Genomic DNA, 57,671 nt, shown 5'->3' with positions numbered 1-57,671 from the left:
CATGCGCTCAGGTTCAAGGAGTCGGTGCAGATACTGATTAATGAGCGGGGAAAGAAGAAGGTGTTTTAATAAGATGTATACATGAAGTAATTATTCAGATTGATAGAAAAGAGCCCAGGAGAAGTATCTGCGGCTCTTTTTTTCTGGTAACAATACAATGCAGTTTCGATCAGAGCCGTAAACCGTTCATTACGTAGGAGCGGACAGTATCTACAAGTAGATCGGTTCGATCTTTTTCTCCGCTCATAAACCAATAATGCGCAGCACTATAGATCGCTGAACCTGTCATAGCCGAAATGACCTTGGTATGATGGCGGTCTGCCATACGCTGAATATCCCCGTTCAAAATTATGCTTTCGATCATTTGCTGCAGCATCTTTTTTACCTTTTCATGAACAAGCGTATCAATAGATTTGGAGTCCATTCTGCATACCTGATAAAAATCTACGATGTAGTTATGTGTCAGTAAGATCAACTGTGTGCATACTTCATCTGTGAACTCCTGCGCTTTCACCACTTGCTCAGGAATCATCTCTTGAAAAGCCTGTTCTGTAATTTTCTCCAGCAAAGCGTATTTATCTTCATAATGGGCATAGAAGGTGGCACGGTTAATGGTAGCTCTCTGTGCTATATCTTTTATGGTAATTGCATCAAATCCTTTATACCGCAACAAATCTCTGAATGCTTCCCTAATTAACTGTCGTGTGCGCAATACTCTTGGATCTTCCAGATTTGCCATATCCATACCTCCCTCATTAAACATCAGATATCTAAATGTGTTGTCTATGCAACTTTTTCTTTACTCTGCTGATTGAAATCGTAATAGTACCATACTATTATCGTATCAGACAGGTGTTGCTTAAACAAACTGTGATAGTTAGCTGAAAGGAAGGATAGTATTGAACATTAAACAAAATAGACTTTTGATAGTTGGCGCCGGTGTGATTGGCAGTTTATACGCACTCAGATTTGCACAGTCAGGACTGGACGTCACATTGCTTGCCCGGGGAAAGAGGCTGGATTCGCTTAAAACGGATGGGCTGCAATATAACGATAATGGGACGATACAGCAAATATCTATCAAGACGATAGAAAAGCTTGCGAGCGACGATACCTACGATTTCATCTTTGTTCCTGTGCGCTATGATCAGGCAGAATCTGCCCTGTCTGCGATCAAGAATAATCAGAGCAAAACAATAATCACCTTGAGCAACACCGTGGGATACGACCGCTGGCTTGAAATCGTGGGTGATCGTTTACTTCCAGGATTCCCGGGTGCAGGTGGAGACATCAAAGACGGTGTTCTATACGCCCAATTCGGTTCCAAAACTTTTTTTGGTGAAATAAATGGACAATTGACTGAAAGAGTGACGGGGCTTGCCCAAATATTTGAAACAGCTGATTTGCCTTATGAAATACAAAAAGACATTCAAGCATTCCATGTTTCGCATGCTGCGCTCGCTGTAGTGAACAAACATCTCTATACGAACGACGGAATGGTGGATATAGAGACAGCAAGAAGTGAGAGCACTCTAAGCAAGGTTGCCGCAGATATTAAACAAAATATTCATCTGGTAGCGCAAGCCGGAATTCCGGTAATCCCGCCCGAAACGAAGTTAATGGGTGAATTGCCTGAAGAAGATATTATATCCCGATACCGCCAGATGCTGAGCGATGATTTTATCATTGATGTTAAGCTTGGAAACCAGGCTGTCAGCAAAAAAGCAGAAATAATGTTATTGGATGAGGATTTTCATAAAAAACTATCTGTTCGACAATGACATCAGCGCCGAAGAGAAAGTAAGAGTGGGATCGATTCATACCCGATTGATTTTGAATCACTTCTTGTTTATTTTATGGTAACAGCGAACATATCTATGAGAAACGCCTCCAGCCCAGATTAACTGCCGGAGGCGTTTTTCGATGTGAACTCTTTTTGTATGTTTTCATTCATTTTTCAGAAATATCCATAAATAACCAGAATTTCTAAGGAAATGATAGAACGATTTCATTATGTGAGTATACAAGGCCTTATATCTATTCATATGGGAATTTATGTAATTATTTGGACGTTGAGTAAAATGCACGTTAGACTTACGATGAATATGTTAAAAAATACCAAATACGAGGACGGAGGAAGGCGATCAAACCGTAACGCTCACTCTCTCATACACCGTGATAAATACCCGCATGTAAGTATGGTTTCTTAAACAAAGTGAAAGGAATGTGAGGTTTTGTGAAAAAAGTTGCATTGGTAAGCCCATTAAGGACAGCTGTGGGTTCTTTTAACAACGGACTTTCAACACTAAGCGCTACAGAATTGGGAGCAAACGTGATGACAGCCTGCCTTCAGCAAAGCCAATTAGAGCCTGCATTGATTGATCAGATTTATTTAGGAAATGTCCTTCAAGCGGGTACTGGCCAAAATCCTGCCAGACAGGCGGCACTAAAAGCCGGCATCCCCATTGATGTGCCTGCATCAACAATAAACACAGTTTGCGGTTCAGGGCTCCATGCCGTCGCTTTAGCTTACAACTCTATTTTGGCAGAACAAGGCAGCATCCTCTTGGCTGGAGGTATGGAGAGCATGTCGAACGCCCCTTATGTGCTAAGGAATGCACGAAATGGCTACAAGCTTGGCAATAGTGAATTGATAGACACCGTGGTAGCCGACGGCCTTACGTGTCCCATCAATAAATATCATATGGGAATTACCGCAGAAAACATTGCCGGGAAATATAACATTTCAAGACTTGAGCAGGATGAATTTGCCTATGGAAGTCAGATCAAGGCCATAGAAGCAAAAAATAAGCAGGTTTTTGCAGAGCAGATTGTTCCCATTATGACCAAAACCAAAAAAGCGAATATTTGGTTCTCGGAGGACGAACATGTAAGAGGAGATGTAAGCAAAGAAAAACTTTCTAATTTAAAACCTGCATTTAAGGAAAACGGATCGGTTACTGCCGGAAATGCCTCGGGGATTAATGATGGAGCGGCGGCTGTACTTGTTATGTCGGAAGACAAATGCAAGGAACATGCGGTACAACCGTTAGCCTATATCAAGGGTTATTCACTTGTTGGTGTTGACCCTGCATATATGGGGATGGGTCCGGTGAGAGCCATTTCGTCACTTCTTAAGGACCAGGGAATCCCCCTTGATGCCATCGATCTGTTTGAGATTAATGAAGCCTTCGCTGCACAAGCATTAGCGGTATTGAAAGAGCTTGGGATCAACTCGGAGAAGGTGAATGTCAATGGCGGCGCAATTGCGATCGGACATCCTGTCGGTGCAAGCGGAGCTAGGATATTGGTTACGTTGGTGCATGAAATGGTACGGAGCTCTTCGCGTTACGGCATAGCCAGTTTATGCATCGGAACAGGGATGGGAATCGCGATGCTGGTTGAGAATGCACTCATCTAACACACATCTAACAGGAAGGGAGATCAAGATCGTTATGAATCCAAAAGAGGTTCTTTCACTGCAATCCATGCCTGCGGCCAGCGCCAGTTACGGGCGTCCCCCCTACCGCTTCATCGACCGGGAATTTTTTATAATTACTTATGAATCCGACCCCGCTGCGATCAGACAGGCGGTCCCGGAACCTCTACAGCCGGATGGAAGCAATACCGTTTCTTATGAATGGATCAAGATGCCTGATTCATCCGGTTTAGGAAATTATGAGGAGAGCGGTATTGTTATCCCGTGTACCTTTCATGGGGAATCCTGCAATTTTGTTGCCCAAATGTATTTGGATAACGCGCCTGCTATTCTTGGAGGACGTGAAATTTGGGGGTTTCCCAAAAAATGGGCAAATCCCCGCCTGAGTGTTGAAGGCACGGAGACGTTGACCGGTACTTTGCATTATAACCATGTCCTGGTGGCCATGGGAACCATGCCTTTCAAACATAACATTCTCGATGAAGAGGACACGGCTAGAGCCATCGCAAAAACCCAAGTGAATTTAAAATTAATTCCCGATGTTGACGGTACCCCTAAAATTGCGCAGCTAGTTGCGTATAATCTCGAAAATATTAACGTAAAAGGCGCTTGGACAGGGCCGGCCCGATTAAGCCTGATCCCCCATGTCAATGCTCCTGTGGCAGATTTTCCAGTTAAGGCGTATATCGGCGGTAAACATTTTATTGCCGATTTAACGCTGCCATATGCAAGAGTCATTCATGATTATCTCCAGTAAACTTGCTTTTTCAAATAAAACGTACAAGGAGTCAGAAACTATGAATAACAAATTAATCTCCGCAGAAGACGCCGTTAAGAAGGTCAAAGACGGAGACACGGTGATGGTTGGCGGTTTTCTGGCCGGAGGCCACCCGGATCATTTGGTGCGTGCACTTGTCGAGACCCATTCCGCCGATAATCTCTCCATTATCTCCAATGATACTGGCACCACGGAATTATCTATATATAAGCTTGTGAAAAGCGGCAGAGTCAAGCGGATTTATGCATCCTATATCGGTTCCAATCCGGAAACAGGAAGACTCCTTATGACCAAAGAAGCTGAGGTGAGCCTCTTCCCGCAAGGCACGTTAGCAGAAAAAATACGTGCAGGAGGAGCGGGCTTGGGCGGTGTTTTAACACCTGTAGGTATAGGTACCATTGTAGAGGAAGGCAAACGGAAAATAGATATTGACGGAAGGGAATATCTGCTCGAACTGCCACTCAAAGCAGACGTTGCGCTAATCAGAGCCCATAAGGCAGATGAAGCGGGGAATCTTGTGATCAACGGCTCCTCACGCAACTTCAATTTCGTTATGGCTATGGCGGCAGATTATGTAGTAGCCGAGACAGATGCATATGTAAAGCTCGGGGAGATTGATCCCAATCATGTCAACGTACCCGGAATATTTATTGATGCCATTGTAAAGGTAGGGGATACGCATGAATAACCGGGAATTCATTGTGAGAAGAATCGCCCAGGAATTCAAAGACGGCGATGTGGTCAACCTGGGTGTTGGCATGCCTACCATGGCGGTAGACTATATTCCCGCTAATGTTCATATTATGCTGCAGGCTGAGAACGGAATCCTCGGTGTTGGCCCCAAAGCCACAAAGGCACAAGAAAATATCGATTGTATTGATTCTGGCGGAAGTTACGTTACAACCATGACAGGAGCTTGCTATTTTGACAGTGTCCTTTCATTCTCTATCATCCGTGGAGGGCATGTGGACATCACTGTTTTGGGTGCCCTGGAAGTTGATGAGAACGGCAACCTTGCAAGCTGGATGATTCCAGGAAAAAAAGTGCCGGGCATGGGGGGAGCTATGGATTTGGTGGTAGGGGCCAAGCGTGTCATTATAGCCATGGACCATGTGAACAAAGATGGGAAACCAAAAATATTAAAAAATTGCAAGCTGCCCCTGACAGCTGTCAATGTTGTGAAAACCATTGTAACCGAAATGGCTGTCATCGATGTGATTCCAGGCAAAGGGCTAATGCTGAGTGAAATTGCGCCGGGTCTATCGGTGGAAGACGTTCAAAAGGCAACCGGGGCCGAGCTACTGATCTCGCCTAACTTGAAGGCCATTGCCGTCTAAGCCAAACGGTAACCTCCATAGCCGGAAATAAAGAAGCGGAAGACGACGAGAATCCTGGCGAACATCTTCGCTCCGTCGCTTTTCATAGAAATCAATCAGGACAAAAAAGTCCAGACATACCAGACAGTTACAGAGAACACCCTAGAGGAATTTGGATTCAAAGTCCTTGTTTGATTAAACTCCAGATGCGTTCAAATCTGTCTTGGTAGTCTGGAACTTAATTTTGGTAGCTAGAAGATTAGATAAATTAGAAGAGCTTAAATCAATAATTCAAAATAATATTGATCCTAATGTAAATGTAATTGTTTGTTCAAGTGACCTGTCTATTACAGAGCAGGCCTACACACTGTATAACACCTTGAAGGAATTCCAAATTGAGACCTGGATTAACAATGCTGGGCTTGGTGAAGCCTCTTTTGTAGCAGACCAGAATTTAGATAAAGTTGAAACTATGTTACGTGTTAACATCGAATCCTTGACGATCCTTTCTACACTTTATGTGCGGGATTATGCTGATGTAGAAGGGACTCATTTAATTAACGTATCATCCGCACTCGGATATGCTATTGCTGTTGGGAGTGTTGCATATTCTGCATCTAAATATTATGTTAGTGCCTTCACCGAAGGGCTTGCAAAAGAACTAGGAGCTTAAAGGTGCGAAATTAAAAGCAAAGGTTTTAGCACCAGCAATAACAGAAACGGAATTTGTGAAGAAATCAATAGATGCTGAAGAATTTGATTACAAAGCAAACATGCCTAAGTACCACACTGCCAAACAAATGGCAGGTTTCATGGTGGCGCTTTATGATAGCAACGAAGTGGTAGGTATTGTAGACCAGAAATATGACTTCAATCTGAGAGGTCAAATATATCCAATAATCTCAGACTTTTAAAACGAATTAATATATACTTAGCAATTGTTGGGTCTCCGGATTGGTTACTAGCAGACAAACGAAGAATCTTTCGTTAAGTATCAATAATGCATGTGAAGAATAAAATCAAGCACCCCGCTTGATTTTATTCGCGTTTTACACATAGTTTGCGGTTCATTTACAGAATTTTAAGCGAGAAAGCCCACTCCTTTAGGTGTGAGATGATAGTGAGATTGGAACAGGCGTGTCCTAAGACACTTAATGTTCCAACATTTTATGGTTATCATGTTTCAGTTTTAAACATAACTGATACAATTAATGTATGGATAATTATAGAAGAATCAACACAACTGTATCGCTAATCAATTATCACTTTGTTTTTTGTTCACGATATCGAAAGAAAATATGTGTCTAGTGAAACGATTAAAAGATATGTTGAACAACAAAAAACAAGGGGGTGAAAAAACATACGAGTGAAATGCGACTGTTGTGGAACTGAACAATTTATTAAGGATTTCAAATTCGACAAATATTTTGGCTAGGTGGCTGGTCTTTAATTAGAGAGAGGTGAAAACGTATGCAGTCCGTCACTATAAAGATAAGATTTTTTCCAAGTAACTCCATCGAATTAAAGTTATTAAGCAGAGAATATATTCGGGCTATTAATTCATTAACAGAACAAGCAGAAAAAGAAGGTTCCTTCCCTAAACTCACAACGAAAGATGTAGAAGCTAAACTCCCTTCGGCTGTACTTAATCAAGCTATTCGTGATGCTAAAAGCGTATTTAAGAAAACGAAGAAGGAAAGGAAGCGTCCAATATTAAGGAAACCAACCTACTATATCAACAACCAAAACTATTCCATTGCCAATTCCTCTATTGCTTTTCCTATCATCGTGGACAACAAAGTGAAAAAGACGACTTTCCCTGCTCGTTTAACCGAAAGAGATAAACAATTTCTTCAAAATGCAAAATGTGGTCTGATGAGAATCGTTGAGAAAGCTGGAAAATGGTTTGCTCAAGTTTCACTTGAAATTCCTACAGAGACAACAACAGGCGAACAGGTAATGGGTATTGATTTAGGATTAAAAGTCCCTGCTGTTGCTGTGACTAGCGAAGGAAAGACGAGATTTTTTGGAAAGGGTAGAGAAAACAAATATATGAAACGCAAGTTCCGTAGTGAACGAAAAGGTTTAGGAAAGAAGAAAAAGCTACGTGCTATTCGTAAACTGGATCATAAAGAACAAAGATGGATGAAAGATAAGGACCACAAAGTAAGTAGACAAATTGTCAATTTTGCCATGGAGAATCAAGTGTCTGTCATTCACTTAGAAAAGCTGACAAACCTTAGAAAAACGACAAGAACAAGTCGTAAAAACGAAAAGAATTTGCACACATGGTCATTCTATCGCTTGGCACAATTCATTGAATACAAAGCAAATATGGCAGGGATAAAAGTGGAATATGTGAATCCTGCGTATACATCGCAAAAATGTCCATCTTGCTCTACGCTAAATAAAGCGATAGATAGAAAATATTCGTGTCCATGTGGGTTTCATACTCATCGTGATAAAGTCGGTGCAATGAATATTATTCATGCACCTGTGATTGGTGGTAATAGTCAATCAGCCTAAGATGCTAAAACGCACTGTCTTAGGAGGGCTGATGGCACAGCCCAATCTTGGGGTCATACTTCGATAGCAGAAATGCACTTCGACTTAATCACCCAAGAATCCCACTGCTTTAGCTGTGGGAGTGTCAATTAATGAATGCCTGGTTAGGACTGCGTACGATGGTAAAAACAGCAACGGATCAAGGGAAATTAACAAGTATTATTCATACCACACTGAAAATTCTAGATTGAAACTTTTTTATCGCTATGAATATGATTTTTTTACAGTTCCTTTGGCTTGAGGACATGCTCTACAAGCTGACCAAAGATGCCACCGTCGAGCAGCTCGAAGCCGCGAAGATCAACTTATTTTGATTTAGTCCCAAAAAGCAGAAAGGCTATCAGCGGTTTATCCGTTACTTCAAAGAGAAGCTAGACATGGATGTGATCCAAATTGTGGGCAATCCAGATATGGAATGTTATTCCCAGTGGTTGTCCCAAAGGCGATAAAGTGATTGAATTCATCTACAGCTTGACAATATATAAAAACATAAGATATTATCAACTCAAATGTCAGTCAGCACTGACAGTCTATTTAGAGGTGAGAATATAAATAATCATCTATTACCTTTTAGAAACGAGGCAAACTTATGCAAACTAACGATAAAATTCAAAAAAGTAATGGCGAGCGTTTAATGCGCATTCTTGTCTTTACTTTGATCATTTCCGTTATGAATGGAACGATGTTTAATGTAGTCCTTCCGGTGATCAGCAAACAATTTCAACTTTCGCCATCGCAGGTGAGCTGGATCGTGACCGGTTATTTGATTGTATATGCAATAGGCACAGTCACATTCGGAAAACTGACAGACAAGTATAGCTTAAAGAATTTACTGACGTTTGGTCTCTTGTTTTTAGCTGCCGGCTCCTTAGTGGGTCTCGTGGCTACCGCGTATTGGATGATGATCGCCGCACGTATTTTACAGGCTGTCGGTGCATCTGTCATTCCTGCATTAGCAATGATCATACCCATTCGTTATTTTTCACCTGAAAAGCGAGGTCGTGCGTTAGGCACTACCGCCATCGGGACAGCCCTTGGAGCTGCACTTGGTCCGATCATTGCTGGTTTCGTGTCCACCGCTTGGAATTGGCAAGTTCTTTTTGTGATTCCCTTGCTTTCACTGTTTACTTTGCCCTTTTATCGTAAATATTTGGATGATGAGAAAGGGAGCGACAACAAAATTGATTTTATCGGCGGAATTCTTTTGGCAGGAACAGTGGCTACCCTGTTACTCGCGTTAACTAACGGAGGGATAGGGTATGTTGTGACTGGAGTTGTTTTGTTGATCTTGTTCGTTATACGTATTCGTTATGCTGCTGATCCCTTTATTAAACCCATTGTTTTTCGAAACAAACCGTATACATTCGGTTTAGCCATAACTTTTGTGTTGACTGCAATAGGCTTCGGTACTCCATTCATTACGCCTCAGTTGCTATCACAAATAAACCACTTATCACCAGCTGTAACGGGAATCATTATGTTGCCATCGGCTTTAGTGACCGCGTTTATGGGACGTAAAGGAGGAAAGTTAGCTGACGAGAAAGGGAATCCTTTTCTGCTATATACAGCTGCAACCCTTCTTATTATTGGTTTCATCTGCTTGTCTTCCGTCGTGGGAATGCCACCCGTATTTATTTCCATCTTCCTTATCTTAAGTATCCTTGGTCAATCGTTTATGCAGATTGCTTTGTCAAACACCGTTTCACGAACGCTGCCTAAGGAGCAGATCGGGATTGGCATGGGCTTGTTATCCATGTGCAATTTCATTGCTGCGGCTGTATCCACGGCGACATTAGGGAAGATTCTTGACCATGGTACAACAACTATTCATTTAAATCCGATACCGAAAAATAGCGCTGCTTTTGTATACAGCAACATTTTCCTTGCGCTTGCGTTGTTGGTTGCTGCAATGGCCATTTTGTATTTCGTTCAATTCGGGCGTAGCTCTAAAGTTAACACGGCCAAATGCGTGGAGAGGGGCAAAGTGGAATCGACATAACCGATGTTCAGGTGGGAGGCGGTTGTCTTGACATTTAATTCGGGACGGGATATTATCGCCATGAATGACAGTGGGTACTAACTGGCTACAAAGATGAGGTGAAGAAAGTGAGCAACAACAGCATTTTAAGCAATAGTGATAAATTGCTATTGGCTGCGATCGATTTAATCGCAAGCAAAGGCTACAAAGGTGTAACTACTCAGGAAATTGCTACGGCAGCCGGGCTCAGTGAAAAAACACTGTTTCGCCAATTTGGAAGTAAACAAAATCTTCTCGAATCTGCATTTGACCGTTTTCATTATAGCGAAGAAATGACAAAGCTTTTTAACGAAAAGCTGATATGGGATTTACAAACGGACTTGTCCTTGATCAGCCGAACCTATCATGAAATTATGAATCGCAACCGGAAAATGATTATGATCAGTTTTAAAGAGGTAGACAATTTACCAGGGTTTCATGAAAGAACAATAAAACACCCCAGACAATTCATGGAAATACTAACTAATTATTTTACGGTTATGTTCGAGAAAGGGAAGCTGATAGAAACGAATCCAGAGCTTCAGGCATATTCCTTTATTTCGATGAATTATGGGACATTTCTAAACAACCTGGATAAAGGCGAATTGTTCCCTACCTTGTCACTTGAAGCGTTTATTACAGAGAGTGTGAAGACATTTACTAGAGCTTTAACACCCTAAAGAGTGCTACGGTAGAAATAAAAATAGGGAGTGAACGTGGAACTGTACAGCTGATCGCCGAAGGAGAGATACTGATTTGAAGAATCATATTATCGAATACTGTTTAAAGAAGAAAGGAGCGACTAAAGAGTTTCCCTTTGGACCCGATTCTATAGTGATTAAAGTTGCTGGTAAAATGTTTGCGCTTATTTTCGAGGAAAAAGGGCTTGATATTCGGTTAAATCTAAAATGTGACCCGGTCATTGCGGAGAATTTGAGGGAGCAGCATAAGAATATTCGACCTGGATACCATATGAACAAAAAGCACTGGAATACCATCATGTTAGATGGTTCCTTGTCAGAGTCGGATGTCTTTGACATGATTGACCATTCCTACGATAGGGTTGTCAAAAGTCTGTCTAAGAGTCTCCGGGAATCTATAGCCGAAATGAACTGATTTTATATTTAAAAATGGAAGCTCTGGTATGGATAAAAAGTTAAGGTTATAATACAATAACAAACTAAATACTATGAATTTACAGGTGAGAACTTTATGAATACCAACACCGACAACAACCTTTTAGATGATTGGCTCAGTTTAAATGATATTCAGACAAAAATTAATAATAAGCTGGAGAGTGCCTTAGAGGAGAATTATAGCTTGTCATTAAAGGAATTTTACGTCCTGTATTTTCTGTCTCAGACAAGTGATAAACAACTGAGATTACAGCAATTGCAGGAAATGGTCGCCCTGAGTCAGAGTGCCATATCCAGATTGGTAGATAGGATGGAAGCCAAGAATTGTGGTGCTTTACATCGGCATGTTTGTGAAGATGACCGAAGAGGCGTGTATACCCGTTTAACAGAACTAGGCGAGGACAAATTTAAAAGAGCCTTAGTTACTGTTAATCAAATCCTTCAAACGGCTTATTTGGAAGACGGATTCCAAAAAGAGCTCCGCACATTGATTCAGCAAACACAAAAGAATGAGTAACCCTTTTAATTCAGCCCGGAGAATTCCTCCGGGTTATTCATGTTGACAGGTCAAAAAAATTCCTATAATATAAATGCGTGCGCATGCATTAAATGGATATCCAAAAGGAGTTTTTGTGATGAAGGATCTATTTAGCCCCTACAAGTATAAAAGTCTGGAGTTGAAAAATCGGATTATCATGCCTCCGATGTGCCAATATTCGGTGGATAATAAAGATGGAGTTGCAACAGATTGGCATTATCTTCACTACGTGAGCCGAGCTATTGGTGGCGCAGGTATGATCATAATTGAAATGACCGATGTTGAGCCTGATGGCCGGATATCGGATTTCGACCTGGGATTATGGTCTGACGAGCAAATCCCGGCGTTACAACGAATTGTAGACGCCTGCCATAGCTACGGTGCCAAAGTAGGCATTCAAATTGGGCATGCCGGGCGCAAAGCGGAAGATGCGGAAGTGCCGGTTGCGCCATCTGCAATTCCTTTTGACGAAAATTTCAAAACGCCAAGAGCTCTTTCTACAACCGAGGTTAAGGAAATGGTCGAGAAGTTTCGCAAAGCTGTAGGCAGAGCGGTTCGGGCAGGATTTGATAGCATTGAAATTCATGGGGCCCACGGTTACTTGATCCATCAATTTCACTCTCCGTTAACCAATAAAAGAACAGATGAGTATGGAGAGAATCCAACTCAATTTGGCCGTGAAATTATCCAGGCCGCCAAAGCCGAGATGCCGGATGACATGCCGTTAATCATGCGTATATCCGCTATGGAATATGTAGAAGGCGGATACGGAATTGAGGAAAGTATAGTTTTCGCCGGGGAATATCAAAAAGCGGGAGTCGATATTTTTGATGTTTCTTCTGGTGGAGAAGGTCCAATTGCTGCCTCGGGTAGACCCGGTACTCATGCGGCCTATCAAGTTCCATTAGCCAAAGAAATTAAAAAGGGACTGGATGTCCCAGTTATCGCCGTGGGCAGACTTGATGATCCTATACTAGCCAATGCAGTAATAGGAAATGAAGAAGCCGATCTTGTGGCCGTAGGAAGAGGGATGCTGAGAAACCCTTACTGGTCTTTGGAGGCTGCAGCCAAGTTGAAACAAGAAACAGCAATACCGAAACAGTATACAACCGGTTTTTAATCGGGGATAAGTTAAGGGAATCCAGATATAGTAGTACTAAAGGCCGTTCTCCTGTCACCGGGGAGCGGCTTTTGTTATTAAGAATGCTAAAGCTTTTCTTACTCGAACTTTGATGGGGGAACGTTATAGTATTTTTTAAAAGCTTTGGAAAACGTAAAAGGATCGGCATAGCCAAGAAAGCCGGCAATTTGTTGAATCGTGTATTTCTTTTCGTTCAGATGTTCCCTTGCCCGGTTCATCTTAATCTGGTAAATATATTGCCCCGGAGTAATGCCCAAGGTTTTTTTGAAATAAGTGATGAAATATTTTTCGGATATGCCGACAAGCACTGCAAGATCATTCATTTTGATCGATTTGTGCAGGTGGTTATTTATGTAACTGAATACCGGCTGCAGCATGTCCAAATTCCTTTCGGTTTTTCTTGGGATTCTTCCGTTCAAAAATGTCCCGGCATATTGGCCCAGTCCGTAGAGTTCAATGACTTTGGCAACAACGGCCGTCAGGCAAGCCTTTAAATATAAACGGTTCCCAGGCATGTTTTGTGCCCGGCTCGATTGCCGAAAAGCTTGTGCGAACCAGAGGGCTTCTTCCCGGATCAGCTCTTGGGGTACGATTCCCGAAAGCTGGAAATCATTTAGAATTCGTTGTTGCTTCCCGATTTCGAAATCGAAATGAATGTAAATAAACTGGCACCCCTTATTGTTGGTAGATGCCATATAAGGAACCCCGGGGTAAAAAAAGACCACATCTCCAGCGTTTGCCGTATGTTCAATTCCATCGATAGTTAGGTTCACGATTCCGGACTGAATGAACCAAAGATCATAGTCGATATGCGCCTTGTGTTCGATCCATTTTCCTTCATGAGTGTGCTCCAAATAAGACTTCATTCGAAGCGAGATAAATTCCGACAGTTCATTGAGAATTCTCATGTCCGTCCATTTCGTATCCATTGCCATCCCTCTACCCTTAGACATTTTTCACATAATTATAAAGTAACATTGGTTTAATGGATACAGATAATCATACTATTTGACATGGAAGTGAAACCATCTCATATTCTACTTTCGAACCATACTTCTATAATAGGGTTATACCAATTTAGGAGGGTTTGATCATGATAGATGCGCAAGTTACACAACCGAAGGTGGTTGTCATCGGGGCGGGAAGTTTGTTTTTTGGGCGGCAATCGATCTGGCAAATGGTTGACTCTAGATATTTGAATAACGGGACGCTTGCTTTGGTAGATACAGATGAAAAAAAACTAGCCAAGATGGTTAGACTCGCTGAAATGGTTGCTAAGGAAAATAACATCCCTCTTAGAGTGGAGGGCTCGACGAATCGGAGAGAAGTACTGAAGGGCGCAGATTTTGTCGTTCTCAGCTTTGCCGAGGATACGGTAAAATATCGCGGCATCGATTGCCAGGTTTCATTAAAATACGGCATTCGCATGTGTTCCGGGGATACCATCGGCGCAGGCGGGATTTTTAGAGCCATGAGAGAACTGCCGGTCATTATGGAATGTGCCAAAGACATTGAGGAACTTTGTCCTAATGCCTGGGTCATCAATTACATCAACCCATCCACCGTCCACGGGATCGCGTTAAGCCGATATGCGCCGAAACTAAAATCTTTCGCGCTTTGCGACTCTCATCACATGCCGCACAAGAAAGTTTCTTATGCGATTCGGGCGGGTATCATTCAGGATAAAAGTGAATTCAACGAGGAGATCGACCGGAGATTTGATTTCCGGGTGGCCGGTGTCAATCATTTCACCTGGTTGCTTAAGGCGGAGTATGATGGAAAGGATGTCATGCCCCCGATCGCTGAGGCATTAAGAAGGTCGGCGGGAACGGAGAACAATGGCGGCGATAGAGGGGCGAAGGCGCTTTATAACGATGCCATCACGTATGAACTTTATAACATTTTCGGATATATTCCAACATGTACGGCCCATACCAAAGAATACGTCCGGTACTGGCAGGGCCTGGGCAAGACGGAAGACGCCATTCCGCCTTTAGCGATTTGGGAAACGGAAGACCGGTACAAGCGGCATGAGGAGATGTGGCAGCAAGTGGATGACTTCATTTCCGGAAAACACCCGATCGCCGATTATATGAAATCCTTTGAACCCGATCACGCGACGGATATTATCGAAAACATGGTGGGGAATTTGGGCAAGCGCTACTTTATTAATACGCTCAATAACGGCGCGGTGAACAACATGAATGACGACTCGTTCCTTGAGTTGTTAAGCGAAGTAAACATGGATGGAATCAATCCGCTTCATGTAGGTGAAATGCCGCGGGGAATTCGGGGGATGCAGGAGCTAGCGCTGGATACGCACGAACTAACGGCGGAGGCTGTTGTAGAGCGGAGCTTCACGAAATTGAGAAGAGCGATGATGACTGATCCGCTTGTGAGTTCCATCCATGATGCAGATATGATTATTAAAGAGTTGTTGGAACTGGAAAAGGAGGTCATCCCCGGATATTGGTACGAGTAAGGCAGGAAATACAAATATAAAAGAGCAGCCCAAAACGGGTTGCTCTTTTTATTTAGACATATCCCAAACCTCCATCAATTTGGTAACGGCAGCATTAATGACTTCAAACGGGATTCCGTCCCGGGCCTCTGTTGATATCCCTTCAAGAAAGGTATTGAATAACGTGGTTAACATAGCAATATCTGTGGATTCAGCAAGTTCTTCATTCATGACAGCGCGCTTTATGCAGGCATAGATCTTGTGCCTTGTCGCGGCCCTTTCCTTGGTCAAAAGTTCACGTATATGGACGTTATCCGCTGAACAGGTGTTAGCGGACAGTACGACCAAACACCCCAAGGGATGCGTCTGCTCTGTCTGCATCTTAGCCGAACTTCTTATTGTTAATTCAATGGCTGTGCGCGGTGAAAGCGACGGATCTGTAAGACTTGCCGATACCTGACCAAAGGTAGCTAAATATCGCGCCAGCACTTCTTTGAACAGTGCATCTTTAGATTCAAAAGCTGCATAAAAGCTGGCAGAGGAGATGCCGCCCATGCCCTTTTTCAGCTCAGCTAATGAGGTCGAATCATATCCATGTTCCCAAAATAACATCATCGCTCTCGAGACTGCTTCTTCACGGTTAAATTTTCGTGGTCGTCCTGTTCTAACCATAGGACATGCTCCTTTCCTTTCATACTTATATACTAATCGATCCATAAGTCGTTGACAAGTTTGATCCTGGCGTTTAATATATGGAATGATCGATCCAAAAATAAAAACAAGGAGGCACAAATGTCTAATATTAAAGTTTCTGGTACAGAAAGCAATCCTGCGGCATCTTCTGAGACCTTTCCATGGCTTGGATTACTCGCTTTGGCCATGACAGGGTTTATCTGTATAATGACGGAGACGATTCCTGCTGGTTTGCTTCCCCAAATAAGCCAAGGGCTGCATATTTCAGAAGCTATGGCAGGTCAACTAGTTACTGTATATGCCATTGGCTCCCTGGTTGCGGCCATTCCGGTAGCTATTGTTACCCGCGGGTGGCGGAGGCGTCCGCTGCTGCTGCTGGCTATTGGTGGATTTTTGGTTTTTAACAGTATCACAGCGGTTTCTGCGAGTTATCCAGTTATTTTAGCAGCCCGGCTGTTCGCAGGGGTATCTGCCGGTGTGCTGTGGGGTATGATCGGGGGGTATGCGCTTCGTATGGTACCCAGTAAACTTAGGGGGCGGGGGATGGCGGTTGCGATGGTTGGAACGCCTATCGCTTTGGCTATAGGTGTACCTGCGGGAACTTTTCTTGGCAGCCTCATGGGCTGGCGTGCCGTTTTTGGGATAATGTCGGCGTTGACCGTTGTATTGATTGCGTGGGTACTATGGAAGGTGCCGGATTATCCTGGACAATCCACAGATAAACAAAGCTCGGTTTATGAAGTCCTGACTACACCAGGAGTGAGGCCTATACTTTTTGTAGTACTGACTTGGATGACAGCACATAATGTCCTTTATACTTATATTGCCCCGTTTCTGGCCGATAATGGCTTAGGGGAAAGTGTGGGCGTGGCGCTGACTTTCTTCGGCTGTGCAGCATTGATTGGCATTTGGATAACAGGTATGCTCATCGACCGCTGGCTGAGGATACTTGTTCTAATCAGCCTTGCGGCTTTTGCTATCCTTTCTATTGCCATGGGTTATAGCAACAACCATCCCTTCATGATCTATATCATTGTGACGGTATGGGGCTTAACCTTCGGCGGCGCAGCAACATTGCTGCAAACGGCGCTTGCCGGAGCTTCCGGGGAGAGCAAAGTAGATATGGTAATGCCTATTAATACTACGGTTTGGAATTTGGCTATCGCTGCTGGCGGCGTGGCTGGGGGCATTTTACTTGAAGATTTGGGTACCGGTTCTTTTTCATGGACATTGTTTATTCTCTCATTCCTCGCGCTTTTCGTTGCCTGGAGTGCCAAGAGACACTCCTTTCCTCCACAGTAAAGCAGGACTTGAAAAGGTCCGGGATTTAAAGTTCCTGCGGGAGTTAGTGCATGCGCTGTGGTTCAAGGAGCCGGTGATTCTGAACTACTAATTTTCTCTGTTATACTTGATTTCATTATGGTGATACACTTTGGTTATTCCCTGTTCGGCGAAACAGTGGAATTTCCATCCGCTTTTGAGGATGTATCCTCAGTCCGTGTGTATCAAGCGCTGTTCCAAATCTATCAAGGGATGTGGGAATATTGCCCTCAGAGATAATAATTGAATCAGAATTATTAATCTTAAAAAGAACTGATGAAGAGGACATAGATTTTGTTTTGAATCAGGAGTCTTCAACAGAAAACAACAGATTCATTACTCAGTGGACCAAGTATCAGCACTTTGCAGCGATTGGTGATCCTGATAAAGAACACATCATAATACAATCAAAAATGAACGAACGAATAGTAGGATATATAATTTTGGCTGGACTTGAGGACTATAATAATAGTATTGAATTACTCAGAATAGTAATATCTGATAAAGGACATGGATTTGGACATGAATGTGTAAGACTGATTAAAGAAATTTGTTTCAAAAAATATATGGCACATAGATTATGGCTTGATGTTAAAGAGCATAACCATAGAGCTAAACATGTTTATCATAAATGTGGATTTACGATTGAGGGTACAATTAGGGAATGTATTAGAACGGATAATAAATATGAATCATTGATAATTATGTCAATACTTGAAACAGAATATCAGGATCTTGAGTAGGTTAGCCGAAGAACGAAGAAAGGAACAAAAATGCTGTGTCACTTTCACTTCGCTAGGAGATGCTGGTACAATTTCTGGCTTCGGCTATCGCTGGAATGATAGAATGGTGGATTACCCGCTCCATGCCCAATTCTGAAGCGGATGTGGTCGAACAATTGTGGGCGCTGATGGAGCGCAATCAAATGGTGCCTAAGCCATTGTATTAAAGATTCGGCCACCTCGAGACAATCGCCACCAGGTAGCATAGCATCCTATACGTTTTTAGAGAACGGAGGAAGGAAAAAGGAATGGCATTTGAAAAGTGGCGCGGATTTGTTCGGGCCTGGCGGGATTATCCGCTCCCGGAAGGGGCCCTTATCGGTGAACGGTATCAGATAGAATCCCTGTTAGGGGAAGGGAGCTACGGGCTTACTTACCGGTGCTGTGACTCTAGAGATGGAGCTCTTTTAGCCGTCAAACAGTCCAGACCGAGCAAAAAAGCGGTAGGCCGGGCTATGCTTAGCAAGGAAAGTAATATCTTACGGTCCATGGATCATCCCAACATTCCTGCGTGCCGTGATTTTTTTGAGTACAAAGGCTCAAACTGGCTGGTAACCGATTATATTGAGGGTAACACGTTGGAAGATTTGATCTTTGATGGGCACATCGTCTACGGGGAGCGGGAGTGTCTGGCCACGACCTTGAGGCTGATGGAGCTGGTAGCCCATGTCCATTCACGTGGATACGTTCACCTTGATCTGCGGATTCCTAATGTGATCCTCCAGAATGAAGAGTTATATTTAATTGATTTCGGATTAGCAAGGCGGATTGGAGAGGTGGACACGGTGCTTGCAGGGCGAAAGCCGCAGGCGGAGGAGATGCCGAAACGGATGCCGCCGGTTATCGCCTCGGATTTGTATGACATAGGACAGTTAATGCTGTTCATGCTGTATTCCGGTTACCGGCCTGAACCGGAAGGAACGGAACGGAGCTGGCGGGAAGAACTGAATTTATCGCCTGGTATGCTGCATATTCTTTCCCGGCTTCTTGGGGAAGAGGCCACCTATCCAGATACAGCCTTGTTTGTCCGTGAGGCCGAGGTTTTGTATGAAAGCTTGCGGTGATCGCCGCACAAAAAGGCGCCTTCAGCCAAAAAGGTGAAAGGCGCCTTAGATTCGTGCAGCATGTTCAGGCAAGAATCAGCTTGAACTGCCGTAGCGGTTCTTATAATATTTATGTCCGCTTCCTCCGCGGCGTGAGTCTGAAGATGAATGTCGCTTGTATCCGTGGCTGCTGCTTGAATGTCTGCCGTATACAGGCCTCCCTTTATGACTGCTTGAATGTCTGTTGCGCCCTCCATGTTTGGAGTGTTCCATGGAGTGCAGCACTTTGCCGAGTATTTTTTTGAGCATCATGATCCCTCCTCCAGGGTTGTATAAGCCGGCTTAGCGCGGCCTTACTCTTTAGTTACCCTTTATTACGGTATTCTTACCTTCAGGTTTCGTGATTATAAGAGGGTCGTTTAATATAGGTTTATGAACAAAGACGCGCATAGTTGCTAATGCGCGTCTTTGTATTTGTTTGGTGGCAATGTGCGGGTTCAACACTAAACAATCAGCTCAAACTTATCCCCTAATATTAATTGTTTGGAGCGATCCACCGGCGGAAATTTATACCGTTCTGCCGACAGTAGAAGAAGTGACGGGGAAACCAGCTAAAACTTTTGCCGAGTGGGTTAAAGAGAACAAACATAATTTCATCTAAATACGCACTGATGCCACAGGAATCAGGTCGAATATGGCCCCGGAAGTAAAGGATCTCTGCATGGAGATCCTTTTTTGTACCCGCTGAATCTTATTGCTCCGGCATTTCTAAAGCATCGTTGCTTACTGTTGAAACTTTAACTGAAATCTGAACGACATAGTGCTCCGGATTTTTTTCTGCGAAATAGTTGAGCAAGTCCACAGCGTACGCCTCGCCACATACAGCCATCCCTTTGTGCTCGATAAATTCTTTGATTATGGAATAAGATTCAGACATAGTTTCGTAGGATCCTCTATGATTCAGGACCACATACAGTCCTTTGGGCTTGCGGAGCAATCGTTCTCCCGGAATCGGAGTCCTGAGCTTATTGGAAATATAGTCCGGATAATAATCCCCTGACTCAAAATGCTCCTTGCATAAAATAGTCCAGATCGGAAACTCACAATCAATGAACTGATTTTCGCAATAATCCCGATGTTCATTTAATTTGTGGGCGAACTCTTTGTCGCCATCTCCCCGCTTCAACTTAGAAGCAATGAAGTATTCTTCCTCACATTCCTCCAACGAAGGTCCGGTGTACAGTGTCTCCTGAGCTTGCTCTGTCATTTCAATCGCATTTTCCAGCAGATTTTGCATTTTTTTAATTTTAGCCCGTTCCGCTTCCAGGACCTGCAGTTTCTGTCTGAACAGTTCCAAGAGCAGAGGGGTGTTCTGATTCTGAATAAATCCTTTGATTTCCTGCAGGGATCTCCCCGCTTTTTTCAGCACATTTATAATATCCAGCACGTAGCATTGCTGAACGGAGTAATAACGATAACCTTTTGAATTCGTGAATTCCGGTTTTAAGAGCCCGATTTCATCATAATGAAACAAGGTATGTTTGGTGACTCCGCAAGTTCTGGCAAACTCACTGGTAGTCAAATATTGATGGAAATTCTCCGGCATCGCGTTCTCCTTTGTCCTCTACAAGTTTCGTATTTCTATTGTAGTCTGTATATTGGAACTTGACTATCGGGTTACCCGATAGTTTATCGTTCTAAATGAAAACTTAATTTGTATTGATGGGGGAACAACATGTCTACACTCAAACGTTGGATGATTCTGGCTATCGTATCAAGCGCACTTTTACTTATTGTGATGGATATGACCATCCTGTATACCGCTTTACCCAGCTTAACCCATGACCTCGGCGCGTCAGCATCGGAGAAGTTATGGATACTGAATGGCTACTCGCTCGTCATGGCGGGTCTGCTCCCGGCAATGGGAACACTGGGCGACCGCTTGGGTTATAAAAAAATCTTTACCTCCGGTTTGCTCGTATTTGCTGCAGCTTCACTTACAGCTGCTTTCTCTCCCGTACCGGTTGTATTGGTAATGGCACGGGTTCTTCTTGCAGTCGGAGCGTCGATGATGATGCCGGCCACATTGTCGATCATCAGGGTTACGTTTACGAATGAACGGGAGCGTGCCCTGGCGATTGGTATTTGGGGGGCTGTGTCCTCCGGTGGTGCAGGACTGGGTCCTATCGTGGGCGGCCTTCTTCTGGAACATTTTTGGTGGGGTTCTGTCTTCTTGATTAATTTGCCGATTGCAATGCTTGCTCTTGTCTTAACCTTGATTTATGTACCGCAACATGCCGGGAATAAAGAAAAGAAGTGGGATCTCATTGGGTCTATTCAAATCATGGTTGCTATGGTGGGACTCATCTACTCCATCAAAGAGTTTGCCCGGCGTGGCGGTTCCCCGACATTCGCGGTGATTGGTGCCGTTATTGGCGTCGTGGCTCTAATCATCTTTATCCGCCGTCAGAACAAAAGTGCCAGCCCGCTTATTGATCTTTCTTTATTCAGAATCACAAGGTTCAGCAGCGGATTTATAACGGCTTTGGTTGGTGCATTTGCCCAGATGGGGATTCAATATATTGTGACCCAGCGTCTTCAGCTGGTGGAAGGTCTGACTCCACTCCAGGCAGGGCTGTACACGATAAGCATACCGGCTGCCTCTCTCATTGCAGGCCCGTTAACCGGATCTTTGCTCCATCGAATGGATGTTATCCGTATCCAAAGTTTCTCTCTTCTGCTTGCCGCTCTGGGAATGGGCGTGTATCTAACGCAATTTAATGCAGGCGTTGCCGGGCAGATTCTTGGGTTGGGCTTGCTTGGTGCAGGCTTGGGAGCAGGGATGACTGCCGCCTCTCATTCCATTATGAATTATGCCCCGGCGGACAAAGCAGGTATGGCTGCATCCATTGAGGAAGTAGCCTATGAGCTCGGGGGAGCATCGGGGATTGCTATTATCGGCAGCATGTCAGCTCTGGGGTATTCCCTGGCAATGAAAGTTCCTTCTGATCTACAGGTTCCTGCGATGGTGAAGGACAGCCTGGATGAAGCGCTCCTTGTTGCCGAGAGCTTGCCTTCACAAGCAGCAGCGGCATTACAAGCAGCAGGCCAGTTTGCTTTTGATCATTCCTTTTTTATGATTATAACGGGTGTAGCTGTATTTTTGGCGGCGGCTTCGCTAATCGTCCGTTTGACAGGAGATCGTTCCCAAAAAAGAGAAGCTGCTGAATCCTGAATCCGTTTGTCCCTTAAAGTGTTGGCATATTTGCCGGCACTTTTTTTGTCGTGCTCTAACGGGACCTATAACCGGATCTATAACCGCAGTTAGATTACACGGTCTATGAGATCATTTATAATTCGGGTTGTAATGTTGGGTGTAATGTTTGAAAGTGAAAGGAATGAGCACGATGATGATGAGGATTTTTTCTGTTGTGACAGCACTTGTACTCTTGATAGGACTCGTCCCACTACAAGTGTTAGCCGGTTCACAGGATACGATGAAAGGCTCGGGGACAGAAGCCGATCCCTACGTCATATTGACCCTGGAGCATTTGAACGAAATGCGAAATAACCTGAGCGCCCACTATATGCTGGGAGCGGATCTCAACGCTTCGGAGACCGCAGACTGGAACAGTGGAGAGGGCTTTATCCCCATCGGGGGCAATGGCAACGACAGCAGCCAGTTCACAGGTGTCTTTGACGGAAAGGGACATGTCATCAGCGATTTGACCATTAACCGTCCCTTAACCCATTCTATCGGACTGTTCGGAATCATCGGCCCGGATGGAGTGGTGAGGAATGTCGGCCTCGCGGGAGGCTCCATCACCGGCAAAAGCCACACGGGCGGACTTGCGGGCCGCAACTATGGCACAGTGGACCAGTCCTACGTTGCCAGTGTTGTCAGCAGTGCCGCCGGCACCGTTGGCGGATTGGTTGGCTACAATGGGAGCGGCAGTGAAGTAACCAGCTCCTACGCTGCCGGCTCTGTCAGCGGCGGCAACTATGTCGGTGGGCTGGTGGGGCGCAATGATGATACGGTCAGTGCTTCCTACGCCACTGGCACCGTTGATGGAGCCAATATTGTCGGCGGGCTGATCGGGGACAATGAGGGCGGGACGGTAACCCAGTCCTACGCCACTGGTGCCGTCAGCGGAAGCGGCGACCATGTCGGCGGGCTGCTCGGGTATAATATCTCCGCCTTCGTGAGCCAGTCGTATGCCACTGGCTCCGTCAGGGGGAATGTTGCGGTTGGTGGACTGGTGGGGGGAACGGACTTTGGCCTGATAAGCCAGTCTTACGCGACAGGTGACGTGAGCGGCGGCAGCTTTGCTGGCGGGCTGATCGGGATCAATGGTTTCGGAGAGCTGAATACTAGCTTCTGGGATACGGAAACTTCCGGCCAGAGCAGCGCCTGCGGATATGATACGGGAATTTGCAGTGCGTCCGGCCTCACCACTCCACAAGCGCTGACACAAGCAGACTATTCCGGCTGGGATTTCACCAATGACTGGTTTATGCTTGAGGGCGCGACGCGCCCGTTTCTGCGCAGCGAATATTCCGCGACCATCAGCAACACGCATCAGCTGCAGTTAATGGCACTGGATCTGGAGAACCATTACACCTTGGCGAAGAACCTTGATTTCGGCACAACCTTCACCGACACCAGCCGCTCCGATATGTGGGCGACCCGCACGGGCGGAGGCATGGTCACGGGTTCGGGTTTCGTACCCATTGGCTGGAATGGCCTTTCTTTCAGCGGGATTTTCGACGGGCAAGGCAGGAAGATCAGCCATTTAACGATCCATCGTCCCCAAAGCAGCGATATTGGCCCATTCGGCTCGGTTCGGCCAAGTGGAGTTGTGAAGAACATTGGACTGGATAGTGCAGCCGTTACTGGAAATATTGCTGTCGGGGGGGTGATTGGCAAGACATTGGGTACAGTCAGCAATGCTTATTATATCGGAAGCGTCAACGGTATGAACTTCGTTGGCGGATTAGTAGGGCAAACCAGCGGAGGGACGGTAAGCGAGTCTTTTGCGGCTGGGAGTGTTGATGGCCATACCGGTGTAGGTGGATTGATCGGAGAGAGTTGCGCTGAGGTCAGCGAGGCTTATGCCGCAGGAACCGTGACCGGTGATATGTATACTGGCGGGCTGGTCGGAAACAATCAGCCTGGCGGTACGGTGAGCGAAGGCTTTTATGACAGTCAGACTACCAGGCAATCCGATGACGGTAAAGGCCACCCCACAACCACAGCGCAAATGAAACGGCAGTCTACCTTCAAGTTGTGGGATTTCACCGATACCTGGATGATAGAAGAAGGAACAGCATACCCGGTATTACAGGCGGCGGCTGACAGCAGAGGACTAGATATGGCTCCGCCGACAATCGTAAGTGCAAAGGTGGAGGACGAACATCCGGACAGTGTCATTGTCATGATTGATGAAGAGATAAGTATTTCAGAACCCGACGGGATCACGATTGAAGTCGATGGAAGGGATGTTCCGGTTACCAACCTGAACCTAAGCGAACCGAAGGTGGTTTCCTTTACCGTTAATCAAGCAGTTGAACCGGAGCAAGAGGTATCGATTTCGTATGATGGACAACTGGGGAATATTGTGGATGCAGCGCACAATCCATTGGACAACTTTGCCCATCGAACCGTGGAGAATAACCTGACCAGGCTTGAAGCCCCCGCCAACTTAACAGCAACGGCAGATGATAGCCGGATCAGCTTACACTGGGACAGCGTGACCAAAGCGGACAGCTATAACATCTATATGAGCACGGCAAGCGGCGTTTATTCTGAACTGCCGGCAGCTACCACTACGGGAGCAACCTATAGTGTTACCGGACTGACCTACGGTACCTATTACTTCACAGTCAGATCAAGCAACGCAAAGGAAGACAGCGATTATTCCGCTGAAGTCAAGGCATCCCTGCAGGATCTTCTGCCGCCAACAGTCGGCATCACAATGAAGACGGCCGACGGCATAGACTATGAAGACCATTCCTGGACGAATCAGAACGTTACGGTGACCGCAAGCGCAGCGGATGCGGATAGCGGCTTGGCTTCGTTTACGTATTCGGTTGATGGTGGTGTTACTTGGAGCCCATACACCTCGGATATCGTGTTACAGGGAGATAACGTGTATCTTATCGTATTCAAAGCTGTCGATGCGGCAGGCAATGAAGCTGTCGAAGGGCGAACGGTGAAGATCAGCAGCAGCGGGCTGATGCTGACACCGTCGCTGACGAAATCAGACGGCAGTGCTATACGAGCGGAACATGGACGAACGCCGGCGTTACGGTGAGTGTATACGCCGAGGCGGGGGAGATCGGGATCAAGGACCTCAGCTATACGCTGGATGACGGGGCGATGTTGCCCTATGTGAATGGTACGCCTGTCCTATTCGAGCAGGAAGGCAGGCATACGGTTATATTTCAGCTGACCGACAGCGCGGGCAATACGATCTCCTCCAAGCTGGCGGTGAACATCGACAAGACAGCGCCGATCGTCAGCTTCGGGCACAACGGCAGCGAAAACTGGATGAAGTCGGCCGAGACGATGGTAACGGCGGCGGACGTCAGCAGCGGAATGGTTGACTCGGCGCTGCAGTATGCATGGACCCCGGATACATCGACACCGGCAGCAGGCTGGTCCTCGTTCACAAGCGGTGAGGCGTTGACAAAAAGCGGTGTGGACGGAGACTGGTACCTGCATATCCAGGCGCTCGATAAGGCGGGCAACCTGGCGAATGTCATGTCAAAAAGGTTTCGGCTGGATGCATCGGTTGCAGCCTTAAGCGGTTTGACGGCAAGTGAGGGGGCATTAAATCCCAAATTCACTGCGGATACAACCAGCTATACGGTTAACGTTGAGAACAGCGTATCCAGTATGACTCTTATACCCGTATCTGCAGATACCACAGACATGATCACGGTCAGCGTAAATGCCGGTGCGGGCCGGCAGGCAGTGAGCGGTGAGCGGAGTGAACCGCTGGCGCTCCATGAAGGCGACAATACGATTACACTTCATGTCACGGCCTTAAACGGCTTGCAGCAAACCTATATCATTACCGCAACGCGCGCGGGGAAGGAAGGAAACCCAGGCCCAATCCCAATCCCTAGCCCAAGCCCAAGCCCAAGCGGAGGCTATATGCAACCCAATCCAGCCTACTTTGTGAGCAAGGGCGGAGGGACGATTGCTTTTGACGGGGGGCGAATCATCATCCCTGACGGAGCGCTGGACCGTTCATTCTATCTGACGATTCACGAGATCACGAGCACAAATGCCCTTCCTATGCCAACCAAAGGACAGTTTATAAGCAAAGTGGTTGAGTTTACGAAGGATCAGCCTGGGAAATTTAAAAAGGAAGCCATCCTGACCTTGCAACTTACTGTGAATACAATAGAGAAACCGAAGGTAAAAGTCAGCCTCTACGGTCTGAGCGAAGAGAAGGGCGAATGGCTGGAGCTGAATAACAGCGTGGTGGATTGGGAGAAAGGGACCGTCAGCGGTGCCACCAGCCACTTTGTCAAATTCGCGGTTATAGCCACGCCCATTGAGGCAGCGGCGTGGCAACCGCAAGTGAAAGACGGCTCCGGTGTTCAATTCACAGATATACAGGGTCACTGGGCGCAAGAGGTTATTCAGCAATTGGCGGAAAAAAACGCGGTCACCGGTTATCCGGACGGTACCTTTAAGCCCGATCAGCCTATTCACCGGGCAGAGTTTGCCGCAATTCTGGTGCGTGCCCTGGGAGTCCCCCAGAATGAAGGCAAGTCATTCACCGATACAGTTGGCCATTGGGCCAGCCAAGCCATTTCTTCAGCGTATGCATACGGGATTATTCATGGATACAATGAGCATACCTTTGCTCCCGATGAACCCGTTACACGCGAGCAGATGGCATTGATGCTGGTTAACGCGCTGCAATTGGAGAATGGGCAAGCAAGTCAAACCTTTGCCGATCAAGGAATGATCGCCATATGGGCCCGAAAAGCCGTCGCTGCCGCCGTGGAGCATGGAGTGATTGCCGGCTATCCGGACAACACGTTAAGACCTAAAGCTCCAGCGACCCGGGCGGAAGCCGTAACTGTTATATGGCAAGCCATGGAGAAGCAATAATAGGAACGATAAAAAGCACTCACAATGATTTATTGTGGGTGCTTTTTAAGCTGAAGCAAGCTTATTCCTCTGTAATAGCTTTAAAGAAGGGGATACGTCACGTTAGGAAGAATTAAAACAGAACCGATAAATGGAGGGAAGATGTGCGAAAATTTTTTTGCCGATGTGTCGATTATGCCTTCTGTGTTTCGTCGTCATTATAGAGACCCGGATATCCGGCGGGCCGAGGGGAGTACAAGATTGAATTGCGAAGGCTTAAGGAGAAAGCGGATGCCAGACGGGAATCTGGAATACAGGCGGTTATGGAAGCCGATTTGCAGGACCAGCTCAGTATGTTGGCCAATAAACATGAGGTACACAAAGGAGAGGTTAAGAATGAATCAGGAAATAACCGATTTTATTGAAGCGTTAAAAGAACCCTGGCAGGCGGAACTGTCTACGAATCTGCGTGAGGTGGTGTACCGGGCCATACCGGAGGTGCAGGAACGTATGCAGTATAAGAAACCCCATTTTCTAAAAAACGGGAAATATGCGGCTGTCATCTCCACATCCAAAGATGCGGTCAGCTTTACGATCTTTAATGCTGAGGGACTGGAGCTGCCGGAAGGAAAGTTCGAGGGTCCACCGGAAAGAAAAACCTTGAAGCTGCGCAAAGGGGATACGTTTGATTCCAGTCAGCTGGAGTCATGGCTTAATCAAGCTTCAGCTTCACACTGAGACGGATAGCAATCATCACCATAATCCCTCGCCTTATACAAGGCAGGGATTATTTACTGTTGATCAGTGCGCCCTGAACCCGGCTTCGGGATATTTACCGGCTACAAGGTCCAGCGGTACGGAAGGTTCTCCTTTTAGTCAAAAAAGGCAAGGCCGAATTCATTAACCATCCGATGAACCAGACGAGGCTCTTCTCCTTTGGGCTGAAGAAGTGCTGAGTAGAGATGGAGATCCGTGTAGCTCATATGATCGGTGTGCGGAAGGGTCAGGGAGTAACCGCCTCCGGCAGTGGCATTGTGCCTGCGCTGGACGGATTCCTGCCAGAAGTCCTCGTAAGATTGCCTGCTTAGACCCGATTGCCGGGTGGCGGTTTCCAGGCTGGAAACAAAAAGGCCGTAATCTACACTGTTCTCCGCATTCATGAGCAGGAACGGTTTGCCTATGCCTTGTTCAGGCGCTGCCGAGCCGTACAGAATCCCGTCCATATTGATGGCTGCCTTAACCCGCTCGTCTTTCATCAACAGTTGAAATGCGGCAGCACCTCCGTAAGAATGGCCAAACAGCCCGATACGTTTCATATCCAAGGCGCCCGCGAAGCGGTTCTCCTGATCCTGCAAGTTCAACTGCTGAAGCTGCTCCAGCACAAAACGGATATCGTTCTCCCACAGCCGCATATGCTCATCCTGCAGAGATGTTTCTTCATCCATTTGGTATTTAGCCAGTGCGGTCCGGCCATCCGGGAATACCGTCGCTGCGGCATCGTAAGTGTGATCGATCGCCGCTACAATATAACCATGGCTGGCCAGTTCCTCCAATTGATATGTATTCTGATTGCGGAAGCCGGTTAATCCGTGGGAGAATACCAATACAGGCCAGGAGGGGCGGTCTGGAGCCAGCGATGCATTAGGGTAGGCATGGGTCTGGATCTCGCCCAGATGCTCCAGCGCAAAAGCCGGTAAAGACAACGCCTTCTGCAGCCCGGCGGCAATCGCCTGGGGATGGTCCACATAGGGGACCGCTGTCCCCTGAACATCCTGCCCTGCGGGATACCATAGCTGTACCATAAGCTCGCGGTAATCCCGGGGCTCCCCGGTGTATTCCTCGTATCTGTCGGAATCTACCCAGTGATAAAGCGTGGTTCCCACCGCATAAGGTCCGGTAGGCGGCGCGAACGAAAAAACGGGAATCAGAAGAGGCAGAAACACTGCGGCGGCAGCATAGAGCAGGAAGCCAAATGACTTGCCTGCGAGGAGCCATCGGGAAGCGGAGACCCGGGACTGACCGGGTTTTCTGAATATAAAAAACGGCAGCAGGATCAGTATGGAATAAGCCGGTACCATTTGCCACCGGTATCCCTCCGCCCCCAGCTGCAAAATGACGGAAGCCAGGGACAGCCCGAGCAAGGCCAGAGTCCAGCGGCTTTTGCCCCTGCGCCCAAACAAGAGTACTCCCAGACTGCCCAGCAGGACGATCAACAGCATCATTTCCATACTTCTCACTTGGGAATCGCTCCATTTCGTGTGGAATCATAAGGTTGACTCTATTGTAGCTTGCGAAGCTGTCTGCAAGCTGTCCGCAAACTTACAATAACCTTACAAAGCCGCAGGCTCCGGCTTTTCCGGATGGATTATATCCTGAGGGAAGAAGCCTTTTTGATGTGGGGAAAATAATTCTTGGTGCTGAGAGCTAACTTTCATCAGCCCTGGCCGTTATACATACGAAGGGAGGTGCAGGATGAAGCCCGGGCAGCTGCATCAGTTACTTCAACCCAAAATGCTGGAGATTCGCAAATACTTGATTCGTCTCGGGGCACCTGCAGCCGACGCGGAGGATATTGTTCAGGATGCTGTATATAAGGCACTGCTCTATATGGAGTCTATTGACGAGCGCAAATTCAGCGCATGGCTGTATAAAGTCGCGATTAACCGCTACTATGATCTGTGCCGCCGCCGCAAGCGGATTGTCATTCCCCTTGACGAGGTGGAGGTTGCCGACATGGATCTGCCGGAAGACCATCTGCTGCAGCAGGAGAAAAAGGAGGACATCGAACGTGTGCTGGGAGAATTGCTCCCTTTGCATAAGCAGCTGCTGATTATGAAATACGAGCTGGAGTTGTCCTATCAAGAGATTGCCGAGCTTCTTGGCATTAAGACGGATACCGTGAAATCGGCGCTGTTCCGCGCCCGCAAGCAATTTCAGAACAAATACAGAGGTGATGAGGAATGACTGCCCCATGGGAAGAACAAGACGATAAGAACCTGACCCGATTGCTGAAAAAAGCAAAGCGGAGAACCCTTCTCCGCAATACGATTATTTCGCTGGTGGTCACAATGGTTGTGCTGGTTGGCGGCGTGATCGGCAATGCACAGTTGACGGGCAGAGCTTTTAATAAGGCCTGGAATGATGAAATAATCTATCAGGAGATCAGCAGCCCCAATAAGTATTATTTGGGAGTTGTGGCCCGCCAGGGGTTCCTGTCCGGATTCATGGAGATGACTTCTTATAAAATAGTTGGCGGAGTGCCGATCCCCTGGACGACGCGTGAAACGAGCTATAAGGCGCTGGGCTTTTTCAGTTTCGCATCAATTGGCGGCTCAGCCCACGGCGATTCTATACCCGTATCCGAACCTGCCATGAAGCAGGAGAAGTACGAATATTACCGTCAATATAACGGAGCGACCGGGCAGCGGGAGCTTGCTTTCTATATCCCTGGCGTAAATTATAATGGCAAGGTGCTTAATGATCTGCCGGAGCTGTCCCGCATGGAGCCGGAGAAGCTGGTGGAAATGGCAGTTTCCTTTGATAAAAAGTACTCGCTGGAAGAAGTTCAGTCCATGCTCCCAAAGCAGATAACCCCGATGTGGTATTGGGTGGATACGTATGACAATCGGACCTTTTTCGAACCCCATGAGGATGGAAACGGCGGTATAAGTTATGCTTTGCCCCAATCATCTTCTTATATCTTTGGCTTTGGGGTCCGGCCACCGGATTATCCGGAGGTGAAAGCGCAGGATTTCATCACTTCCCTTGAGAATGGACTGGCACAGAAGGGCAGATATCAATGGGAGTATGAGCGGATCTACAATTATCTGAAAAAAGATAAAGCAGCCCCGGATGCCGGCGATGTAAGGCTGCTGGGTGTCGTGGTCACCGGGACAGCACAGGAGCTGCAGAGCCTGAAAGGAAGGTCCTATGTGGCTGCGGCTGTTCTGGGGGCGGTGGTAGACAAGTATTAGAGCAGCAGTATCAGTGGCGGGAGTGTCCGCCTCATTTTTTCGAAGGGCAATTCCTAAGGCATTATTGCCTTCCGGGACCGACCACCGCATCGATGTCACCGTGGAACGGCCCAGGATAAGCGGTAGCGTTCGTCTGGTCTCCTGATTTTTACCGCTAAAGAGGGCTCCACTTCAATGTAAGCTGTTGATAGACTTAGCGGACCTGAGAAGCGTTATTTCGCGAAATAAGCTCATTTTTCGAGCCAAACGGACTCAGGAGTGGCTAAATGATCCATTGCCCCTCGTTTTGGGCTAGAGATCATGGAATAAGAGCACCTGTGTCCGCATAAAAGGACAAGACCCTTCGTTTCCACAAATAAGGTCCACTGGGTCCGCTTCCTTGTACAGTCACTCCGGTGACGAGTGGTTGCCATGGCCCAAGTCAACCGCAGTTTATGATTGGAGTCCGGCCCCTTCGATGGAGCGGCCACCGTTCCCAGACGAAACTCCCCTTGTAAAATTGACGGGGCCCCTCGCGTTGGGGGGGACATGAAGGCCCCGCCTCTACCAGGGTTGAACCTGGCAGGAATTCTATATAGAATAATCAATAAGAATTGAGTGGGTTCATGGGAGGGCTAACATTGACATGGATTGACGAGAAGCAGTTTATCACCTCTGAGGCGGAGCTGCGGGAGCTTGTGGGTTATCCCAGCGAGCTGGTTAAGAAGAAGGTCATCTCACATCTTGACGAGAATTGCCGGGAATTCATCGCCAAATCCCCGCTTATGTTCATCTCAACCTCCGATGAGAGCGGGAAATGCGATGTTTCGCCAAGAGGCGACGCTGCCGGGTTCGTCAGGCTGGAAGGTGACAGCCATCTGATTATTCCCGAGCGCCGCGGGAACAAACGGCTGGATTCGCTGCGCAATATCCTCTCTAATCCGGAGATTGGACTCGTGTTCCTGATCCCGGGCCTCGGCGAGACGCTCCGGGTGAACGGTCGCGCTTATATCACGAAAGACAGCGGGCTTCTGCAAACGATGGCCGTCAGCGGTATACCGCCTTTGGCCGGAATTGTGGTAGCTGTCGAAGAATGTTATCTGCACTGTGCCAAAGCGTTCCTGCGCTCTGGAGCCTGGAAACCGGAGACCTGGCTGGAGTCAGGCGAGCGGCCCTCTGCGGCGAGAATTCTCTCTGCACACGTACAGCAGGACGGAGTGACGGCTGAGGTTATTGCCGCTTCATTGGCCGAAGGGTATTCCAAAAGGTTATACTGATTAGTTCATAAGTCATTTTTTTCCAAATTACACTTTATCTTTGGGCGTGGACTGGTTAGTATTAAAGGGGGCCGATTCAAGCGGCCCCGGCAAGCGGAATGACCCTTGGCTATTTCTAAATTTGTGGATCTGGAGAGGAGCAAGAGGCATGAAATATCGCAGATTGGGCGGAAGCGGGCTTAAGGTGAGTGAGATCAGCTTGGGCAGCTGGCTGACCTATGGTGGATATGTAGAGAAGACCAATGCGGTGAAAGCGATTGAAACCGCTTACGGATTGGGCGTCAATTTCTTTGATACAGCCAACGTCTATGAAAGAGGGGCAGCCGAGAAGGTGCTCGGCGAGACCTTGCGCGGTTATCCGCGCGAGTCCTATGTACTGGCTACCAAAGTCTTCGGTGAAATGGGGGAGGGCCCGAACGACCGCGGGCTTTCCCGCAAGCATATTACCGAGCAATGTCATGCCAGCCTGAAACGGCTGGGTGTGGAATATGTGGATATTATGTATTGCCACCGTTATGATCCGAATACGCCGCTGGACGAGACGCTGCGTGCCTTGGATGATCTGGTTCGTCAAGGCAAGGTGTTCTATATCGGGGTCAGTGAATGGACTGCTGCCCAAATGACAGACGCCTTATCCGTGGCAGACCGTTATCTGCTGGACCCTATCGTCGTCAATCAACCCGTCTATAATATGTTCAACCGGTATATCGAACAGGAAATTATTCCACTTGGTGAACGCCGGGGGATCGGTCAAGTGGTATTCTCCCCGCTGGCTCAAGGACTGCTTACCGGGAAGTATACCTCCGTTACGGATATTCCTGAAGACAGCCGTGCTGCGAAACGTGAAGGACTGCGCAAAGGGATCACGGAGGAGAAGATAACCAAAGTTCGGGAACTCGGCAGGATCGCTGCAGAGCTGGACATCTCCGTAGGCAATCTGGCGTTGGCCTGGGTACTGCGCCAGCCGAGTGTAGCGAGTGCGCTTGTGGGGGCCAGCACGCCTGAGCAGGTGGAAGAGAACGTCAAGGCATCTGGAATTGAATTATCCGCAGAAATGGTGCAGCGGATTGAAGATATTATAGCGTAAATCAACTCAGGGTAAGGAGCGGTGAAGGATGAAGGTGTTATTTATCGGCGGCACAGGGCTGATCAGCCAGGCCGTATCCCGGCTTGCGGTGCAGCGCGGGATAGAATTGTATCTGTTCAACAGAGGTCAGCGGGATGAGTTCGTGCCGGAAGGAGCAGAGGTGATCCGCGGGGATATCCGTAATCCGGAAGAAGCCCGGCAAGCTCTTCAGGGCCATGAATTTGATGTGGTGGTGGACTGGATTGCTTTTACACCGGCACATGTCCAGGCGGACATTGAGTTGTTCACCGGCCTAACGAAGCAGTTCATCTTCATCAGCTCGGCTTCCGCCTATCAGAAGCCGCAGCGGCATTATCGGATTACCGAAGAGACTCCGCTGGCCAATCCATACTGGCAGTATTCCCGGGACAAAATTGCCTGTGAACAGCTGCTTATGGAAGCTTACCGGGACAACGGGTTCCCGGTTACGATTGTCCGCCCGTCCCACACCTACGGTGACACGGCTATCCCGGCGGCCTTGACCAGCTGGGCGCATCCCTGGTCCCTGATCGACCGCATGCGCAAAGGTCAGCCCATCGTTATACATGGAGATGGGACCTCGCTTTGGACCCTGACCCATAATTCCGATTTTGCCAAAGGGTTCGTAGGGCTGCTCGGACATCCTGACGCGATAGGTGAAGCCATTCATATCACCTCTGATGAAGTGCTGAACTGGAATCAGATCTATGCCGCGATCGGGCAAGCCGCCGGGGCGGAACCTAAGGTCGTGCATATTTCCACAGATTTTATTACAGCCCATACCCCGCAGGGGACAGCGGATGGATTGATTGGCGATCAAGCCGTAAGCAGCGTGTTCGATAATGCCAAACTCAAACGTCTGGTGCCGGAATTTGAAGCAGGCGTACCTTTTGCGGAAGGGGTCAGAGCATCGGTGGCCTGGTTTGAAGCGCACAAGGAGCGATGTACGGTAGACCCGGAATGGTCAGCCCTTATGAATACCTTGATTCAAAAACATGGGACAGATGCCAAGCTGCTCTCTTTCTATAACTAAAAGCCGCTCCTTCTGCGGCAGCGGGCCACCCGGCCTGCTGCTGTGGAAGGGCGTTTTTGTGTACAAGGAATAACAGGTTGCTTGCGGGCGGAATAGCCTGAACCCTAAGCGGTTTAGGTATGAATCGGGGAAACGTGAATATACTCTCACTACCGAAATCCCCGTTAAAGGAGTCCTGGCCATGCCTACACATCCTTATGTCTCGCGTTTCTTTGTGAATTCCGATGCCCGCCGTGAAAAGCTGATTTATGATTTGCCGGAGTCCTGGTGGAGCCGCCCTTTTGAATATGAGTGGTGTACAAATTTTATCTCGCCCCATGATGTGGTGCTCGATGCGGCGTGCGGCATTTCCCATCCGCTGAAATTCTATTTGGCGGGAGTATGCGCAGAAGTTTATGCCTGTGATATGGATGACAGAATTCTGTCCCGTGATGCGCTGCTGCAGGAGATAGCTTCCGATATCGGGGAAAGTGCGGTCCGGCAGGTTCAGGCCAGACGTCTGACTGCACTCCATCTCGCCAGGGCCAATCTGACCGCACTTCCCTATGACGATGAGTGCTTTGATACGATATTTTGTATCTCCGTACTGGAGCATTTATCGCCGGAAGATACGGTTCTGGCCTTGCGCGAATTCTATCGTACGCTGAACGGTGAGGGACTTCTTGTGCTGACCTTCGATTATCCGACAGTTAATCTGAAACGCATGAATGAGCTTTTACTGGAGGCTGGATTTGTGTACTGGGGCGAAACAGACTTTACACTTCCGGCGGATGCCGTGCGTACCGAGGGGTGGGGAGGACTACATTGCTTCAGGGCTGTGCTTAAAAAAACCGGCGGCTGATCTTCCTCCATTTGGAACCTTTCTCTCAATATAGTAGAATAGTTCAGGATAGTAGAATAATATTCAGGTGAGGAGGGTTCTTAAATGGGAATGATTGGGCAGTATATCGCGGTTAGCCCGCAAACCCTGCAGGACATTACAGAAGGCAAGACAGAGATTCATGATATTGAGGTGGGCCTGGATATCGACAAAGCGTGGCAGGTCCTGCATTATGTATTGTGCGGAGATATAGTGGGGGGAGAACCTCCTCTGGGATATATCGTCCCGATGGGCTGTTATATTGGGGAATTCTCCGATATGCCGTTGTTTGCGGTCAGTCCAGACCAGTTACGTGAAGCGGTGGCAGCCATAGAGCCCCTGACGGCAGATGATTTGAAGAGACAATACAATTATGCAGAACTGCTCGAGGAAGAGGTTTATCCGGTTATGCCAGATGAGGACCCTGAGGAATTGTTCGACTATATCTTCAGCAACTTTGCGGCAATCCGCGAGTTCTATGCCCAGGCGGCTGCAAAAGAGCAGACCGTTCTGTTCTACGTTTCATAGTTCAGTCTCAGAGCGCCTAACTACAGATATAAAGGGGTCAACCAGATTGCGCAGACTTACACTGATTACTATGATATTGTTCCTGCTTGTTCCCGGTTCGATTTCGTCCGGCGAAGGGATGAAGTCCGCTGCTCCTGTCAAACTGGCCTTTGCCGGAGACATTCTCCTGGACGGCTTTGTCGGGGACCAGATTGCTAAATACGGGGTGAACTTTCCTTTTGCCAAAGTCGCCCCTGTTCTTCAAAAGGCGGATATCGCCTTCGCCAATCTGGAAACCCCGGTATCCGTGCGGGGAACTCCGGCGGAGAAGAGCTTTGTCTTTCGATCCAAGCCTGCGGCACTTGGAGGGCTGGTGTATGCAGGTATTGACGGGGTGACCCTTGCCAACAATCATATCCTGGATTACGGCAGAACAGCCATGCTGGACACCCTAGTTCATCTGGATAAATACAAGATTGGCCATACCGGTGCCGGGAACAATGCGGAAGAGGCCTTTAAGCCCTACACCCGGACCGTGCAAGGCCAAAAGATTGCGATTCTCGGGGTAAGCCGGGTATTATCCAGCTCAGACTGGTATGCCGGCAAAAAAAGTCCGGGTGCGGCCTCGGCCTATACCCCCGAACCACTGCTCAGCGCGATCCGTAAATCCGCGGGGGTAAACGATTATACCATTGTGTATATCCACTGGAATGAAGAATTCAAGGATTACCCTGAGGACTATGCCCGGAAGCTGGCCAGGCAGATGATTGACAGCGGAGCAGACCTGATTGTCGGCGCGCATAGCCATTGCCTGATGGGCATCGAATATTACAAGCACAAGCCGATCTACTATTCACTGGGCAACTTTGTTTTTAACCGTTCCACACGCGGGGGCGATAAAACGCAACATTCGATGCTGTTAAGCCTGGAGATCCGGGATTCCAAGGTGAGCAGCAAGGTTACTCCTGTCAAAATCATTGGCGGACAGCCGGGTTTCATGGATGTGGCCTATAATAAAGGAACCATTCAGCGCTTGAACAATCTCTCCTATAACGCAGTAATTGATGCTTCGGGGAATGTGAAAGAACAATAAAAGCACTTATACAGAATTATAAAAAAAGCTGTCTCCTGCGGTAAGGATTTTCTACCGGGGAGACAGCTTTTTGGGTTATGGATGTCTATAAAAGAGATTCCGCAATCTGATCCATAACCATTCAGGTGGTCGATACTCAGCCCTTAACGGCTCCGGCGACAACGCCCTTGACGATATATTTTTGCAGGAAGATGAATACAACGATTGAAGGCAGTACGGCCATAACCATGGCTGTCATGGCATATTGCCAATCGGAGGTATATTGACCGACAAAGGTATAAGCGGCAAGCGTCAGGGTTTTGGTGTCAGGTGAACCGTTTACCATCAGCAGGGGCAGAAGGAAGTCATTCCAGATCCACATGACATCAATAATGACAATCGTGGTCGTTACCGATTTCAGAAGCGGGAAGATCACACTGAAGAACAGGCGGAAACCCGATGCTCCATCAATCGTGGCGCTTTCATCAATCTCTACCGGAATGCCTTTGACGAAGCCGTGATAGATAAAGACGGCCAGGGGAGCACCGAAGCCCCAGTAGAGCAGGCCAAGTCCCCAGGTGCTCTCGGACAAACCTAAGCTTTTGGCAATTTGCAGGACGGTCAGCATGATCGACTGGAACGGAATCAGCATGGGCATGATGCAGAGGAAATAGATGATTCCGCTCAGTCTGGACTTCGTCCGCGCCAGCTTGTATGCTGCGATCGAAGACACGAAGACGATGCCCAGCAGGCCGACGGTGGTAATAATCAGATTGTTCAGGAAAAGCCTCGGGTAGTTGATGAATTCCCATACATAGGAATAGTTGCTGAATTCGAGCTGCTTGGGCAGGGCGATGACATCGGTCATGACCTCGCCGAAGCTTTTTAACGAGTTGATAATGGTCAGGAACAGCGGGTACAGGAACAGAAGCGAGAGGACAACCATAACGATTTCAAGTACGATCCGTCCTGCTTTTTTATTGTTGGATTTCATTATGCCTCCACCTCTCTCCGTTTAAAGAACGCCAGTTGAAGAATGGTTACAACCAGTACCGCAAGGAACAGAATCAGCGCTTTGGCTGTACCGTATCCATACAGATTGTTCTGGAAAGTATCCCGGTAAATATCATAAGCAATACTATAAGTGGTTCCGCCGGGACCGCCGCCTGTGAGGGAGAGGATCACGTCGAATACCTTAATCGAGTTGGTCAGCGCCATGAACACGGAGATCGTGATGGATGGAGCCAGCAGCGGCAGGGTAATGCTGAAGAATTTCCGCATAGGCCCGGCTCCGTCAACAGTGGCCGCCTCCTTCAGATCCTCGGGGACCGACTGCAGACCGGCAATGTAGATCACCAGGTAGAACCCGATGGACTGCCATATCGATACGGCCAGGATGGAGATAAAAGCAAGTCCCGGCGTCCCTAACCAGCTCAGGGCGAATACGGACCAGCCTGTACTTTCTCCAAGAGAGTTAAAGCCTTGCATAAAGATGAATTTCCAGATGAAGCCAACGATAACCAGACTCAGAATATACGGAATGAAAAAGGCTGCTCGGAGCCACGGTGTAGTCTTGAGCTTCATATCCAGCACCAGCGCCAGCAGGATGGCCAGCACATTGACGATTACAATGTAAAGAATGGCGTACTTGATGGTGAACCAGGCCGAATTGGCGAAATTGGAATCCCCCATGAAAATCTGTTTGAAGTTATCGAGTCCAATAAATTTGGGATGTTTGGAAATCCCGTTCCATTTGGTCATCGAATAACGGATAGTCATGGCAAACGGGATGTAGAACGCAACCGCAATACAGAGAAGGACCGGAAGAGTGAATAACCCGAACTCTGTTTTCTCGCGCCATCTTTTGCCGAGTGTTTTTAACATGGATGCACCTCTTCTTGATAGAATGATTGGGATTTCCGGTTTGACTATATTGTGTATTATAGAGTAGTCCCCTATACTCAAAAATGGATTTAAGAGTACAGTTAGGGGTAAAAAGGTGAACTGTAGGCCGTCCCGTCAACTTTTGCTTCTGAAACATAATCGGGTTATGGAAGGTGCAAACCATGTTTATACAATCGCTCCGCAAGCTGCTGAATCCGCTCCTGGAACGGGTTTCCCGCCGGCTGGTGAACAAGCTGATTCTTTTGTTTACAATCATAATCATTCTTGTTGTAACTTCGCTGACGTTCATCTCCTACGGGATGCTGCGCAAAGAATCCGTGAATAACAGCATCGCCAGTACAAGCAATAATCTGCTGCTGGTGGGGCGTAATCTGGAGAGTTATCTCAGCGGCATTGAGCAGCTGTCCCTGCCGCAAATCTCCTATGATGAGTTTACGTATGCCCTTTTGCATGAGTCGGAGGATTACGGTTCCAAGATGTATGTGGAGGAGTATCTGAAGAACCTGTATTTCTCCCGCAAAGATCTCGAAGCAATCTATCTTTATGTCATCAAGGAGAACAAATATTATTTAGTGACCAAGGAGAACTACAATATTACGGTCCGGGTGGCCGAACATCCGCCCATTGAGCAATTGTCCTGGTACAAACGGGCGCTTGCGAGTCCCCTTAACCGTTCTTATCAGTCTTTTGCAGAGGGGGAATCTGTACGGGTGGAGCCGTCTGACTATCCTGTGGGCCGTGAGCAAAGCTTCATGGGCTACCATAGGCTGCTGCGCTCCATTGTCTCCAGAGAACCGCAAGCGGTGCTGTCACTGTACTTCAACTCCTCGGCGGCAGACGAGATTATGAAGGACATCCCTTTCAGCAAAGGGGAACATCTGATGTATGTGAGCCCGGACAACCAGCCCTTTTACATGGATGATCCGGCGTTCTACAAGCAGAGTGAAGAGGCCGGACTGCTGGCGGAGCTGACGCCGGCAGCGGGCGGGCGTGTGACCTGGTCTGATCCGGAAGAGAAGTATCTGGTCATTTATGACATCAGTAAGCGGGAGGGCTGGAAGCTGATCAAGCCGATTCCCTATAAAGAAATTAATGAGGCGGCTACCACAACAAGGAAGCTGAGCTACTCGATCGGCCTGTTGTTCCTGATGGCATCCGTTGTGCTGGTCAGCTATACGTCCAACAGAATCACGAACCCGCTGAAGAACCTCTCCCTGCAAATGAAGCGGTTCAGTACCGGCAGCTTTGATGCCGAGGCGCAGGTGGTGGGCCATGACGAAATTGCCTATCTGTCACGCCATTTCAATAAAATGGTGGAGAATACCAACGAGTTGATCAATGAACGGTACAAAATGAAGCTTGTGGAGAAAAACGCCGTTCTGAAAGCGCTTGAGGCCGAGATCAATCCGCATTTTCTCTATAATGCGCTGCAGGCCATTTCGACCAAGGCACTCAAGAACAACAATGATGACATTGTCGAAATGGTGGATAATCTGGCTCTTACGCTGCGTTACTGCATCAGCGGCAAGGATGTGGTGCAGGCCAGGGAAGAGCTGAAGCATATCGAACGTTATCTGGCGCTGCAAAAAGCCCGGTTCGGCAGCAGGATGCAGGTCGAATGCCGGTGGGAGGACAGTCTGCTGGAGCTGGAAATCCCGAAGCTGTCCATCCAGACCCTGGTGGAGAACTGCATTAAGCATGGGCTGGAGAAGGTATCCAGTACAATAACGATACGAATAGAAGCGCACCAGACCACGGAGTATACAATCATCTCCGTCATGGACAATGGGCCGGGTTTTAGTAAAGAACGGCTGTCCGATGTGCGGAATTCACTAAATATCCAGTGGGATGAACAACAGGAGATGGACAGCAGGGACAGCAGCGGGATGGAGAGTATCGGACTCAAAAACTTGAACACGAGACTCAAGCTTCTGTATGGAGAAGAGGCTGGACTGATCATAACAAGCAGTGAGAACGGAACAACGATGCAGATGCGGTTGCATAGAGGAGGGCTGAGATATGGTGAAGGTACTGATTATTGATGATGAAGAGCCGCTGCGGGAAGCGATCAACATTCTGGGCGACTGGAAAGGGCTTGGCATAGAGCAGGTACTGGAGGCTACGGACGGCAAGGCAGGACTTGCGATGCTGCGTGAGCACAAGATTGATCTCGCTTTGATTGATATGAAGATGCCGGAACTGGGCGGGCGTGAACTGCTGCAGATCATCGAGCACGAGTTCCCGGAGCTGCTGACCATTGTAATTAGCGGATTCAATGATTTCGAATATACACGGCAAGCGATCCGCTCCAAGGTGGTCGACTATCTGCTGAAACCGGTCAACCGCGCGGACCTTAATGCCGCATTGCGCAAGGGAATCGATATGCTGGAGGCCAAACGCAAGAAAGAGAGTGAATTCATTTCCAGGAATATTACCCTCAATATGTCCCTGCCGAAGCTTAAGGAAAAAATGTATCTGTCGATTCTCGAACGCAGCTTCAAGAATCGGTCCAATGAGGCTTTTCTGCCGCTGATCGGTGCAGATACCCCGGGCAATTATTTTGCGGCAGGCGTACTGCGGGTACTCAATCTGGAGCAGGTGCGCAAAGAACGGTTTCATGGGGACCGGGACCTGCTGCATTTCGCCGTGACCAATGTCATTCACGAGAACGGTGATGGGCATTTTCAATCCTTTAGCTTTGCCAGCCCCAAGACGGAACGGGAATTCGTCGCCATCTTCACCATGATAGGCGGCTACGGGGAGGATGCGGCTTTTCTGTCGGTGCATCAGCTGAAGAAGGTGGTAACCACCCTGAAGGAGCTGTTCGGCATTCATGCGGTGGGGGGGATTGGACAACCTTATAAGGATGTGACCGACCTGGCCCAATCCTACGAGCAGGCCAAAGTCTCACTGGACGGCATGGATCTGCTCAATCTGAAAGGGGCTGTGGTCAGGAATGGCCCGCCGCAAAGGCCTCAGGCTAAAGATAATCCCTCACTGACCGGACGTATGCCTTTAATCCGCAATGCCCTGGAGAACGGCAACACCAGTCATGCCCGAAGTGTACTGGCCGAGTTCACGCGAAAGTGGAAGTCTGCAGAGTATTTCAGTATTGGTGAGGCAGACCGGATCGTACAGGAATTTATCATTTTGCTGAATGATATCGCCATGGACCTGGATGCAGTGCCGGAGCGCCTGAACAGCGGGAAGGACAAGGGCTTGCGTGGACTTGGGCTTGGCGGAGACTTTGCCTCCTTCGGTGAGTTTGAGCTTCTTTTGACGCAGATTCTGGACTGTTATGCTGCCGGCATCGGCAAGTCATTGGCCGGTGACCGCAGTAGTGTGCTGGAAAATATTAAAGCATACATCGACAACCACTATTTTGAGAATATTAAAATATCGATGTTTACGGATAAATATTTCCTGAGCAGAGAGTATTTGATGAAGCTTTTCAAGGGACAATACGGGTATGGGATTCATGAATATGTACAAAAGGTCAGAATGGACAAGGCTAAGGATCTACTGAGTGACCCGCAGCTCAAAATTCAGGATATTTCTGAAATGCTGGGCTACAAGGACAAGAACTATTTCAGCAAGGCTTTCCGGAATTACTATGACTGCTCCCCTTCGGAGTATCGTATCCTGCTTACGGAAGGTGAAAAGTAAAACGGTTACATGAGTCACTTTTTTACCCTTATCCGTTCACTTATGTACATTCTTATCCTTTTTCTTTTTCTTTAAAATAACAGCATGACCACAAGATGCATGAGAAAAGGGGGCAACATCATGTTAAAAAGATTTATGGGCTTATCTGCAAGCCTGCTGCTCGTCGGCGGACTGCTTGCCGGGTGCGGAGGAAACAATAATGCCGCCGGCAACACGGCAGACAACAGCGGTGCAGCCAATACGGCTACGGATTCGGGCAAACCGGTCACGATCAATATGTTCACCGCTTCTCCCGAGTATACGGATGCTTTCAATGCCTATATTGCCGAATACAAAAAAGTTAAACCTAATGTAACGATCAATCTGGAAATCATGCAGGCCGACTACAACACGGTGCTCAAATCCAAAATTGCCGCAGGCAGCACACCGGATGTATTTCAAACTACTGCAGGCGGAGATATTGATACATTTGCCGAATACAGTGCCGATCTGACCAATGAGCCTTTGGCAGCGGCCATGACCGATGCGGTCCGTTCCAATATGTCTTCTTCTGACGGCAAAGTTCTTGGTTTGCCGGTGAAGGGCAATCTGTTCGTATTGATGTACAACAAAAAAATGCTCAAGGAGGCCGGTATCACCGAGGTTCCCAAAACAACGGCGGAACTGGATGCGGCCATCACCAAGCTGGAAGCCAAGGGTGTTACACCTTTCGCCAACGCCTATAAAGAATGGTGGGTATGGAAGCATATCTTCCAGCATTACGTAGATGCGGCAGCATTGGATGCCGGCATGGATGCCAAAACACTCGTTGCTGATTTCATCGCCGGCAAAACGACCATCAAGGAACATCCGGCGCTGTACGATAATTTCTTTACCTTCATTGACACCACTGTGAAGCACGGAACGGACAAGCCGCTGGAACGCGACAGCAACGCACAAGTCAGTGACTTTGCACTGGGCAAAGCCGCCTTTATGACCGGCAAAGGCGCTTGGGATGAAGAGGCGATCAAAAAAATTACGCCCGACTTTGATCTGGGCATCGCCGGCTACCCTGTAAGCGACAAAGCGGAACAGTCCCAAATCATTACCGGTGCCGACCAGGCGCTGCGCATCAACAAAGATTCCGCAGTAGCGGCTGAAACGATTGAATTCTTCAACTGGCTGTACACTTCCGAATACGGCAAGAACTGGTTCTCCCAGGTGGCCAAGGTGATCCCGCCAATCAAGGATGCTCCGATGCCTGACCTGCAAATGCCGAAAGAAATGGAAGAGATTCTCAAAAACGAGAAATCCGGCGACCTGTCCGTGAACTACTCCCTGGATACCTTCCATCAGAAGTTCGGTGAGCTGATGCAGGCCTACATTGGCGGCAGCAAAACCAAAGACCAGGCTGTCGATGAAATTCAACAAGCATGGATTCAGTTCGGTTCTGCTGAATAAGCATATAGCCTGTGCGAAGGCGGCCTCCAGTTGTTTCATTTACTGGAGAGCCGCCTTTTGTTATGTTGGATATGAAAAGCCCGGAGGATATCAGAAGGAGGTTATTTAAGGGATGGTGAACAGTAAGCTGATTGAGATTGCGGAGAACGGACTTCATCTGGTCATTGAAATTACAGAAGCGCAGGATGTGCGGCTGCTCCATTTCGGAGCCGGGCCGCTGGCAGCCGGAGCTATTGCAGAGCAGCATAAGCCAGGCTTCCGGCTGCTGGAGCTGCAATGCTCAGGAGAGGACCGGGCAGAGTACCATGGACGCACACACCGCGCTTCCTACCCGGGACTGCGGATGGTGTATGACGGACACAAGGATATAGTGACTGAGCTGGGGCGCAAGCTTGAGGTGGGGCTGCTTGATCCGGTGACCCGGCTGCAGGCCATCCAGCATTTCCAGTTCTATCAGGGTGTTCAAATGGTACGCTGCTGGACCGAACTGAACAATAAGGGAGACGCTGCTGCTCATGTCGAATACATTTCTTCATTCGCGTTGACCGGAGCCGACAAGGAAGGGACGCTGGACCGCAATGACAAAATGCGGTTGACCCTTGCCCACAGCGGCTGGCAAAGTGAGCTGCAGTGGCGGACCTACAGCCTGCCGGAGCTTGGCATGTCCCATCTGGCGGATCGCGGCTCCAAACGGATTGCCCTCAGCAATACCGGCTCCTGGTCTGCGGCGGAGCTGCTGCCGATGGGAGTGCTCCGGAACGTGGAGAGCGGAACCAGCCTCTTCTGGCAAATTGAGCATAACGGGTCCTGGCACTGTGAGATGACGGACCAATATGACCAGCTGACGCTGCTTATCAGCGGACCTACCGAAAGTGACAATCATTGGTGGCGGAAGCTTGAACCGGGCGAGAGCTTCACCTCGGTTCCGGTGGCTGTCGGCAGCACGTCCGGCGGAGTGGAGGCGGCTGTCCATCAGCTTACGGCCTACCGACGCCTGATACGCAGACCGAATGAAGACAATGAATTGCTGCGGATTATTTTCAACGATTATATGAATTGCCTGTGGGGCAGTCCGACCACCGACAAGCTCCTCCCGCTGATTGATGCCGCAGCCGATGTGGGGTGTGAATATTTCTGCATTGATGCCGGCTGGTATGCCCCCGGTGAATGGTGGGATGGAGTAGGCGAGTGGGAGCCGTCGGCCGAACGTTTCCCGGAAGGGATCAAATATGTACTGGATTATATTCGCGGCAAAGGGATGATTCCCGGTCTCTGGCTTGAGCTGGAGGTTATGGGGATCAACAGTCCAAAGCTTAAGGAGACGGAGGACAGCTGGTTCTTCATGCGCCATGGCAAGCGGGTCAAGGACCGCAGCCGTTATCAGCTGGATTACCGCAATCCGCGCGTGATTGAGCATGCGGACGGCGTGATTGCCAGATTGGTGGAGCAATACGGCGTCGGATACATCAAGATGGACTATAACATCAATGCCGGGATCGGCACGGAGACAGATGCGGACAGCTTTGGCGACGGGCTGCTTCAGCATAACCGGGCTTATCTGGGCTGGCTGGACAGTATTTTTGCCCGCTATCCGAACCTGGTGATTGAGAACTGTTCAAGCGGCGGGATGCGGATGGATTATGCGATGCTCAGCCGCCACAGCATTCAATCGACCAGCGATCAGGAGAATTATGTGATGTATGCGGCTATTGCCGCAGCCTCACCGGCCGGATTGACCCCGGAGCAGTCAGCTGTGTGGTCGTACCCGCTTCGGGAAGGGGATGATGAAGAGGTCATCTTCAATATGGTCAATGCGCTGCTGCTTCGGGTGCATCAGAGCGGACATTTGGCCGAGCTGAGCCCGCGGCGCAGGGAGCTGGTGAAGGAAGCGCTGGATTATTACAAAAGCATCCGCGGGGATATTCCGCAGGCGCTGCCGTTCTGGCCGCTGGGTCTTCCGGACGGACAAGGGGAGTGGGTCAGCTTCGGGCTGGTGTGCGGCGGCCGGCGTTACCTCGCGGTCTGGCGGATTGCCGGAGAAGCGGAAGAGGTTACGCTTCCCATCGCGGAACTGAAAGGTCATACGCCCGCTGTCAGCTGCGCCTATCCACAGGAGCATCATTCCTCCTGGAAATGGGATGCTACGACGGGTACGCTGACCGTGAAGCTGCCGGCTGGCAGAACTGCACGGCTGCTGGAGCTTAGGCTGTGAGATTCTGGAACAAATTCATCATCAGCGGTTGATTTGAGCTCGACTGACAGCTCAGCACCGGGCCGGATGGACAAGAAAGTGGACTCCGGTCCGTTAAGTCTGACTACTGCTTATTTGAGGTGGAGCCAAGATGATATGACTATAGTTTTTTCTTGGTTTCGACAAAAAAATACAAGACCGCTTCCTGTTCACCTGTGTGGTGGATGGAGAAGAGGTCTTTTTTTGTCTAAAATATTGTCAAGTGCGTCGTTTTTTAGTAAAATAGGTTACAGAATTTTAATATGTTTGTCGAATAAACTGTGAATTTTGTCGAAGAAAATTGTCGATTAATATCAAAAAATGTAGAAATAAAATTGACAGGAAAGAAATAGCACTTTACAATGCAAATATGGAATAAATTTTTTACCATATGAAAGCTCTAATAGCTTTTACTGCCAATGATTATATATGTGTGATTTCAAGGGAGGATGTACAATGATGAAAGCAACAGGTATTGTAAGAAAAGTAGATGAACTGGGACGAATCGTGATTCCGATTGAGCTGCGCAGAACAATGGGAATTGACATAAAAGACCCACTTGAAATTTTTGTGGATGGGGAGAAAATCATCCTCAGAAAATATGAGCCTACTTGCATCTTCTCCGGAAGTGCAGAGAACCTGATCAACTTCAAAGGCAAAATGGTCAGCAAAGATGTATTGGATGAGCTGATTTCCAGCTTTGACCGGGTCTAATTTCTTTTTAGAATCGAAGTAGAACAACCAGCCGCAATTCTCCGTACCCTCGGGGAGTTGCGGCTTTTGTGTTCTGATGATGAGATAGACAATGCCGCCGGGTTTCCTATATCATAGGGCATAGGTTATATGATGTAGAGAACAGATACCGGAAGGGAAGGGTTACCGTATGAACCGAGAAGGACAAGAAGCGGCAGGACAGTCGAAGGCTCCAAAGCTAAAGAAACCGGAGGCCATGGTGTTTGACATGGATGGAACGTTGTTTCAGACCGAAAGCCTGCTGCTGCCTGCGTATCATAAAATGTTTGATGTGCTGCGTGAAGAAGGGCTGTATACCGCACCTACGCCGCCTGAGGAACGTATACTTGGCAGTCTGGGCATGCTGCTCGCGGATATCTGGAAGAATGTCATGCCTGAAGCGGATGAACAGGTGCACCGGCGGGCGGATGAACTGCTGCTGAAGCTGGAGATTGAAGGACTGGAAGCGGGCGGCACGCTGCTGTATCCCCAAGTGATAGAGACGCTGACGGCGCTTAAAGCGCGCGGGGTAAGGCTTTTTGTAGCCAGCAACGGGCTGGAGGATTATATTCACAGTATTGTGGTGGTGCATGAGCTGAAGGAGCTGTTCGAGGGTCTCTACAGCGCAGGCGGACAAGGGACGGCTACCAAGACCGAACTGCTGCGGATTCTGCTGGACAACCACGGTATTAGTGACGCGTGGATGGTTGGCGACCGTTCGTCCGATGTGGAGGCGGGTAAAGGCAACAATCAGACGGTGATCGGCTGCGCCTACGCCGGCTTTGGCCGTCAGGATGAGCTGAAAGGCTCCGACGTTATAATTACTGCTTTTGACGAACTGATTGGATTGTACGACAACGCAGAATAAGACGATTCTTTTGAATAGGGAGGCCATCAGCCGTTATGGTTGCTGTGGCCGCCCTTTTTTGCGTGGCTTGAGAAAGGAGTTCGCAATAATTCCCTTGCATAACAACAGGTGCTCCAAGACAAAAGAAGTGATTTTGTTGCTGACAGACTCTCTGATGCCTCAAGCCGTCCGTAAAGGAATCAGTGAGCACAAGCTTCCTACTTTTCAATATCTGATTGAACATGGACAATACTTTGAGAATATGGTCAGTTCGTTTCCAACCATGTCCGTAACCATTAACAGCTCGCTGCTGACCGGAAAATATCCGGACGCTCACCATGTGCCTGGACTGGCCTGGTATTCTGCCAAGGGCCGGAGACTGGTGAACCGGTTGTTGACAAAAAAAGAAACCGTCCTTAGAGGAAATGAGGAGCTTCGCACGGACGGCGTATTCTTATGTTTTGAAAACAGGAAGATAGGGCAATCTACAAAACAGAGACCTAACTCTCGAAATCCAATACAGGGTGAGGATTAATTGATGAACAAGTCTTCAAGTCAATCCAAAGAAGAGAAGAAACTGAAGTGGTGGCAATTGTCTCTGCTTGGGGTTGCAGGAACCATCGGCACCGGGTATTTCCTGGGCTCCGGTCTGGCCATTTCGATTGGTGGACCGCTGGTCCTGTTTGCTTATATCCTTGCAGCGGTGGGTACCTATGTCGTATTTGACGCTTTATCACGAATGACGGCAGATCATCCGGAGCAGGGCTCTTTTCGTTCCTATGCCAAAAAAGCTTTCGGAAACTGGGCCGGATTCGGCAGTGGGTGGGTATACTGGTTCTCGGAGCTGTTAATTATGGGCAGCCAGTTAACGGCATTGTCCATATTCTCACGGTTCTGGTTCCCGGCAGTACCGATGTGGATATTTGCAGCCGGCTTTGCATTGGTGGGACTTCTGATTGTTTTTTTCGGAAATAAGGGGTTTGACCGGGTTGAAAATGTCCTGGCCGTAATCAAGATAGCGGCGATTCTCATGTTCCTGGTTATTGCGGTTGCTCTGCTGGCAGGCTGGATCGGCGGGGGCAAATATACACCCAAATTTCCGCTCGGTTATCAGGTATTGTTTCCGCACGGAGGCCTGGGATTGTGGTCTGCCTTTTTGTTTGCTTTTTATGCTTACGGGGGGATTGAGGTGCTTGGGATTATGTCCAACCGGCTTCAAAAACCCGAGGATGCGCCAAAAGCAGGAAAAGTTATGCTGTTGACGCTTTCCTCTGTGTATGTTCTGTCTATTGGCCTGGCTGTAATTATGGTGCCGCAGGGTGTTTTTAATTCCAAAGAGAGCCCCTTTGTACTGGCACTTCGCAGTGATCATCTGGCTTTTGTACCCCATCTGTTTAATGGGGTGCTGATTGTTGCCGGGTTCTCGACAATGACGGCTTCCTTGTACGCCGTAACTTCAATGATGATTACCCTTGCCCAAGAGGGAGATGCGCCGAAATTATTTTCCCGCAAATGGAAGGATAAATATCCGTTTTATGCGCTCCTGCTGATCTCCGGCGGAATATCGGGGGCGGTTGTGATGGCGTTGCTGCTGCCAGGCAAGGTGTATGAATATATCACAACTGCCGCCGGGTTAATGCTCCTGTATAACTGGTCTTTTATTCTATTGTCATCAGGCAAACTGCTGAAGGCAAACAAATTAAGCGGAGTTAAACGTTGGACAGGGCTGATTCTGATAGCTGCAGCCGTCGTGGGTACACTTTTCCACAAGCTCAGCCGTCCCGGCTTTTACATCAGCCTGCTGCTTGTTGCACTGATCGCAGGTTGTGACTGGATCGTACAGAAGGTCCGCAAAAAGCGGGAAAAAGCTGCGAACGAAAAACCGGATGCCAATGAGCCCTTTGATCAACAGCATCGTTTGGAGAACGGCCCCGAATTCCAGATTAAAAGTATCCGGATGCGCAAGAGCAAGTCCTAATGCGGGAACAGCAGTTGAAAGGCTTGTACGCCAAAATAAAACCCGAAACCCACCAGTGAAAGGCCTGACAAGACGGAAATGGCCTTTAATACTCTCGTGGTTAGTACTTTACGGAAAATGCTGGATGCCGCAGCCATGGTTACATCCCAGATTAGAATCCCGAGTACAATAGCTCCGCTATAAATCAACAGCTGCTGCAAGGGGAATTCAAGGGCTGCCTTAGCCAGGATCGACCCGTAAATGCCGAGCCAGAACAGGATGGAGAGCGGATTGAACAGAGACATCAGAAATCCTGCCCAGAAGGACCTGGAAAGGGAAGTCTCGCTTCCCCGCATCTCGGCTGCCGTGATGATTCCTGCATTCTTGATGCTCTCCACACCTGTGTAGACGAGTACAAAAAAGCCGAATAACCATAAGAAAGCTTTGACAAAAGGGGCATCAAGCAAATGGATTACGCCAAAGTACACCAGCAGCATGTAAATGATATCTGCGCTGATGGCTCCAAGCCCTACGAACCAGGCATGCCAGAACCCTCCGCGGATGCCCTTGTCCAATTGCGCGGCATTAATCGGCCCGATGGGCGCGGAAAGCGATAGGCCCAGAAGAATATAACTTAAAAAAGAATGGATGGTGACCTCCCCCTTTAACATGATACAGTTATCTTATTCCGCTAAATCTGTATGTAGGACAACCAAAAAACAGGCAAGTCTCCTATGCTGGAGACTTGCCTGTTTTGTGTGATGATCAACGGTTTACATGGAGATTGCTTTATTGGCTATAACCACATCATTTGACAGCAGTTTAGGGAGATCGTAGGACGGATACAGCCCGCGTTCGAGCATGAAGTAAAAAACTTTGGCGTGGAGCGCAATGGCAGCATTTAATTGCTTTTGCAACGTTTCTCTAAGCTGAGGCGTTGCCGTTTCGGTGATTCCGATGGCATAGCTGCGGACGGCAGTTTTGGCGAAGCCAAGCAGCTGCCCGGCGTAGAATGCCGTCAGATCCATTTCCTTGCCACTGTTTCTCGTGCCATTAAGCCGCCATGATGTCATGCATTTAAATCAGACAGGCCAGGGCTGTGTTCATTCGGCATCTCCGGCATGACGGGTACCGGGAAGCCTGCGGGAGGAGGGACAACCTCCAGGGTTCCTCTATTGCGGCTGGGAGATATGCCTTGGAAGATCTCTCCCATTCTTGTAGGGTCCAAACTAAAGTTGAATTGTACGTTATGGTAACCCATATCTACGAATTTACGGCATTCCGGGTATTTGTTGATGTCATAATTCGGAATCGGAAAAATATTCCCCCAATTCACACCAAGGGTCTCGAGTGCTTTGGCAAACGCATTTTGGTGGGCGTTGTCACGGACAATCAGGAAAGCAAGCGTCTCTCTGAAGGTTTGATTGGAGCTCATTTCATATATACGTGTTTTTTGCAGCACACCGGTAGACTCAAGCACAACATTATTCAGCAAGTCGCTGATTAAATTGCCATGGCTGTAGACATAGTTGCCGAGCCACGGATTCCCGGCAGCGTCAACAGGCAAAGAAGCTTGAGCTCCCACAATAAAATGATGCGGGTTGGCATGCTTGACTGCTTCATTTAATGGGGCGCCATCTACGCCGGAGTTGCCGGCCTGTTCTTTTCCTGATCCGTTCAACAACTGATTAATAGTATGCTGCACCAGATCCACGTGGGCAATTTCCTCCAGAAATACGCCCCGGAGCAGATCACGGAACTGAGTTTCTTGTCCCCGGAAATTGCTGCTCTGGAAGAAATACTGCATCATGGTCCGCATTTCACCATAATGACCACCCAGGATTTCCTGCAATACTTTAGCGGCAGCAGGGTCCGGCTTGTCTACGGCAATATCGTTGATCAATCCCTCTTTATAGAAGTACAAAGTAAAACCTCCCTGTATTCTTTCCTTTTCTTTGTGTATTTTCCCCTTAAGGGTTCGGTTTATACGAATGGAGGCCGACGGCATAATAATTCCCATTAAATGTTCAGCGTACAAACAACACGAAAGAACCACAATAACAGTACTGAAAATATGACAAGGTGAAGGTGGTCCGTCCAATGAAAGGAAAAAAAGGGGCACTGGTTGCGCTTGCTTCCATTCCGTTGATCATGACCCTCGGCAACTCTATGCTGCTGCCCATTTTGCCGCAAATCTCCAAGGAACTGGGTATCAGTGCATTTAAAGTAAGTATGATAATTACGGTTTACGGGTTAATTGCCATAGTGATGATTCCGATTGCTGGTTACTTGTCTGATCGCTTTGGACGGAAAAAAGTGATCTTGCCCAGTCTGGTCATAGCAGCCGCAGGCGGAGCCGTGTGTGTTATGGCGGCCTGGTTCATGGAAGGGACAAGTGCGTATTGGGTGATATTGGGGGGGCGGTTCTTACAGGGGATCGGAGCTGCAGGGGCATTCCCTATCGTGCTTCCATTTGTGGGGGATCTGTTCAAGGATGAGAAAGAGGTCAGCAAGGGTCTTGGCGTGATCGAGACCTCCAATACTTTCGGGAAAGTACTTAGTCCGATTCTGGGTGCTTATCTGGGCACCTTGCTGTGGTATGCGCCATTTATAGCGATTCCTATTCTTTGTCTGATCTCCTTTTTGCTCGTTGTATTTCTGGTCAGAAAACCGCAGGCCGAGGAGGAGCTTCCCCGTAAAGGAATGAAGGAGTTTTTGAGCGGAATTAAAGAAATCCTGCACGAAAAAGGCCGCTGGCTGTATGCCATCTTTGCAATTGGCGGCATCTGCATGTTCGTAACCTTTGGAGTATTATTCTATTTATCCGAAACCTTGGAATCCAAATACAACCTTCATGGGGCCTCAAAGGGGTTTGTTCTGGCGATTCCACTGGCTTTACTCTGTTTGGCCTCTTATGGAAGCGGCAAAATCATAGGTCAAAATAAGACGCTGATGAAATGGCTGGGATTTGGCGGAATGGTTTTGCTCACGGTTGCCATGTTCATCACAGGATTCAATAAAGGGATTTATTTTATGGTTAGCTTATTAAGCGTTAGCGGGATCGGAATTGGTGTCGCTTTACCCTGCATGGATGCGTTGATTACAGAGGGAATTGAAAAAGAAAACCGCGGCACGATTACTTCCCTATACAGCAGCATGCGGTTTATTGGAGTCGCCCTGGGACCGCCGCTCGTCTCCATTATGATGCCCAGAGGGCATTGGGTGCTGTTCGGCACCATGGCCGGGGTAGGAGCAGTCGGCGGCTTGTTAACCTTGTTCGCGGTGAAGCCCAGCAAAGGGGAGAACGATAAGGAGAAACAGGAAAAAGCTGAAAAAAGCAAAAGAATACCGATGATGCGCCAGCGGGCAAGATAATTTAAGGAGGAGTAGATTTGTGTTCAAATGTTATTTAGTTACATTTTCTGAATATACCCGCAGTCCGGCCACCTCCTAATCTATAGCTGCTTCATCGGTTTGGCGTCTGGGATATTAGTATTGCTTCACTGGCTACAGGGCTGCGGCGTTATTCATGTTTCTGCTTAAAAAGCAAGTGATATTAACGGTAATCAAATGGTCAGGGCTCTTTGGTTGCTTTTCGAACAACCGAAATAAATCTAATTGTGGTTCCTTATAGTGGATTGCCAGATGCAGCAGCAGCAGCAGCAGACCTCCTAACGCCCCTGCCAGCATAGCTAACCATGCATCCTGTTTGGCGTCCCCTCCCATGAGAAATAAGGTTGTGCTGCCCACTTCGAATAAAGAAAGACAAACGGCCAGTTCGGATACCCGGAGTGTACTACTTTGACTCATTGGATTTATTTCACTCCCTTATGTTTAGGTTACATGTCATCATTGTTCAGTTTCAAGCAGTTTGCTGAATGAGTTCTGGAATAAGCCGGGTCGCCTAATATTCACCTTTACGTTGATGTCTATATCCATATTTGCCATTTCGTCCGGCCACTTTCCTTTGAGTTGTCTCCAGTCTTGAGGATATTTCCGGTGGATTTTGTTCGCGATCCCAAGAAGGTCGATCTTTAATTTCTGGACATCCTCCCAGCCTTCCCGAATTTGTGCCTCGATAACTTCTTCTGCTTGCTGCTGCAGTCTATTCATCCCTTGAGGTGTTGAAATCGCTTCATCTGTAGTGGTTTCCACAAGCTCTCCGATCACTTTGGCATTCACCTTCAAGGTGTATCGCTGTGGGCCTTTTACCGGGGTAACCTTAACCTTGGCTTTACGGATCAGATATGCGGACAGATCGGCATGTTCGCCTTCATTGCTCAGGGTGGTCGTGTCTACCTGATTCGTCAGCCAGGAAAGTGCCTTGCTCTCTTTTTGATTCAGTGAGGCGACCTTTTTGTCTTTGCTGAAAATGCTTAATCGGGATAGACTCAGTTTACTGGCGGGGGTTGTTTGATTGAAAATATCCATCGACTCCAGCTTTTCACTGTCACCGCCCCCTTTAATGGATATCTCGGGGACTCCTGCCGCGCCGCTGTCGGAACTGATTTTCAGAGCCAGTTCATGTATGGATACAGAAGGATAAACTGAGCTCATTTGTTTATTTTTTTGCAGGATCTTGGCTAAGGCTTGCCCGGGAAATTTCTCCGGTGGAATTAATTTCTTCAGGTAGGTCCTGGCTTCACCGTCAGCAATAAACACTTTAACTGTTTGCCTTGCGTCAGGGTTACGGTAGTAATTATCAATGATCTCTGCAATGCCGTCTTCTGCAGCCTGTTTGCCAATGAAGACGGTATTGGTATGCGCAAAATATAATCTGCGCGGATTCTCCAGACTGCTGGCAGCAACCGCCTCACGGATCGTTTTTCCTTGTGTAGAGAAGGTATGTATGGCAGCTTGAGACCCGCCGCCTCCTGAAGCTCCCCCCGAGCCTATTGCCGATGGAGTGATCACCTGGTAGGTAACGGTCCAATTCCCTTTATGACCATCGAATCCGGTTGCTGTTGTGATCCCGAGCTCATTCATTTCGGTACGGTTTCCACATCCGGCAAGTATTAGCCCTGCTATAAGTGAAATGGCCAAAACCCGGCATCGGCGCACATCAATCACTCCCTTTATTCAATCTTGAGTATCAGGCTTGTTTATTCTGTTTATTATGTTATCTGAACCGGCAGGGAATTGATGAGGGGCTTGTCTGGTCTTGTTAGGTCCTGACTTTTCATTAGGTCTGGTCTTCATCGCCCACCAGGGGACTCTAATCAGCAAATCTTTCATATTGGACTTGTAAAAGGGGCTGTAGGGCATCAGATAATCAACGCCAAAGGATTTAAGAGAGACCAGATGCGCCAATATTGGAATCACCCCTGCCAGAATTCCGAATAACCCGAGGGTGCCTGCAAGCAGCATCAAGATGAAACGCAGCAGCCGAATCGATGCGGCCATGCTGAAATACGGGATAACAAAGTTCGATATCGCCGTAAAGGCCACAACGATAACCATGGCACCGGAGACCAGGCCTGCTTCCACCGCTGCTTGCCCAATGACCAGAGCCCCTACGATGGATATGGCCGGTCCGATGGCCCGGGGCATACGCACCCCTGCTTCACGGATAACCTCAAAGGTTAATTCCATCAGCAAAGCTTCCAATAATGCAGGGAAGGGTGCCCCTTCACGTTGGGCGGCCAAAGTTACCAATAGAGTGGTAGGAATCATCTCTTGTTGGAAGGTCGTTAAGGCAATGAATACGGAAGGAAGCAACAAGGACACCAGGAAAGACAACAAACGGACTCCTCTTAAAAAAGTGGAGATATCATACCGCTGATAATAATTCTCCGCCGTCTGAAAAAAATTAAAGAAAGTGACTGGGGCAATCAGAGCGAAGGGTGTTCCATCAATCAGAATAGCTACTTGTCCGTCTAAAAGGCTTCCTGCGACGGTGTCTGGACGTTCTGAATTCAACATCGTTGGAAAAGGGGTAAGCGGGGCATCCTGTATGAACTCTTCAATGTAGCCACTTTCAAGGATGCTGTCCGTATCAATGGATTGGAGCCGCCGGGTAACTTCCTGGACCACTTCCGGATCGGCGATCCCTTCGATGTAGGCTAAGATGACTGTGGTTTGTGTAACTTTTCCTATGATGTGACTCTCAAATTTCAGATCGGGTGTCCGTAATTTTCTGCGGATCAATGTAATATTTATGGAGATGTCCTCTGTAAACCCTTCCTTCGGCCCCCGGATTACCGTTTGGGATGAAGGCTCCTCGACAGATCTTCTGGTGCCGCCGGTGATAGAGACAGCTAGCGCAGATTGTATCCCGTCCAGTACAATCACAGCGCTGCCTGAGACCTTTGGGCAGTATCTCCTTGACGGTATTCGGGAAGTCCGGCCGGCTACCATTTTAAATCGCCCTGAGTCTCTACCGTTTTACTCAAGATTCCACCCCTAAGCGATAATGTGTATCATGTGTGATAATGTTTATTCATGAGCTATTTTGATGGGATAATTAAGGGGGGGAAGTGAAAACTAGTACAGCATCAGCCTTTAAAAAGTCGGAATCGATGGCGCATTCGAAAGCTACCTCCCGGAAGGCGCGCTGTAAGCCTAGGGCGGAAAGCGCTAGAGTGCACTTTATACATCAGGATGGGAAAAAGTAGGCTCGTTTTAGGATTTCAGTGTATTTGGTGCAGCAGGAACCGCAGTATTCGCCGAGAAGTGCTTTATGGCTATCCTTTGAATGTACAAAATACATCATGATGGAGGTTTGAGTCTTGTTTAAACCATTCTGAGGTACTATATACATTAGAACAGATCAAAAGCTGGTGACGAACGCTAATCCATATCATACAGCCTTCAGGAATCCCTTATATTAAATCTGATACTGTACTAGGTTTAGACCTTTTTTGTTCGATAATTACGATCATTATGTCGAGGCGGCTAATAATGAAAAAGAGCATTATGTTATTCAAGGGTTTGTCTGCCGGGGATCATCTGATCCTGGTCGGACATATCTATGAAACCACAGTTACCCTGGTCAAATACTTAACAAAGTTCAATATAAGCTATACCCTTGTACATTCAACTTCGATAACATCGATTGCCGATGCTGTAAAACCGCAGACCCGGGCCATTCTTATGGAGTCTCCAACCTCATTTACATTCGATGTAGTGAATATCCCGGACGTAACTGCGCTTGCAAAAGCCAAAGGCATCCGCACGATTATAGATAACTCATGGGCTACACCACTGTTCCTGAAACCCCTGGATGGGGTGTAGATATCGTCGTTCACTCCGCCTCCAAATATTTGGGGGACATAATGATTTGGTTGCAGGGGCCGTAATCGCTTCCCAACAAATTATGGACCAAATCTTTTCCGAAGAGTATGAGTTGATTGGCGGTTCGCTCGCCCCCTTTGAAGCCTGGCTGCTGGTTCGCGGCCTTAGAACACTTCCCCTTCGTATGGAAGCTCACCAGAGGAACGCCCTTGCAGTGGCCAACTTCCTGGTGGAGCATCCCGCCATTTCCAGAGTGAATTATCCTGGTCTCACTTCACATGGAGGATTTGAAGAACCAACACATGCCTGTATGGCTGATCCGCTTGGCTGTGGGGCATGAACCAACGGGACTGCTGATTCAGGATTTGAATGTTGCTTTAAGCTGAGAAAACCAAATGGGAAATATTACAACTTGCCTGATGGGTATAAAACGTGATAAATTATAAATCCGGCCGCTTGAGAAGGCTGCTTGATCTTTGAAAACTGAACAACGAGTGAGTGGGAATTCACGAAAGT

Annotated in this window: 51 protein-coding genes and 5 pseudogenes (1 of these 56 running past the window's edge); 42 read left to right on the top strand and 14 right to left on the bottom strand. The window is 48.0% G+C overall.

Annotated elements, in window-relative coordinates:
• Window positions 1–69: pseudogene (locus IEY53_RS27910) on the top strand (spore coat protein CotJC); its annotated part reaches 51 nt to the left of the window's first position; the annotation flags it as partial.
• Window positions 70–169: 100 nt separating this feature from the next.
• Here the strand turns inward: IEY53_RS27910 and IEY53_RS27905 are convergent.
• Complete coding sequence (locus tag IEY53_RS27905; protein WP_189030827.1) at window positions 170–739, bottom strand: TetR/AcrR family transcriptional regulator; 570 nt, start codon at window positions 737–739, stop codon at window positions 170–172.
• Between the two features lie 160 nt (window positions 740–899).
• Between IEY53_RS27905 and IEY53_RS27900 the strand changes: the two genes are divergently transcribed.
• The 13 genes and pseudogenes from IEY53_RS27900 (at window position 900) to IEY53_RS27840 (ending at window position 12,909) form a co-directional block, all read left to right on the top strand.
• Complete coding sequence (locus IEY53_RS27900) at window positions 900–1,781, top strand: ketopantoate reductase family protein (protein WP_189030825.1); 882 nt, start codon at window positions 900–902, stop codon at window positions 1,779–1,781.
• A gap of 455 nt (window positions 1,782–2,236) precedes the next feature.
• Window positions 2,237–3,421, top strand: coding sequence for an acetyl-CoA C-acetyltransferase (locus IEY53_RS27895; RefSeq protein WP_189030823.1), 1,185 nt, complete (start codon window positions 2,237–2,239; stop codon window positions 3,419–3,421).
• Between the two features lie 34 nt (window positions 3,422–3,455).
• Window positions 3,456–4,196: an acetoacetate decarboxylase gene (locus IEY53_RS27890; RefSeq protein WP_189030821.1), complete on the top strand. Its 741-nt coding sequence runs from the start codon at window positions 3,456–3,458 to the stop codon at window positions 4,194–4,196.
• A 40-nt stretch (window positions 4,197–4,236) separates the two neighbouring features.
• On the top strand, window positions 4,237–4,905 hold the full coding sequence (locus IEY53_RS27885) for a CoA transferase subunit A (RefSeq protein WP_189030819.1): 669 nt from the start codon (window positions 4,237–4,239) through the stop codon (window positions 4,903–4,905).
• Window positions 4,898–5,554, top strand: a complete 657-nt coding sequence (locus IEY53_RS27880; protein ID WP_189030817.1) for a 3-oxoacid CoA-transferase subunit B — start codon at window positions 4,898–4,900, stop codon at window positions 5,552–5,554. The genes IEY53_RS27885 and IEY53_RS27880 overlap by 8 nt, the downstream gene beginning before the upstream one ends.
• A 214-nt stretch (window positions 5,555–5,768) precedes the next feature.
• Window positions 5,769–6,447, top strand: a pseudogene (locus IEY53_RS27875) (SDR family NAD(P)-dependent oxidoreductase); the annotation flags it as partial.
• Window positions 6,448–6,748: 301 nt separating this feature from the next.
• A pseudogene (locus IEY53_RS27870) lies at window positions 6,749–6,832 on the top strand (IS200/IS605 family transposase); the annotation flags it as partial.
• A 171-nt stretch (window positions 6,833–7,003) separates the two neighbouring features.
• On the top strand, window positions 7,004–8,059 hold the full coding sequence (locus IEY53_RS27865) for an RNA-guided endonuclease TnpB family protein (RefSeq protein ID WP_189030815.1): 1,056 nt from the start codon (window positions 7,004–7,006) through the stop codon (window positions 8,057–8,059).
• A 628-nt stretch (window positions 8,060–8,687) separates the two neighbouring features.
• Entirely contained in the window at window positions 8,688–10,097 is a 1,410-nt protein-coding gene (locus tag IEY53_RS27860) for an MFS transporter (RefSeq protein ID WP_189030813.1), read from the top strand.
• Between the two features lie 107 nt (window positions 10,098–10,204).
• Window positions 10,205–10,795: a TetR/AcrR family transcriptional regulator gene (locus tag IEY53_RS27855; protein WP_189030811.1), complete on the top strand. Its 591-nt coding sequence runs from the start codon at window positions 10,205–10,207 to the stop codon at window positions 10,793–10,795.
• A gap of 76 nt (window positions 10,796–10,871) precedes the next feature.
• On the top strand, window positions 10,872–11,231 hold the full coding sequence (locus tag IEY53_RS27850) for an MmcQ/YjbR family DNA-binding protein (RefSeq protein ID WP_189030809.1): 360 nt from the start codon (window positions 10,872–10,874) through the stop codon (window positions 11,229–11,231).
• Window positions 11,232–11,327: 96 nt separating this feature from the next.
• Complete coding sequence (locus IEY53_RS27845) at window positions 11,328–11,768, top strand: MarR family winged helix-turn-helix transcriptional regulator (protein ID WP_189030807.1); 441 nt, start codon at window positions 11,328–11,330, stop codon at window positions 11,766–11,768.
• 118 nt (window positions 11,769–11,886) lie between these two features.
• Window positions 11,887–12,909, top strand: a complete 1,023-nt coding sequence (locus IEY53_RS27840) for an NADH:flavin oxidoreductase/NADH oxidase (protein ID WP_189030805.1) — start codon at window positions 11,887–11,889, stop codon at window positions 12,907–12,909.
• 98 nt (window positions 12,910–13,007) lie between these two features.
• On the opposite strand, the gene IEY53_RS27835 is transcribed toward IEY53_RS27840, so the two are convergent.
• Window positions 13,008–13,859 (bottom strand): AraC family transcriptional regulator, encoded by an 852-nt coding sequence (locus IEY53_RS27835; protein WP_189030803.1) that lies wholly within the window; start codon window positions 13,857–13,859, stop codon window positions 13,008–13,010.
• Between the two features lie 164 nt (window positions 13,860–14,023).
• Here IEY53_RS27835 and IEY53_RS27830 point away from each other — a divergent pair, with 164 nt between their 5' ends.
• Complete coding sequence (locus IEY53_RS27830; protein WP_189030801.1) at window positions 14,024–15,412, top strand: family 4 glycosyl hydrolase; 1,389 nt, start codon at window positions 14,024–14,026, stop codon at window positions 15,410–15,412.
• A 48-nt stretch (window positions 15,413–15,460) separates the two neighbouring features.
• Here IEY53_RS27830 and IEY53_RS27825 read toward each other — a convergent pair whose 3' ends face one another.
• On the bottom strand, window positions 15,461–16,063 hold the full coding sequence (locus tag IEY53_RS27825; protein ID WP_189030799.1) for a TetR/AcrR family transcriptional regulator: 603 nt from the start codon (window positions 16,061–16,063) through the stop codon (window positions 15,461–15,463).
• 120 nt (window positions 16,064–16,183) lie between these two features.
• Between IEY53_RS27825 and IEY53_RS27820 the strand changes: the two genes are divergently transcribed.
• The 4 genes from IEY53_RS27820 (at window position 16,184) to IEY53_RS27805 (ending at window position 19,250) form a co-directional block, all read left to right on the top strand.
• A complete protein-coding gene (locus IEY53_RS27820) occupies window positions 16,184–17,386 on the top strand; it encodes an MFS transporter (protein ID WP_189030856.1) in 1,203 nt (400 codons plus the stop codon).
• Window positions 17,387–17,628: 242 nt separating this feature from the next.
• Complete coding sequence (locus IEY53_RS27815) at window positions 17,629–18,147, top strand: GNAT family N-acetyltransferase (protein ID WP_189030797.1); 519 nt, start codon at window positions 17,629–17,631, stop codon at window positions 18,145–18,147.
• Between the two features lie 59 nt (window positions 18,148–18,206).
• Window positions 18,207–18,353: a TetR-like C-terminal domain-containing protein gene (locus IEY53_RS27810; protein WP_189030795.1), complete on the top strand. Its 147-nt coding sequence runs from the start codon at window positions 18,207–18,209 to the stop codon at window positions 18,351–18,353.
• Between the two features lie 81 nt (window positions 18,354–18,434).
• Window positions 18,435–19,250 (top strand): serine/threonine protein kinase, encoded by an 816-nt coding sequence (locus tag IEY53_RS27805; RefSeq protein WP_189030793.1) that lies wholly within the window; start codon window positions 18,435–18,437, stop codon window positions 19,248–19,250.
• A 75-nt stretch (window positions 19,251–19,325) separates the two neighbouring features.
• On the opposite strand, the gene IEY53_RS27800 is transcribed toward IEY53_RS27805, so the two are convergent.
• The gene (locus IEY53_RS27800; RefSeq protein WP_189030791.1) at window positions 19,326–19,538 is read right to left on the bottom strand and encodes a hypothetical protein; all 213 of its coding nucleotides are present in this window, start codon (window positions 19,536–19,538) and stop codon (window positions 19,326–19,328) included.
• A 442-nt stretch (window positions 19,539–19,980) separates the two neighbouring features.
• Window positions 19,981–20,835 carry a MerR family transcriptional regulator gene (locus tag IEY53_RS27795; protein ID WP_189030789.1) on the bottom strand — a complete coding sequence of 285 codons (855 nt, stop codon included), beginning with the start codon at window positions 20,833–20,835 and terminating at the stop codon, window positions 19,981–19,983.
• 129 nt (window positions 20,836–20,964) lie between these two features.
• Here IEY53_RS27795 and IEY53_RS27790 point away from each other — a divergent pair, with 129 nt between their 5' ends.
• The 4 genes from IEY53_RS27790 to IEY53_RS27775 all read left to right on the top strand — a co-directional run bounded on the left by IEY53_RS27790 (window position 20,965) and on the right by IEY53_RS27775 (window position 28,077).
• Entirely contained in the window at window positions 20,965–22,464 is a 1,500-nt protein-coding gene (locus IEY53_RS27790) for an MFS transporter (RefSeq protein WP_189030787.1), read from the top strand.
• A 214-nt stretch (window positions 22,465–22,678) separates the two neighbouring features.
• On the top strand, window positions 22,679–25,543 hold the full coding sequence (locus IEY53_RS27785) for a GLUG motif-containing protein (RefSeq protein ID WP_189030785.1): 2,865 nt from the start codon (window positions 22,679–22,681) through the stop codon (window positions 25,541–25,543).
• Complete coding sequence (locus IEY53_RS27780) at window positions 25,540–27,360, top strand: S-layer homology domain-containing protein (RefSeq protein WP_189030784.1); 1,821 nt, start codon at window positions 25,540–25,542, stop codon at window positions 27,358–27,360. Before IEY53_RS27785 ends, IEY53_RS27780 begins: the two co-directional genes overlap by 4 nt.
• Before the next feature lie 375 nt (window positions 27,361–27,735).
• Window positions 27,736–28,077 carry a DUF1801 domain-containing protein gene (locus tag IEY53_RS27775; RefSeq protein WP_189030782.1) on the top strand — a complete coding sequence of 114 codons (342 nt, stop codon included), beginning with the start codon at window positions 27,736–27,738 and terminating at the stop codon, window positions 28,075–28,077.
• A 134-nt stretch (window positions 28,078–28,211) separates the two neighbouring features.
• Here the strand turns inward: IEY53_RS27775 and IEY53_RS27770 are convergent, their stop codons facing one another.
• A complete protein-coding gene (locus IEY53_RS27770) occupies window positions 28,212–29,567 on the bottom strand; it encodes an alpha/beta hydrolase family protein (protein ID WP_229696408.1) in 1,356 nt (451 codons plus the stop codon).
• A gap of 244 nt (window positions 29,568–29,811) precedes the next feature.
• On the opposite strand from IEY53_RS27770, the gene IEY53_RS27765 reads away from it, so the two are divergent.
• From IEY53_RS27765 to IEY53_RS27730, 8 genes are all read left to right on the top strand, one after another.
• Window positions 29,812–30,303: an RNA polymerase sigma factor gene (locus IEY53_RS27765; protein WP_189030778.1), complete on the top strand. Its 492-nt coding sequence runs from the start codon at window positions 29,812–29,814 to the stop codon at window positions 30,301–30,303.
• Complete coding sequence (locus IEY53_RS27760) at window positions 30,300–31,313, top strand: anti-sigma factor (RefSeq protein ID WP_189030776.1); 1,014 nt, start codon at window positions 30,300–30,302, stop codon at window positions 31,311–31,313. Before IEY53_RS27765 ends, IEY53_RS27760 begins: the two co-directional genes overlap by 4 nt.
• Before the next feature lie 620 nt (window positions 31,314–31,933).
• Window positions 31,934–32,569, top strand: a complete 636-nt coding sequence (locus IEY53_RS27755; RefSeq protein WP_229696404.1) for a pyridoxamine 5'-phosphate oxidase family protein — start codon at window positions 31,934–31,936, stop codon at window positions 32,567–32,569.
• Window positions 32,570–32,717: 148 nt separating this feature from the next.
• Window positions 32,718–33,656 carry an aldo/keto reductase family protein gene (locus IEY53_RS27750; RefSeq protein ID WP_189030772.1) on the top strand — a complete coding sequence of 313 codons (939 nt, stop codon included), beginning with the start codon at window positions 32,718–32,720 and terminating at the stop codon, window positions 33,654–33,656.
• 28 nt (window positions 33,657–33,684) lie between these two features.
• Entirely contained in the window at window positions 33,685–34,707 is a 1,023-nt protein-coding gene (locus tag IEY53_RS27745) for an SDR family oxidoreductase (protein ID WP_189030770.1), read from the top strand.
• A 181-nt stretch (window positions 34,708–34,888) separates the two neighbouring features.
• Entirely contained in the window at window positions 34,889–35,548 is a 660-nt protein-coding gene (locus IEY53_RS27740; protein ID WP_189030768.1) for a class I SAM-dependent methyltransferase, read from the top strand.
• Between the two features lie 84 nt (window positions 35,549–35,632).
• A complete protein-coding gene (locus IEY53_RS27735; RefSeq protein WP_189030766.1) occupies window positions 35,633–36,094 on the top strand; it encodes a YfbM family protein in 462 nt (153 codons plus the stop codon).
• Window positions 36,095–36,140: 46 nt separating this feature from the next.
• A complete protein-coding gene (locus IEY53_RS27730) occupies window positions 36,141–37,166 on the top strand; it encodes a CapA family protein (protein ID WP_229696403.1) in 1,026 nt (341 codons plus the stop codon).
• Between the two features lie 136 nt (window positions 37,167–37,302).
• Here the strand turns inward: IEY53_RS27730 and IEY53_RS27725 are convergent, their stop codons facing one another.
• Both IEY53_RS27725 and IEY53_RS27720 read right to left on the bottom strand, forming a co-directional pair.
• Entirely contained in the window at window positions 37,303–38,139 is an 837-nt protein-coding gene (locus IEY53_RS27725) for a carbohydrate ABC transporter permease (RefSeq protein WP_189030764.1), read from the bottom strand.
• Window positions 38,139–39,029: a carbohydrate ABC transporter permease gene (locus IEY53_RS27720; protein WP_189030762.1), complete on the bottom strand. Its 891-nt coding sequence runs from the start codon at window positions 39,027–39,029 to the stop codon at window positions 38,139–38,141. Before IEY53_RS27720 ends, IEY53_RS27725 begins: the two co-directional genes overlap by 1 nt.
• Window positions 39,030–39,211: 182 nt before the next feature.
• Here IEY53_RS27720 and IEY53_RS27715 point away from each other — a divergent pair, with 182 nt between their 5' ends.
• From IEY53_RS27715 to IEY53_RS27680, 8 genes are all read left to right on the top strand, one after another.
• Window positions 39,212–41,092: a sensor histidine kinase gene (locus tag IEY53_RS27715; RefSeq protein ID WP_189030760.1), complete on the top strand. Its 1,881-nt coding sequence runs from the start codon at window positions 39,212–39,214 to the stop codon at window positions 41,090–41,092.
• Window positions 41,070–42,716 carry a response regulator gene (locus tag IEY53_RS27710; RefSeq protein ID WP_189030758.1) on the top strand — a complete coding sequence of 549 codons (1,647 nt, stop codon included), beginning with the start codon at window positions 41,070–41,072 and terminating at the stop codon, window positions 42,714–42,716. Before IEY53_RS27715 ends, IEY53_RS27710 begins: the two co-directional genes overlap by 23 nt.
• A gap of 120 nt (window positions 42,717–42,836) precedes the next feature.
• Complete coding sequence (locus tag IEY53_RS27705; protein WP_189030756.1) at window positions 42,837–44,156, top strand: extracellular solute-binding protein; 1,320 nt, start codon at window positions 42,837–42,839, stop codon at window positions 44,154–44,156.
• Between the two features lie 112 nt (window positions 44,157–44,268).
• Entirely contained in the window at window positions 44,269–46,368 is a 2,100-nt protein-coding gene (locus tag IEY53_RS27700; protein ID WP_189030754.1) for a glycoside hydrolase family 36 protein, read from the top strand.
• Window positions 46,369–46,842: 474 nt separating this feature from the next.
• The gene (locus IEY53_RS27695; RefSeq protein WP_042125931.1) at window positions 46,843–47,100 is read left to right on the top strand and encodes an AbrB/MazE/SpoVT family DNA-binding domain-containing protein; all 258 of its coding nucleotides are present in this window, start codon (window positions 46,843–46,845) and stop codon (window positions 47,098–47,100) included.
• A gap of 169 nt (window positions 47,101–47,269) precedes the next feature.
• Complete coding sequence (locus IEY53_RS27690) at window positions 47,270–47,986, top strand: HAD family hydrolase (RefSeq protein ID WP_189030752.1); 717 nt, start codon at window positions 47,270–47,272, stop codon at window positions 47,984–47,986.
• 127 nt (window positions 47,987–48,113) lie between these two features.
• Window positions 48,114–48,500 carry an alkaline phosphatase family protein gene (locus IEY53_RS27685; RefSeq protein ID WP_229696402.1) on the top strand — a complete coding sequence of 129 codons (387 nt, stop codon included), beginning with the start codon at window positions 48,114–48,116 and terminating at the stop codon, window positions 48,498–48,500.
• 3 nt (window positions 48,501–48,503) lie between these two features.
• The gene (locus tag IEY53_RS27680) at window positions 48,504–49,943 is read left to right on the top strand and encodes an amino acid permease (protein ID WP_189030750.1); all 1,440 of its coding nucleotides are present in this window, start codon (window positions 48,504–48,506) and stop codon (window positions 49,941–49,943) included.
• Here the strand turns inward: IEY53_RS27680 and IEY53_RS27675 are convergent.
• The 3 genes and pseudogenes from IEY53_RS27675 to IEY53_RS27665 form a co-directional block, all read right to left on the bottom strand.
• Window positions 49,940–50,593, bottom strand: a complete 654-nt coding sequence (locus IEY53_RS27675; RefSeq protein ID WP_373293951.1) for a LysE family transporter — start codon at window positions 50,591–50,593, stop codon at window positions 49,940–49,942. The genes IEY53_RS27680 and IEY53_RS27675 overlap by 4 nt on opposite strands.
• 102 nt (window positions 50,594–50,695) lie before the next feature.
• Window positions 50,696–50,953 (bottom strand): annotated as a pseudogene (locus tag IEY53_RS27670) (spore coat protein); the annotation flags it as partial.
• A gap of 38 nt (window positions 50,954–50,991) precedes the next feature.
• The gene (locus tag IEY53_RS27665) at window positions 50,992–51,846 is read right to left on the bottom strand and encodes a manganese catalase family protein (RefSeq protein WP_189030746.1); all 855 of its coding nucleotides are present in this window, start codon (window positions 51,844–51,846) and stop codon (window positions 50,992–50,994) included.
• A gap of 176 nt (window positions 51,847–52,022) precedes the next feature.
• Here IEY53_RS27665 and bcbE point away from each other — a divergent pair, with 176 nt between their 5' ends.
• Entirely contained in the window at window positions 52,023–53,297 is a 1,275-nt protein-coding gene (bcbE, locus tag IEY53_RS27660) for a bacillibactin exporter BcbE (RefSeq protein WP_189030745.1), read from the top strand.
• A 132-nt stretch (window positions 53,298–53,429) separates the two neighbouring features.
• On the opposite strand, the gene IEY53_RS27655 is transcribed toward bcbE, so the two are convergent.
• The 3 genes and pseudogenes from IEY53_RS27655 to IEY53_RS27645 all read right to left on the bottom strand — a co-directional run.
• Window positions 53,430–53,732 (bottom strand): GerAB/ArcD/ProY family transporter, encoded by a 303-nt coding sequence (locus IEY53_RS27655; RefSeq protein ID WP_189030743.1) that lies wholly within the window; start codon window positions 53,730–53,732, stop codon window positions 53,430–53,432.
• Between the two features lie 39 nt (window positions 53,733–53,771).
• A complete protein-coding gene (locus IEY53_RS27650; protein WP_189030741.1) occupies window positions 53,772–54,983 on the bottom strand; it encodes a Ger(x)C family spore germination protein in 1,212 nt (403 codons plus the stop codon).
• Window positions 54,984–55,001: 18 nt separating this feature from the next.
• Window positions 55,002–56,294, bottom strand: a pseudogene (locus IEY53_RS27645) (spore germination protein); the annotation flags it as partial.
• A 528-nt stretch (window positions 56,295–56,822) separates the two neighbouring features.
• Here IEY53_RS27645 and IEY53_RS35785 point away from each other — a divergent pair.
• Together IEY53_RS35785 and IEY53_RS35780 are read left to right on the top strand one after the other, a co-directional pair.
• Window positions 56,823–57,155, top strand: coding sequence for a PLP-dependent transferase (locus tag IEY53_RS35785; RefSeq protein WP_268240826.1), 333 nt, complete (start codon window positions 56,823–56,825; stop codon window positions 57,153–57,155).
• Window positions 57,156–57,237: 82 nt separating this feature from the next.
• Entirely contained in the window at window positions 57,238–57,495 is a 258-nt protein-coding gene (locus tag IEY53_RS35780; RefSeq protein WP_268240825.1) for a PLP-dependent transferase, read from the top strand.
• The last annotated feature ends 176 nt before the right edge of the window (window positions 57,496–57,671 follow it).

Source organism: Paenibacillus albidus (assembly GCF_014644435.1).
In the GTDB taxonomy this organism is placed as follows: Bacteria; Bacillota; Bacilli; order Paenibacillales; family Paenibacillaceae; genus Paenibacillus_AQ; species Paenibacillus_AQ albidus.
This window is presented reverse-complemented; position numbering and strand designations above follow the sequence as displayed.

Bases quoted from the DNA above. Each gene is read 5' to 3' on its own strand.
- IEY53_RS27905 (WP_189030827.1), bottom strand. From the start codon at position 739: ATGGCAAATCTGGAAGATCCAAGAGTATTGCGCACACGACAGTTAATT.
- IEY53_RS27890 (WP_189030821.1), top strand. From the start codon at position 3,456: ATGAATCCAAAAGAGGTTCTTTCACTGCAATCCATGCCTGCGGCCAGC.
- IEY53_RS27885 (WP_189030819.1), top strand. From the start codon at position 4,237: ATGAATAACAAATTAATCTCCGCAGAAGACGCCGTTAAGAAGGTCAAA.
- IEY53_RS27880 (WP_189030817.1), top strand. From the start codon at position 4,898: ATGAATAACCGGGAATTCATTGTGAGAAGAATCGCCCAGGAATTCAAA.
- IEY53_RS27865 (WP_189030815.1), top strand. From the start codon at position 7,004: ATGCAGTCCGTCACTATAAAGATAAGATTTTTTCCAAGTAACTCCATC.
- IEY53_RS27860 (WP_189030813.1), top strand. From the start codon at position 8,688: ATGCAAACTAACGATAAAATTCAAAAAAGTAATGGCGAGCGTTTAATG.
- IEY53_RS27845 (WP_189030807.1), top strand. From the start codon at position 11,328: ATGAATACCAACACCGACAACAACCTTTTAGATGATTGGCTCAGTTTA.
- IEY53_RS27840 (WP_189030805.1), top strand. From the start codon at position 11,887: ATGAAGGATCTATTTAGCCCCTACAAGTATAAAAGTCTGGAGTTGAAA.
- IEY53_RS27835 (WP_189030803.1), bottom strand. From the start codon at position 13,859: ATGGATACGAAATGGACGGACATGAGAATTCTCAATGAACTGTCGGAA.
- IEY53_RS27830 (WP_189030801.1), top strand. From the start codon at position 14,024: ATGATAGATGCGCAAGTTACACAACCGAAGGTGGTTGTCATCGGGGCG.
- IEY53_RS27825 (WP_189030799.1), bottom strand. From the start codon at position 16,063: ATGGTTAGAACAGGACGACCACGAAAATTTAACCGTGAAGAAGCAGTC.
- IEY53_RS27820 (WP_189030856.1), top strand. From the start codon at position 16,184: ATGTCTAATATTAAAGTTTCTGGTACAGAAAGCAATCCTGCGGCATCT.
- IEY53_RS27810 (WP_189030795.1), top strand. From the start codon at position 18,207: ATGCTGGTACAATTTCTGGCTTCGGCTATCGCTGGAATGATAGAATGG.
- IEY53_RS27805 (WP_189030793.1), top strand. From the start codon at position 18,435: ATGGCATTTGAAAAGTGGCGCGGATTTGTTCGGGCCTGGCGGGATTAT.
- IEY53_RS27800 (WP_189030791.1), bottom strand. From the start codon at position 19,538: ATGCTCAAAAAAATACTCGGCAAAGTGCTGCACTCCATGGAACACTCC.
- IEY53_RS27795 (WP_189030789.1), bottom strand. From the start codon at position 20,835: ATGCCGGAGAATTTCCATCAATATTTGACTACCAGTGAGTTTGCCAGA.
- IEY53_RS27790 (WP_189030787.1), top strand. From the start codon at position 20,965: ATGTCTACACTCAAACGTTGGATGATTCTGGCTATCGTATCAAGCGCA.
- IEY53_RS27775 (WP_189030782.1), top strand. From the start codon at position 27,736: ATGAATCAGGAAATAACCGATTTTATTGAAGCGTTAAAAGAACCCTGG.
- IEY53_RS27770 (WP_229696408.1), bottom strand. From the start codon at position 29,567: ATGGAAATGATGCTGTTGATCGTCCTGCTGGGCAGTCTGGGAGTACTC.
- IEY53_RS27765 (WP_189030778.1), top strand. From the start codon at position 29,812: ATGAAGCCCGGGCAGCTGCATCAGTTACTTCAACCCAAAATGCTGGAG.
- IEY53_RS27760 (WP_189030776.1), top strand. From the start codon at position 30,300: ATGACTGCCCCATGGGAAGAACAAGACGATAAGAACCTGACCCGATTG.
- IEY53_RS27750 (WP_189030772.1), top strand. From the start codon at position 32,718: ATGAAATATCGCAGATTGGGCGGAAGCGGGCTTAAGGTGAGTGAGATC.
- IEY53_RS27745 (WP_189030770.1), top strand. From the start codon at position 33,685: ATGAAGGTGTTATTTATCGGCGGCACAGGGCTGATCAGCCAGGCCGTA.
- IEY53_RS27740 (WP_189030768.1), top strand. From the start codon at position 34,889: ATGCCTACACATCCTTATGTCTCGCGTTTCTTTGTGAATTCCGATGCC.
- IEY53_RS27735 (WP_189030766.1), top strand. From the start codon at position 35,633: ATGGGAATGATTGGGCAGTATATCGCGGTTAGCCCGCAAACCCTGCAG.
- IEY53_RS27725 (WP_189030764.1), bottom strand. From the start codon at position 38,139: ATGAAATCCAACAATAAAAAAGCAGGACGGATCGTACTTGAAATCGTT.
- IEY53_RS27720 (WP_189030762.1), bottom strand. From the start codon at position 39,029: ATGTTAAAAACACTCGGCAAAAGATGGCGCGAGAAAACAGAGTTCGGG.
- IEY53_RS27715 (WP_189030760.1), top strand. From the start codon at position 39,212: ATGTTTATACAATCGCTCCGCAAGCTGCTGAATCCGCTCCTGGAACGG.
- IEY53_RS27710 (WP_189030758.1), top strand. From the start codon at position 41,070: ATGGTGAAGGTACTGATTATTGATGATGAAGAGCCGCTGCGGGAAGCG.
- IEY53_RS27705 (WP_189030756.1), top strand. From the start codon at position 42,837: ATGTTAAAAAGATTTATGGGCTTATCTGCAAGCCTGCTGCTCGTCGGC.
- IEY53_RS27700 (WP_189030754.1), top strand. From the start codon at position 44,269: ATGGTGAACAGTAAGCTGATTGAGATTGCGGAGAACGGACTTCATCTG.
- IEY53_RS27695 (WP_042125931.1), top strand. From the start codon at position 46,843: ATGATGAAAGCAACAGGTATTGTAAGAAAAGTAGATGAACTGGGACGA.
- IEY53_RS27690 (WP_189030752.1), top strand. From the start codon at position 47,270: ATGAACCGAGAAGGACAAGAAGCGGCAGGACAGTCGAAGGCTCCAAAG.
- IEY53_RS27680 (WP_189030750.1), top strand. From the start codon at position 48,504: ATGAACAAGTCTTCAAGTCAATCCAAAGAAGAGAAGAAACTGAAGTGG.
- IEY53_RS27675 (WP_373293951.1), bottom strand. From the start codon at position 50,593: ATGTTAAAGGGGGAGGTCACCATCCATTCTTTTTTAAGTTATATTCTT.
- bcbE (WP_189030745.1), top strand. From the start codon at position 52,023: ATGAAAGGAAAAAAAGGGGCACTGGTTGCGCTTGCTTCCATTCCGTTG.
- IEY53_RS27655 (WP_189030743.1), bottom strand. From the start codon at position 53,732: ATGAGTCAAAGTAGTACACTCCGGGTATCCGAACTGGCCGTTTGTCTT.
- IEY53_RS35785 (WP_268240826.1), top strand. From the start codon at position 56,823: ATGAAAAAGAGCATTATGTTATTCAAGGGTTTGTCTGCCGGGGATCAT.
- IEY53_RS35780 (WP_268240825.1), top strand. From the start codon at position 57,238: ATGGACCAAATCTTTTCCGAAGAGTATGAGTTGATTGGCGGTTCGCTC.